This window comes from Kitasatospora sp. NPDC032150 (assembly GCF_055579945.1).
Window position 1 is genome coordinate 109713 of record NZ_JBVIMH010000016.1, and the last position, 57671, is coordinate 167383.

Below are 57671 nucleotides of genomic sequence, written 5' to 3' on the forward strand. Positions count from 1 at the left end.
CTCCAAGGTCTTCGCCACGCTCTACGTCATCTCGCCCGACGGGGGCCTGGCGTACGCGGAGATCCCCTGGCTCGGCCCCGGCAAGACGCTCCCGCTTGCCACCACCCTGACGGGCGGTCAGTACGCGGTGCGCTGCGTCTTCTCCAGCGGCCCGGTGCTCACCACCCGCCCGCTGACGGTCTCCGGGAAGGCGTCCGGCGCCGTGGCCGGCTACCCGCCCCTGCCCGACAAGGAGATGGGTGCCCCCGTCAAGGCCTACCGCGACTACGTCAAGGCCGCCCTGCCCGGACTGCTGGCCGATGCCCGTACCCTCGACGCCGACGTCGCCCGCGGCGACCTCGCGGCCGCCAGGACCGACTGGCTCACCGCACACCTGGACTACGAGCGCCTGGGCGCCGCCTACAACTCCTTCGGCGACTTCGACAAGTCCTTGAACGGCATGGCGAACGGACTGCCCCAGGGCGTCGACACCGCCGGCTGGACGGGTTTCCTCGCCGTGGAGTACGGCCTGTGGCACGGCTGGGACGCCGACCGGCTGCGACCGGTCACCCGGCAGTTGGTGGCGGACGCCGACGAACTGGTCCAGGACTTCCCCAGCGAGGACACCGACCCGGGCGACCTCTCGCTGCGGGTGCACGAGATCCTGGAGAACTCGCTGCAGTTCCAGCTGAACGGCATCGCCGACTATGGCAGCGGCACCACGCTGGCCACCCTCGACGCCAACGTCCAGGGCACCGAGAAGGTACTGGACATCCTGGCTCCGGTGATCCGGCCCCGCGATCCGGCGCTGCTCGACCGCCTGCAGCGCGAACTGCCGGACTTCGAGGGTACGGTGACGGCCCACCGGGCCAAGGACGGCTCCTGGACGGCGTCCGCGAGCCTCACCACCGCCCAGCGCCAGCGCCTCGACGGAGAGCTCGGCCGGCTCCTGGAGGAACTGGCCGTCCTGCCCAACCTACTCACCCCAAGGAACCACGCGTGACCGCCCTCGACCCGTCCGCCACCGAGCACCGCTCGCCGCTCGGCCGCCGCGCCTTCCTGCGCGGAGCCTCCGCGGGCGCCGCCGTCACGGCGGGCGCGCTCGCCGGGGCCTTCGCGGCCGCCGCCGAGCCCCAGCCCGCCGGCCCGTCCGGCCGGCGGATCCCGTTCCACGGCCCGCACCAGGCCGGCATCACCACGCCGCAGCAGGACGCGGCGTCCTTCGTCTCGTTCAACGTCATCGCGCCCGACCGGGCCGGGCTCTCGGAGCTGCTGCGGACGCTGACCGAGCGGATCCGGCTACTGACCTCGGGCGACCCGGTGCCAGCCACCGACCTGGCCTCACCGCCCACCGACAGCGCGACCCTCGGACCGGTGCTGCCGGCCGACGGGCTGACGATCACCGTGAGCGTCGGTGCCTCGCTGTTCGACGACCGGTACGGGCTCGCGGCGCGCAAACCCGCCAAGCTGGTGGCGATGCCGGTCTTCCCCGACGACAACACGCTCGGTTCCAAGGAACTGCACGGCGATCTGTCGCTGCAGATCTGCGCCGACTCACGCGACACCGTGATGCACGCGCTGCGCGACATCACCCGGCACACCCGCGGCGGCATGCAGCCGAGCTGGAAGGCCGACGGCTTCCACGCCGCCCCGCGTCCGTCCGGGACCCCACGCAACCAGCTGGGGTTCAAGGACGGCATCTCCAACCCCGAGATCGGCGACCGGACGGAGGCGGACTCGGTGCTGTGGACGCACGGCGGTGCGAACGGGGAACCGGCCTGGGTGGAGGGCGGTTCCTACCAGGTAGTGCGGATCATCCGGATGCTGGTCGAGTTCTGGGACCGGGTCTCGCTGCGCGAGCAGGAGCGGATGATCGGCCGCCGCCGCGACTCGGGCGCGCCGCTGGACGGTACCGAGGAGTCCGACGCCCCCGACTTCCAGGCCGACTCCCAGGGCCTGCTGACACCGATGAACTCGCACATCAGGCTGGCCAACCCGCGCACCCCCGAGTCGGCCGACCAGCGGTTCCTGCGCCGCGGCTACAACTACGACCGCGGCCTTGACCTCGACGGCAACCTGGACGTCGGGCTGATCTTCTGCTGCTACCAGCAGGACGTGGAGCGGCAGTTCCAGACCGTCCAGCAGCGGCTGGCCGGGGAACCGCTGGTGGACTACATCTCCCCGACCGGCGGCGGGTACTTCTTCACGCTCCCCGGCGCCAAGGGCCCGTCCGACTGGCTCGGTTCGACCCTGCTCCCCTGACCCGGGCCACCCCGGCTCCGGCCTCCGTGAGCCGCCGTGGTCATCCTACGACGAGCAGGTCCCCCGGCCGGCAGCACCCCGCCGGCCGGGGCCGAGACGTCCAGGTCTCGTGCACGGAGCACGACGACCTGCTCACCGGCGCGGAGGTTTCCGCGCAGGTGCGGCGGATCCCGGCCGGCTGAGCACTGAACCGGTAGCCGGCCCCGCAACGGCACGGCCCCGTCCTGCCATCCTCCCGGTCCTCCCCTCCCCGAGCAGCGCGCCCCCGCACGGACGCTCAACTCACGCCGTGATCCTGCCGATAGCAGAGGCCGAACGAGCACGGACCTTTCCGGCGGACGTGCACCCCAGGGCAGAGAGGGCGAACTGCGGGTGATTCCCACCGAGTTGCGGCGGCCGTGCGGCCGGGTACGCTCCGCCGGCCGGACCGTGCTGGCCACAGCGGCGGTGCTGGCGGCGGCTGCGGCCGGCACCGGCACCGCGTCGGCGTCGGACACACCGGGCTCCTACTCCTACTACGGCTTCTCGAGCGGCGGGGTTCTCGGAGGAGACGTTCCGCACCACGGTGGTGGACGGCACCCGGCTGGAGATCTGGGACTGCCACGGCGGAGCCAACCAGCGCCGGACCACCCCGGTGACTCCGCCTCCATGACCGCACGGCTCCCGGCGATTCGGTCGGGCGGGACTCCGCGGGAAGATATCTCGCCATCAAGAAGCTTGATATCGAGATAATTTTGCCGGATCATGGAGCCGACGGAGCAGGGATCGCCGCCGAAGGAGTCACGCCATGCGCCAGGCCACCTGGGACCCGCAGCAGTACCTGCGCCACGCGGGCCACCGGACCCGTCCGTTCCTCGACCTGCTCGCCCGCGTCCCCGAGCCACCGGGCTCCCCCGCGCTGATCGCCGACCTGGGCTGCGGCGCCGGGAACGTCACCGCCCTGCTCGCCGGCCGCTGGCCCGCCGCGCATATCACCGGCTTCGACAACTCGGCCGAAATGCTCGCCGCCGCCCGGGAGTTCGCGGGTCCCACCCCCGGCGGCGGCTCCCTCGAGTTCCACCCGGCCGATGCCGCCTCCTGGGTCCCCGACCGGGCCTGGGACTTGATCGTGTCCAACGCCACCCTCCAGTGGGTGCCGAGCCACCCCGAGATGCTGCCGGTCTGGATCGGCGCCCTCGCCCCCGGCGGGACCTTCGCCCTCCAGGTCCCCGACCAGTCCGCCGCCCCCAGCCACACGCTGCTCGACGGGCTCTGCCGAAGCGCCCGGTGGCGCGGGCGCCTGGCCGACCACGCCGGCGAGCGGCGCCAGTTCGCCCTCAGCCCGGCCGGCTACCTGGAACTCCTGGCCGGCCTCGACTGCACGGTGGACGTCTGGGAGACCAGCTACGCCCAGCTGCTTCCCGGCCGGGACCCGGTGCTCGACTGGGTCAAGGGCACCACCCTGCGCCCCGTGCTCACCGCGCTGGCCGACGACCCCGAGGCCACCGCCGCGTTCCTCACCGAGTACCGCGATGCACTCCGCACGGCGTACCCGGCCGGCCCGCACGGCACCGTGTACCCCTTCCGCCGCGTCTTCGCCGTCGCCACCAGGCGGGGCTGAGCGGCGCTCAGCCCACCCGGGCGCGCAGGCGGCGCAGCATGCGGGCGTCCTCGAAGCCGACCGAGCGGGCGGCGGAGTCGACCGTCGCGCCGTGGCCGATCAGGTGCTCGGCGCGCTCCAGGCGGAGCGTCTGCTGGTAGCGCAGCGGGGTGAGACCGCCGGTGGCGCGGCTGAAGAGCCGGGTGAGGGTGCGTTCGCTCACCCCGACGGCCGCGGCCAGTGCGGGCAGCGGCAGCGGCTCGGCGAACCGGGTGTCGATGATGTCCTGGGCACGGTGCACGGTGTCGTCGAGGTGGGAGCGGTGCCTGAGCATGGCGCTGGTCTGCGGTTCGCCGCCGTTGCGCCGGGCGTAGACCACCATGTCCCGGGCCACCTGGGCGGCGACCGCGGGGCCGTGCCGGGTTGCGACCAGGTGCAGGGCCAGGTCGATGCCGCTGGCGATGCCGGCCGAGGTGACCACCCGGTCGTCCACGGTGAAGAGCACGTCGCGGACCACCACGGCGCCGGGGTGGCGCCGGGCCAGCTCGTCCTGGACGTCGTGGTGGGTGGTGCAGCGGCGGCCGTCGAGCAGCCCGGCCCGGCCGAGCGCCTCGGCTCCGGCGCAGATGCTGGCGACGGTACCGCCCCTGGCGTGGTGGTCCCGCAGGGCCTGGAGCACGCCCTCCCCGATGACGGGAGCGGCGACCCGGGGGTGCACCCGCCAGCCGGGCACCACGATCAGGTCCTCGGGCCCGAGTTCGGGCCACTGCGACCTGGCGGTCAGCGGCAGCCCCTGGGCGCTGGGGACCTCGGTCCGCTCGGCGACGTAGCTGAGCGCGTACGGGTGCCCGAAGTCACCTGCGGTGGAGAAGACCTGCGCGGGGCCGGCCAGGTCCAGCAGGTGCACTCCGGGCACCAGCAGAAAGGCGATCTGGTTCACGATCCGGTCATCATGCCCGAGTCGCCGCGGCGGCTTCCAGTTCGTCGATGGTGGCGATGGTGGCGAAGCGGCCGGCCAGGGCGTACTCGGTCCGCCTGATGATCTCCTCGGCACCCAGGGTCCGCGGGTCCGCGAGCAGTTCGGTGACGGTGAGGTCGGCGGGGGCGTCGCGGTGCGGGATGGGGTGGGTGGCGGTCGCGTCGGTGACGAAGGTGACCCGGTAGCCGAAGTCGCTCGCGAGGCGGGTGGTGGTCTCCACGCACTGCTCGGTGCGCAGGCCGCACAGGGTGAGCTCGCGGATGCCGTGCTCGGTGAGGAGTTGCTGCAGATTGGTGGTGGTGAAGGCGTTGTGCGAGGTCTTGTGGATCAGCGGTTCCCCGTCCTGGCGTTCCAGCTCCGCCATCAGCCGGACGTGGCCGAGCTCGGGGTCGAAGGTGTTGCCGGTGCCGGGTTCGCAGTGCAGTACCCAGACCACCAAGTCGCCCGCCTGGCGGGCGAGTCGGACCAGGCGGTCCACCTGGTGGGCGATCTCGGGGTTGGAGACGGTCTCCCAGAGCGCACGGGCGCGGAAGGACTCCTGGACATCGACAACGATCAGTGCTCGGTTCATGTCCCCAAGTCTGGTCGGCGCCGATGGACCCTCGACAGGCCGCATCAAGTCCGGGAGCGGACCGATCCGGTCACGGCCGACTGCCGGCATCATCCCGTTGTGGAGGAGGCGGCCGGCATCCCCGGACGACACCGGCCGCCCGGCGGCGAACCGAGCGACTGGGCCGATGTCATGTCCTCCGGGCGACACGGGAGTTGTCACGGCAGGGGCTGCACCGCCCTGCTGAGGGCCGGTGGTGGGAAGCCGTGCTACGAGCGGCGCAGCCACTGCCCCCAGTGCGGCGGCGGATCCGCCGGGCGGCAGCACGGCCGGGAGCACTCCTGTTCGTCGTCCTCCGGGTCGATGACGAACGTGTCCCTGCCGTGAATCGTGCGCGGGGGCTTCTCCCGATCCATGGCCACCCTCCGTTGCAAGTCGGTCGACGGAGGATGACGCTACAGTCTGTCATGCGCCGTGTACATGGCGCTGCTTCGGATCAGATCCGGCGCTCCCCGCGGCCGGGGCGACGGGGAGCGCCGTGGGCGGTCAGACCGCGGCTTCCTGGGCGGCCTGTCGCAGCGCCTTCTTGTCCGGCTTGCCGACATCGGTCAGCGGCAGCTCGGGGGCGAAGGTGATCCGGGCCGGTTCGTACATCGCACCCCGCTCGCGCAGCACCAGTTCGCGCAGTTGCTGCTCGTCCACCGCACCACCCGGGACGGGTACGACGACGGCGTGCACCCGCTCCATCCGGTCGGCGTCGGGAACGCCGAAGACGGCGCTCTGCCGGACCTGGGGGTGGGAGTTGAGCAGGTCCTCCAGCTCGGTGGTGTAGACGTGGCCGCCCACCACGATGATCATGTCCTTGAGCCGGTCGACGATCGTGAGGAAGCCGTCCTCGTCCAGCCGGCCGAGGTCGCCGGTGTGCAGCCAACCGCCCCGCAGTGTCTCGGCGGTCAGCTCCGGCTGCTTCCAGTAGCCCTGCATCACGCTGCCGGAGCGGACGCACACTTCGCCGAGCTCCCCCGCGGGCAGGTCGTTGCCCGCCTCGTCCCGGATCGCCACCTCGACACCGGGCAGCACCTTGCCGGCGGAGCGCAGCCGGTCGAGCCGCTCGGGGTCGTGGTCCTCGGCGGTCAGCGCGCTGATGCCGCCGGCCTCGTTCTGGCCGTAGAACTGGAACAGCACCGGGCCGAGCCGCCGTACCGCGTCGGCCAGCCGGACCGGCGAGGCCTGGCAGCCGCCGTAGACCAGGTTGCTCAGGCTGGAGGTGTCGCGCTGCTCGATGTCGGGGTGGTCCAGCAGCTGGTACAGCAGCGGCGGGAGCAGCCAGAGCCGGCTGATCCGCTCCTGCTCGATCGCGGCCAGCACCTCGGCTGGCTCGAAGTCCTCCAGCAGCACCACGGTGCCGCCGGCGGACAGGGTGAGGTCGACCAGTTGGCCGGCCGCGTGCGCGAGCGTGGTGCAGACCAGCTGACGGTGCTTCTCCTGCTGCACCTCGCTGATCTGCGAGCGGATGTCGCCCACCTGCTCGAAGGTGGCGCAGATCCCCTTGGGGTGGCCGGTGGTGCCGCCGGTGTGGCGGATCGAGCAGATGTCCTCGGGCCGGACCAGACCGCCGAACGGCTCGGCCGACTTCCCAGCCGCCAGCTCCAGCAGGTCCGCGCCTTCCTTGGCGGGCCCGAGGACCAGGACGTGCTCCACCTCGACCCTGGCGGTCAGCTCGGCCGCCCGCTCGGCCAGCCGGGGGTCGACGATCAGGGCGGCCGTCTCGACATCACGGATGATCGCGGCCTGGACGTCCAGCGAGAGCTTGTTGTACAGGTGGTTGATCCGGCAGCCGATCAGGTTGGCCGCGTAGCGTGCGGCGATGGTCTCCGGCAGGTTGCCGCTCAGCAGGGTCACGGTCTGGCCGCGGCCGATCCCGCGCTCCTGCAGAACCCGGGCCGTCCGGTAGACGAGATCGCGGAGCTCGCCCGCGGTGACGCGCCGCCCTTCGTGGACGACCGCCTCCTGCTCCGGCTGCTCCCCCAGTACGTCGAGGTTCTGCTCGACATAGCTCCGGAACGTGTGCTTGGTGCTGGTCATACGTCATTCCCCTCCAGGCGTCGGCACACGAGCTCCTGCGCCGACTGTGCTCGGTTCGATGACTCCGGGCTTGACGGCCCCACAGGGGAGAACGGGAATCCCCTTGAACCCATTCCGCCAGTTAGTTGCCCGGAGCAACCATACGTATGGTAATCGCCTCCTCACGCAAGATCAAGACATCTGGTAACACGGCTGTAACTCACTGTGCGTGTTCACCGGCCGCCACGCCCGGCCCCGACCGCCCGCTCGCCGACCACCGCCCGCCGGCTCCGGCAAGCCGCCCAAGCTGACCAGTCGTCACATCTCCGGGCGTGTACGGCCGCAGCGTCAGCCCCCGATGAGGGCAGGATCGAACCGTCACACCGTGTCGACCACCCGCAGGGAGAGACATGCCGTCGCGCAGCCGCCCACGCCACCGCCTCCGCAGGGCCCTGTGCTCCGCCGTGCTGCTGGCCGCCACCCTGACCCCGGCCGTACCGGCATCCGCGGCGCCCACACCGGCCGAGCGGCCGTCGGCGCTGGTCAACCCGCTGATCGGCACCCGGGGCGGTGGCCGAACGTTCCCCGGCCCGGCAGCGCCCTTCGGCATGGCCCAGCCGAGCCCGGACACCATGGCCCCCGGTGGTTCCGGTTCCGGCTACTCCTACGAGCACGCCGCCATCACCGGCTTCAGCCAGACCCACCTCTCCGGGGCCGGCTGCGGCGTCAACGGCGAGGTCCCGATCCTGCCCACCACCGGCCCGGTGACGGCCTCCGAACCGGCCGCGTACGCCGCGCACTTCAGCCACCGCGACGAGCAGGCGTCGGCGGGCTACTACCGGGTGGGCCTGGACAGCGGCGTGACCGCGGAGCTGACCGCCACCGCGCGCACCGGCTGGCAGCGCTACGCCTTCCCGGCGGGACGCCAGGCAAATGTACTGGTCAACACCGGCAAGGCCGGTATGCCGGTGGAGAGTTCGGAGTTCCATGTGGTCGGCGACCGGACCGTCGAGGGCCTGGTGACGGACGGCCGGTTCTGCGGCAGTACGAGTGACCGCCACACCCTCTACTTCACCGCCTCCTTCAGCCGCCCCTTCACCTCCTTCGGCACCTGGCACGGCGGCACCCTCTCCCCCGGCTCCCGGGACTCCGTCGGGGACGGCCGCCACGGCAGCGGCGGCTGGCTCACCTTCGCGACCGGTGGCACCGGCGATGCCCCGGGCACCGGTGCGAACGCCGAGGAGCGCCAAGTCGTCGTCAAGGTCGGGCTCTCCTACACCGGCCTCGACGGCGCGCGCCGCAACCTGGCGGCGGAGACCAGCGGCCACGACTTCGACCGGACCCGCCGGGCGCTGACCGCCGAGTGGGACCGGCGGCTGGGCGCGGTCCGGATCGGCGGCTCGGACCGCGCCCACCGGACGGCCTTCCACACCGCGCTCTACCACGCGCTGCTGCACCCCAACCTGATCGGCGACGTCGACCGGCGGTACCCGGGCGCCGACGGGAAGGTCCGCACCGCGACCGACTGGACGCCGTACGCCAACTTCTCGCTCTGGGACACCGCCCGCACCCAGAACCAACTGCTCGAACTGCTCACCCCCGAGGTCGCTCGCGACATCGACCTGTCCCTGCTCGCGGTCCACCGCGAGGGCGGCTGGCTGCCGAGATGGTGGCTGGAGAACAGCGAGACCGGGGTGATGACCGGCGACCCGGTCACCCCCTTCCTGGTCGACGGCTGGTCCAAGGGCCTGCTCGCCGGGCACGAGGAGGAGACCTACCGGGCACTGTGGCGCTACGTCACCCAAGTACCGCCCACCGAATCCCAGTTCAGCGGGCGCAGCGGCAACCCCCGGTACGCCGCACTCGGTTACCTGCCCTACCTCGCCGACTGCCGTAGCAAGCACGGCCAGGACGACGACTGCCAGCACCCGGCCTCCGCCACCCTCGAGTACGCGGCGGCCGACGCCGCCCTCGCCCTGATGGCCGAGGCCCTCGGCCACCACGCGGACGCCGCGCTGCTCACCGCCCGGGGCCGGAACTACCGCACACTGTGGAACCCGGGCACCGGCTTCTTCGGCCCGCGCAACCCGGACGGCAGCTGGGTGGCCCCCTTCGACCCGGTCTCCGGCTTCGAGCACGGCGACGGCGGCCGGACCGCCTTCCACGAGGGCGGCGGCTGGCAGTACCTGTGGTCGGTGCCCCAGGACGTGGCCGGACTGATCGACCTGCTGGGCGGCAGGGACGCGGCCACCGCCCGGCTGGACTCCTTCTTCGCCTACGACCGGCTGCTCGCCGACCCCGCCGGGACGGCCCGCACCGCCTGGGTCCACGACGCCGGCGACTACTTCGGCCGGACCACCTACGACCCCGACAACGAACCCGACCTGCTCGCGCCGTACCTCTACCTGTGGACCGGCCGCCCCGACCGCACCGCGACCGTCACCCGGGCCGCCGAGACCCTGTTCACCGACACCCCCGACGGCGTCACCGGCAACGACGACCTCGGCGCCATGTCCGCCTGGTACGTGCTGACCGCCCTCGGGCTCTACCCCGGCGCCCCCGGCACCGGAACCTATCTGCTCACCACCCCGCAGTTCCCGCTCGCCGCCCTGACCGTCGGGCCGTACCGCGGCCGCCGGGGCGGCACAGTGGTGATCTCCGCACCGGGAGCCGACCTGGACCACCGCTACACCGTCGGCCTGCGGGTCAACGGCCTTCCCTGGCAGCGCACCTGGCTGAGCCACTCCGCCCTCGCCAACGGCGTGCTGCTCGACTACCGGGTCGCCGCCGCCCCCGGCCGCTGGGGCACCGGTCCGGCCGACGCCCCGCCGCCGTACTCCGCTGCCGGGCGGTCCTGAAGGCACGCCTGACCGGGAGGAGCTACCAGGCGGCCGGCCCTCAGGACGGTTCGGCCGTCGCCGTCGGCGCACCCTCCCCGTCCCGGCAGCCGGGACGGGTGCGCTGCCGGTACGAGCGGGCGGCGACGGGCAGTGCGATGCCGTAGACGGCGAAGGCCGCTGAAGCCGACCCAGCCGATCAGCAGGGCGTCCGTCGAAGTGTGGAAGTCGCCGGCCCGAACGGTCACCACCCCGACGCTCGCGAGGGAGAGGTAGCAGGTGCCCGAACACCCCCGTACGGCGCCAGCGTGGCGGCACCGATCAACGCCGGGGCGAGCGGCAACCACCGCGGTACCCGCCTGCCGCCGAGGAGGAGGGCCCAGCGTGCCAGGCCTACTTCCGTCGTACTCCCGTGCCCACGAAGGCGGTGCGCAGCCGGGCAGGTGACCGGGCGTCACGGGCGATTGGTACGGTCGGCCGCATGACGCAACTCGATCGCTCCGCCCGGCAGCCCGTCACCGCTTCCGACGTCCGGCTCGCCATGAGCCTCGCGCTGGCCGTGCTGCGCGGCGGGCCCGAGGCGGAGCAGGGCTGGTCCGTCAGGGCGGGCTCGCTGGACTGGGACTGCTGGGAGACCGCCGAGCACCTGGCCGACGACCTGTTCTCCTACGCGGCGCAGCTCGGTCCCACCACTCCCCCGCTGGACGGCTACGTCCCGTTCCGGTGCACGAGGGAGCGCCCGGGCAGCCCGCGGAACGCGGTCTTCGCCGACCGTACGGCCGGCCTGGCGGGGCTGCTCCAGGTGCTGGAGGCCGGCGCGGCACTGCTGGCGGCAATGGTGGCGACGGCTTCGCCGCAGGTCCGGGCGTACCACAGCTGGGGGATCGCCGATCCGGAGGGCTTCGCGGCGATGGGTGCGGCCGAGACGCTGCTCCACGCGCACGACATGGCCGAGGGCCTGGGCCTGGCCTGGACACCGCCCGCCGACCTGTGCGACCGGGTGCTGGCGCGCCTGTTCCCGGGCGCCCCGGTGGACGGGGACCGCTGGCGCACCCTGCTCTGGTCGACCGGCCGGGCCGACCTCCCGGACCGCCCCCGGCCTGCCACCTGGACCTGGACCTCCGCGCCGGAGGGCGAGCGCACAGCCTGACGGCCGTCCCTGGCAAGTCTCGCGACCAGGCAGAATGGGGGTCATGTCCCGACGCAGCTCGAAGTCCGCGGCCAGGTCCGCCGCCAAGCCCACGGCCAGGTCCGCGGCGGCCACCTCCCCGGTGGCCTCCAGCACCTCGCCCTGCCCCTGCGGCCTGCCCGCCCCGTACGGGGAGTGCTGTGGTCGGCTGCACCGGGGCGAGGCGGCGGCCGCCACGGCGGAGGCGCTGATGCGCTCGCGGTTCAGCGCGTTCGCCGTCCGGGACGAGGCGTACCTGCTGCGCAGCTGGCACCCGGACACCCGGCCCGCGCGGCTCGATCTCGACGTTCGACTGCGCTGGGTGCGGCTGGAGATCCTGGCGACCTCCGACGGCGGCCCGTTCCACAGCGAGGGGACGGTCCGGTTCCGCGCGCACTACGCGGAGGGACGGGCGGAGGGCGCGATGGAGGAGCTGAGCCGCTTCGTCCGGGTGGACGGCGCCTGGGTCTACCTCGACGGAGTGGTCGACTGACGGGTGGTAGGCCCGGCCGACCCTGCGCCGGCGGAACGGCGGACCCTACGGCCCGGTCGGCTGACGAATCGTGAGCCCGGCCGGCCGGCGGACCGTGGGTCGACCTGCCGACGGCTGAGCCGGATGGCGGCCGGGCAACCCCGTACGACCCCCCATTGCTCCGCATGAACATTTCATAACGGCACGCGTGAACCCTGCCGCGACGGGAGATGGATCCGACTTACCGTCAGGATCCCGTCCACCCAACGCACCGGAGGATCCGTGCGCAAGAGGATGATCGTCCCAGTCGTGAGCGCCGCACTGCTGCTCCTGGCGAACCCCGCGTCGGCCGCCGCCCCGACGCCCGGCGATCCAGGCATCGGCGACCCGTACTACCCGACGTACGGCAACGGCGGCTACACCGTGTCCCACTACGACCTGCGGCTGAAGTACCAGCCTTCGACGGACGAGCTGCAGGGCACCGCGACCCTGCTCACCACCGCCACCCAGGACCTCTCCCGCTTCAACCTGGACTTCGCCCTGAACGTCAGCGAGGTGCTGGTCAACGGCCACCCCGCGAAGTTCGCCGCCACCGGGGAGCAGGAATTGGAGATCACGCCGGCCACGCCGCTGGCCAAGGGCTCGAACGCCACGGTGGTAGTGCGCTACTCGGGCGTGCCGTCCAAGGTCTCCCGCTACGGCTTCACCGCCTGGCTGCGCACCCCGGACGGCGGAGTGGCCGCCGGAGAGCCGGAGTCGGCCTGGTGGTGGTTCCCCAGCAACGACCACCCCTCGGACAAGGCCACCTTCGACGTCTCCGTCCTGGTGCCGGAAGGCACCCAGGCGATCAGCAACGGCGTACTCACCTCGTCCTCCTCCCAGTTGGGGTGGACCCGCTACAGCTGGCGTGAGAACAAGCCGCAGGCCACCTACCTGGCCACCCTCGCGATCGGCAGGTTCGACGTCACCACGGAGACCAGTTCCGACGGACTTCCCGTCATCAACGCCTACAGCAGGGACCTCGGCGACAACGACGGCTCCGCCCGGGCCAGCGTGGAGCGCACCGGCGAGCTGGCCGACTGGCTTAGCGGCATCTTCGGCCCGTACCCCTTCAGCGCGATCGGCGGCTACGTCCCGAATGTGAAGACGCACTTCGCCCTGGAGACCCAGACCCGCGTCTTCTACAGCCCGGCGCAGTTCGCGGCCGGCGCCAACCCCTCGGTGGTCGTCCACGAGCTGGCCCACCAGTGGTACGGCGACAGCGTCTCGCTCCAGCGCTGGAGCGACATCTGGCTGAACGAGGGCTTCGCCCGGTACGCCCAGTGGCTCTGGTCCGAGCACGAGGGCGAGGGCACCGCCCAGGAATTGGCCGACTACCTCTACGCCACCCACCCCGCGGACGACCCGTTCTGGACCGTCAAGCCCGGTGACCCGGGCCCGGCCAACCAGTTCCACTCCGCGGTCTACGACCGGGGCGCGGCCGCCATCCAGGCGCTGCGGAACGCGGTCGGCGACGACGAGTTCTTCCAGATCCTGCGGGCCTGGCCGACGGAGCACCGCTACGGCAACGCGACCGTCGCGGACTTCCAGGCGCTGGCGGAACGCATCTCCGGCAAGAAGCTGGGCGACCTGTTCCAGACCTGGCTCTACACCGCCGCCAAGCCGGCCGCCTCGACGGCCGGTTCCGCGAAGCCCGCGGCGGCGGCCAAGGGTTCCGTCAAGGAACCGCACTCGTGGAAGCAGATCGAGGCGACCAACGACATCCACGAGCAGGACCGGAACTGAGTACCTCGGTCGCCCGCTGACGGCCCGGTCGGACAACGGTCCGGCCGGGCCGCACTGTCGGCCCTACCAAACCGCGTCCGCAGTCCGCAGTCCGCAACTGATGGGCGGGCGCCACACACCGTCAACCACGACACATCCAGCCCTGGGGGTTGGCATTCGAGCATTACAGGGACGAACTGCCTGTTTTCGCCGTACAGTTTGACCATTACTCACGCGGCCGGTCGCGTCCGGGACACCAAGAGGAGCACCCTTGGCACACAACGCAGACACCCACATCAGCGTGACGTCCACCATCGCCGCCCTGCGTGCCGAGCTTCCCGAGCTCGAGCAGCACCAGCAGCGGCTGGAGGCGGAACTGGCCACCGTCAGCGGCCGGTTGGAGGCGGCGCGGGATGCGCTGCGAGCCCTGCAGGCGTTCTCCGCCGTCCCATCGTCCAAGGGTGAGACGGCCGACCAAGCCCCGCCGTCGGCGGTACCGGCAGCGGAGCCGGACAGCGAACAGGCCATCGCGGACGCGGCTGCAGCGTCCGGACACGGGCCGGCCACCGCCCGCAAGAAGGCCGTCTCCCCGGCCAAGTCGCGGACTGCACCGCGCCGCAAGGCCCCGGCGAAGGCGGCCACGACCGCCACGTCCGAGCCGGTCCCGGCACGCAGGCGCACCCCCGGGCTGTCCACCGGTGTCCTGGCGTACCTGGCCGAGGTGAAGGAACCGGTCCGGGCCGCACAGGTCGCCGAGGCCCTGGGCCGCGAGACCACCCCCGCCAATGTCAACGCCGTACGCACCAGCCTCGAGCGGGCGGTAAAGGCATCGAAGGCCCAGCGCACCGGCCGCGGCCTCTACCAGGCGCTCCCCCACTGATCCCAGCCCCACAGGCCGCCTCGGCGTGCGCCGGCCGACCACCTCACGGCTTGCGCCGCCGAAACGCTCCCACCGGGAAAGGGCTCAGGCTTCACCAAGGCCCGCCATCGCCGACATCGCGGCCACGGAGACCGGCAGAAGCCGACGATGCGGCGTGCGCTGGTTCCGAGACTGTGTGGGCGCCTTCGCGGATGCGCACGGGGTAAGTGTGGTGCACGCTGGAGGCGCCGGCCGACGGCACAGGAGGGCAGTTGTTCGGTGTGCGGGTAGAGCGGATCCCGATCACGGCAGGCAGTGAGCCCGGGCGGATCGGCGCGGCTCGTGGAGCAGGTGGTTCAGATCCAGTCCCGCCGCTTGAAACTGACGTACAGGCCGATCGACAGGACCACCATCAGTGCCGTCGAGGCGACGAAGCCCCATTCGGCGTTGAAACCCGGGTACGGGACGTTCTGTCCGTAGAAGCCGGTGATGGCGGTGGGCACCGCGATGATCGACGCCCAGCTGGTCACCTTCTTCATGATCAGATTCATTCGGTTGCTCTGGATGGTGAGGTTGGTCTCCATGACGGAGGTGATCATGTCCCGCAGGGATTCGGTCCACTCGGTGGCGCGCAGGACGTGGTCGTAGACGTCCTGGTAGTAGGGCATCAGCGGCTCGTGGACGATGTGCAGGTCACGGCGGAGCAAGGTGTTCACGACCTCGCGCATCGGCAGGACGACCCGGCGCAGCTTCACCAGGCTCTTGCGCAGTTCGAAGGACCTGCGCTGGACCGACTCGATCTCCCGGCTGCCGTCCGCGAAGAGGATGTCCTCGACCTCCTCTATCCGGTCGTCCAGCCCCTGCACGGCCTCGAAGTGGCCGTCCACCAGGACGTCGAGGAGCCCGTGGACCAGGAAGCCCACGCCGTGCTTGGCCAGATCGGGGTTGCTGTCCCAGCGAGCGACCACCTGCTCGACGTCGAACGAGTCGTCCTTGTGAATGGTGATCAGCGCGTTGTCGGTGATGAAGACCGAGATCTCCGTCGCGCTGAGCTCCCCGCTCCCGGCGTCGGTGGTCACGGCGTAGGCGCTGAGGAACGAGTGGGTGCGGTAGCAGTCCAGTTTCGGGCGCTGGTGGTCGTGCCGGGCGTCCTCGACCGCCAGAGCGTGCAGGCCGAATTCCTCACTGATCATCTCGAAGTCGGCGGGCGTCGGTGCGCACAGATCGAGCCACACCATCGCCGAGGGGTCGGAGACGTACTCGGAGATGTCCTCTGCAGGGAAGTCCTCGAGTATCAGGTTTCCGCTTCGGTACAGTCGGGTTCTAGCCATGGCGAACAGCGTAACGACGCTCCATTCGCACCTGACGGCGGCCCCGTCCGGAGCGGCAGTGCCCTTCGTGGACCACGGCTTCAGCCAGAGGAAGATCACAATCGCGATGCCGCGCCATCGCGCCGGGCGACTGAGTCGGCGTGCCGGGCACTCGATCTGCCGCCCAGCCGGGTCGAGCGGGCCGACCCGTCGGGCAGCGCTACCGAGCCCACCCCCGCGAGTGCGTCTTCACGGGCCGGCAGGGGCGTGGTCTAGATCACGCCCCGTACAGGGTCACCTACGGTGGCGTAGGTCACTTCATACAGTGAACTATTGCTGTCATGGCTGACTACCAGGAGACCCTTGACCTCAGCTCCTACGCAGCCCTCGGGGACAGCTTCACCGAGGGCCTCAACGACCCAGGCCCGGACGGCCAGTTCGCCGGTTGGGCGGACCGTCTCGCCGGAATGCTGGCCGCGCGCCGCCCCGACAGCGACTTCCGCTACGCCAACCTCGCCGTCCGGGGACGGCTGCTCGACCAGATCGTCGCCGAGCAGGTTCCGCAGGTCCGGCGGATCGCGCCCGACCTGGTGACCCTGTGCGCGGGAGGGAACGACATCCTTCGGCCGGGCAGCGACCCGGACGACATCGCGGAGCGCTTCGAGGCTGCGGTGGTGGAACTGCGCGAGCACGTGAGCACCCTGCTGATCTGCACCGGCTTCGACACCCGCGGCGTCCCGGTGTTCGGGATGCTCCGCGGCAAGATCGCGACCTACAACGCACACCTGCGGGCGATCGCCGACCGCAACGGCTGCCGGGTCGCCGACCTCTGGTCGCTGCGCTCGGTGCACGACCGCCGCGCCTGGAGCGAGGACCGCCTGCACCTCTCCCCGGAGGGGCACCAGCGCGTCGCCCTGCTCGCCGCCCGTGCCCTCGGCCTCGCGGTGGACGACCCCGAGGCGCCTTGGCCCTACCAGCCGATCCCGTCCCCGGCCGACCTCCGCCGGGAGAACATCCAGTGGGCCCGCGAGTTCCTGCTTCCCTGGGTCGGCCGGCGGCTGCGCGGTGAGTCCTCGGGCGACCACATCGAGGCCAAGCGCCCCGACCTACTGCCGCTCTGACGGATAGCCAGCACACACCGCCGATTGCCGACCGGACGTACGACGAATCCCCTCAACTCCTTCCCCCGAACGGGCCGACCTTCCAACACCACACTCCCCGCGAGTGGTTGACCCCCGCTCAGGTTCCCCCGGCAGCGACTACCGAACGTAGTCTGGCGGTGCCACACCGAGGGCCCGATCGGCGGACGGGTCCGGGCGAGGACCGCAGGGGTACGTATGGAGCGGGGACCGGAGGCGGGCGGGAACGGTACGGCGCAGGCCGGACCGACAGGCGCGGAGTACGAGTTCGGCGCCCGGCTGAGGGAGTTGCGCGCAGCGCGGCAGGTCTCGCTTAGTGAGCTGGCCCGGCTGATCCACTACAGCAAGGGCTATCTCAGCAAGATCGAGAACGGCACCAAGCCGGCCACCCCCGATGTGGCCCGCCGCTGTGACGAGGCCCTGCAGAGCGGCGGCGTACTGCTCCGGCTGGTGGGCGCGGCCGCAGCCCGGACGGCGGTCCCGGCTCCGGGCCGACCGCAGTCGCGGGCGGCGGAGTCCGACACCGTCCGGCCCGAGTGCCCGTACCCCGGGCTGGCGGCGTTCGGCTCGCGCGAGGCCCGCTGGTTCTTCGGCCGGGAGGCGGTCACCACCGCGCTGCTGGACCGGCTCGCCGAACGGATCGGCCACGGCCCGGTCGTGCTCGTAGCACCCTCCGGCGCGGGCAAGTCCTCGCTGCTGATGGCGGGTCTGCTGCCCGCACTGAGGGACGGCGCACTGAGCGATGGGCCGCTCGTCGGACCTCAGCGCGAGGGCACCGCGCTCGGCGGGCCGCGGCCGGCCGCCGGCCGCCCCGACTGCGCCGACTGGCCGGTCGTGACGGGCACGCCGACCGCCCGTCCGATCGCCGCGCTGCTGCGGGCCCTGGAGTCGACTCTCGGCGGTGTGGCACCGCGGTTGACGGTCACTCAGATGCGCGACTCCCCGGAGGAGGCGGCCGGGGCGATCCGCACGGCACTCGGCCGCGCCTGGCAGGGTCCGGCCGCCGGCCCGGAGGCGACGGGCGGCGGGGCACCGGGCGGGCTGGTGCTGGTGATGGACCAGTTCGAGGAGACCTTCACCCTCTGCCCGGACGAGGCCGAGCGGCGCGCCTTCATCCGCCTGCTGCACGCCCTGGCGGTTCCCCCGCCCCTCCCCGTGATCGCCGGACCGCCCGCCCAGCTACCGCCTACCCCTCCACCGCCCGCCCAGCTACCGGTAGCCGTCCTGCTCGGCGTGCGCGCCGACTTCTGTGGACGGTGCCTCGAACACCCCGAACTGGCCCCGGTGTTCACCCACGGCTCACTCGCCCTGCCTCCGATGAACGCCGCCGAGCTGCGCGCCTCGATCACCCGCCCCGCCGAACAGGTCGGCCTGGTCCTGGAACCGGGCCTGGTCGAACTGTTGCTGCGTGACCTCGGCAGCCCGGACGACCTGGGAGGCGGCACCGGGCCCGGCCCGCACGCGGGCGCCCTGCCGCTGCTCTCGCACGCGCTGCGTGCCACCTGGCAGCAGCGCCAGGGCCGGGTGATGACCGTCGACGGCTATCTGCACAGCGGCGGGATCCACGGTGCGGTGGCCAGGACGGCCGAAGACGTGTTCACCCGGCTCACACCGTCCCAACAGAAGGTCGCACGCCGCCTGTTGGTGCGGCTCGTGCATCTGCGCGAGGGCGGTGAGGAGACCCGGTCGCGGGCCGAACGCGACCGGCTGCTGGGGCAGTCGGCCGATGCGGAGGATGCGGCGGCGGTAATGGACGCCTTCGTCCGGGCCCGGCTCGTGACGGCGGACCGCGAGACGGTGGAGATCACCCATGAGGCGCTGCTGCGGGCCTGGCCCCGGCTGCGGCGCTGGATCCAGGTCGACCGCACCGCACTGCTGGGCCGCCAGCAGTTGGCCGAGGCCTCCGCCGAGTGGACCCGCGCGGGGCGCGACCCCGCTCTGCTCTACCGGGGCACCAAGCTGGCGGCGGCCCGCGACTGGGCCGAGGACGGCGGTCGGCGGGATGAACTCGGCCAGGCCGAGACCGAGTTCCTCGCCGCGAGCACGGCTGCCGAGGAGGCCCAGCGGCAGGCGGCCGCGCGGCAGTCCCGCCGCCAGCGGCGGATGGTGGCCACCCTCGGTGCGCTGCTGGTGCTGACCCTGCTCGCCGGGGCGCTCGCGTTCCAGCAGCGGTCGGACGCGCTGGCGCAGCGACGCCAGGCGCAGTCACGGGCGATGGCGGCCCGTTCGGCGGCGCTGGCGGTGGGCCGTCCCGAGGCGGCGATGCTGCTGGCCCGTGCGGCGTACCGGAGTTCGCCGACCGTGGAGGCGCGTGGTGCGCTGCTGAGCACCCAGGCGCAGCCGTTCCAGGGCCGGCTGCTCGGCCACACCGGTCCGGTGAACGCGGTCGCCTTCGCGCCGGACGGCGGGCTGCTGGTGTCCGGCGGTTCGGACGCCGCGGTGAAGCTGTGGGACGCCTCGCGGCGCACCCTGGTGGCGACTCTCACGGGACATCGGGGCCGGGTGCGCTCGGTGGCGTTCAGTCCGGACGGCGCCTCGGTGGCCTCCGCCGCTTCGGACGACACGGTGCGGCTGTGGGACGTCGCCTCCCGGCAGCCGTCCGCCACCCTGGCCGGTCACGGCGGCGGCGCCCGTGCAGTGGCGTTCAGCCCGGACGGCCGGGTGCTGGCGTCGGCGGACGCGGACCACGCGGTCCGACTCTGGGACACCGGAAGCCGACGGAGCATCGCCGTCCTCACCGGTCACACCGATGATCTCGACGCGGTCGCGTTCAGCCCGGACGGGCACACCCTGGCCTCGGCCGGCGCCGACGGTACGGTGCGGCTGTGGGACACCGCGACGGACAGTCCGATCGCCACGCTCTCCGGCCACACCGACGATGTCCTCGGCCTGGCCTTCAGCCCGGACGGGCGGACCCTGGCCTCCGGGAGCGCCGACCGCACGGTGCGGCTGTGGGACGTTGGTGGCCGGCAGAACACCGCCACCCTGACCGGCCACACCGACGACGTCAACGCGGTCGCCTTCACCCCGGACGGCAGCACGGTGGTCAGCGCCGGCGGCGACGGCACCGTGCGGCTGTGGGACGTGCCGAGTCTGCGGACGGTCGGAATGCTGGCCGGGCACACCGACTACGTCCAGGGGGTCGCGGTGAGTACGCGCGGGCAGGTGGCCACCGCGGGCTTCGACCAGTCGGTGGTGCTGTGGGACCCGGCGACGGCCGCAGTGGTACCTCGTCCGTTCACCGAGGTGTGGAAGGTGGCCTTCGGTCCGGACGGCCGGCGGATGATCACCGCCGGGACGGATCGCACGGTGTGCGTCTGGGACACCGGCTCGCACCGCCTGCTGCACTCGCTCACCGGCCACCAGGGCTCGGTTTTCACGGTGGCGGCGGGCCCGGACGGCACGCTGGCCGCCTCGGGCGGCGCCGACCGCACGGTCCGGCTCTGGGACCTCGATCGCGGGCAGCCGTTGGTCGTACTCACGGGTCATCAAGGGTCGGTGCTGGCGGTCGCGTTCAGTCCGGACGGACGGCTGCTCGCCTCGGCCGGCGAGGACCGCACGGTGCGGATCTGGGACGTCCGGGAGCAGCGGTCGGTCGCGGTGCTCACCGGGCATACCGACTTCGTCAACGCGCTCGCCTTCAGCCCGGACGGCCGGGTACTGGCGAGCGGCAGCGACGATCTGACGATCAGCCTCTGGGAGGTGGCCGGCGCCCGGCTGGCGGGGACGCTGACCGGGCACACCGGTTCGGTGCGCGGGCTCGCCTACAGCCCCGACGGGCGCACCCTGGCCAGCAGCGGCAACGACGCGACCGTACGCCTGTGGGACACCACGACCGGGCGGGCCGTCACCACCCTGACGGGGCACACCGGTTCGGTACGTGGACTGGCCTTCAACCGGGACGGGCGCACCCTGGCCAGCAGCGGCAACGACGCCACCGTACGCCTGTGGGACACCGTGGCCCACCAGAGCATCGCGGTTCTCACCGGCCACACCAGCGCGGTCTGGGGAGTCGCGTTCAGCCCGGACGGGCTGACCCTGGCCAGCAGCGGCAACGACGGCACGGTCCGACTGTGGAACACCGATCCGGGCCGGCGTGCCGCGGCCGTCTGCGCCCTGGTCGGGCCGGTGGACCGGGCCCGGTGGGCCCGCCTGCTCCCGGACCAGCCGGACGACGGCGGGTGCACCGGGTCGTGACCGGGTAGCGGGAGGGAGCCATGTCTGCACAAGCGCCTAAAACGTACGTACCATCAACCGCCATGACCGCTGCCGACGCCCGCGCGGGCCGCCGCGCCTGGATGGGGCTCCTCGTCCTCCTGCTCCCGTCCCTGGTCCTCTCGGTGGACATGGGAGTGCTCTTCTTCGCCGTGCCGTTCATCAGCGCCGATCTGCGACCGAGCGGCACCCAGCAGCTATGGATCATGGACAGCTACTCACTGCTGCTGGCCGGGCACCGTCGGCACCACGACGCTCACCGCCGACCTGGTGCTCTCGGCCGCCCCCGCCGAGCAGGCCGGTGCTGCCGCCGCCGCTTCCGAGACCGCGACCGAACTGGGCAGCTCGCTGGGCATCGCCGTGCTCGGCGCGGCCGGGGCGGCGGTCTACCGCTCACGGCTGGACTGCGCGCTGCCGGCCCACCTGCCGGGTGCGGCGGCGCGGGCGGCGCACGAAACGCTCGGTAGCGCCGTCACCGTGGCAGCACAGCTGCCGGGCCGGGCGGGCGACGAGCTGCTCACCGCCGCCCGGGCGGGGTTCACGGACGGGATGCACCTGGCGGCGCTCGTGGGCCTGGTCCTGATGGCCGGGGCGGCACTGGTGGCCGGCCGGCTACTGCGCCACCTCCCGGCCACCGTCGCGAAATCAGCCGGAACGCCTGCGGATATCCCAGGCCGCCGGCTGAGGTCGCACCGGCCCCGCCCCGTCCGGCCGTTGTGACCGCCGGCCGTTGTGACCGCCGGGCGTTGTGACCGCCGGGCGTGGCGGTCGCCACGGCCGTACGGCGGTGCGGGGTTTCACGAACCGTCGGCGCGCCGCTCAGCTCACCGGCCGTTTCCCGAACGTTTCCCGTGTCCCGGCGAGTTGGGAGACGGCCGCCTGCTGGCCCTCACCCGTCCGATGCGGAACGCTCGAGCCATCGGCCCGCCGGAGCCCGCAGGGGCTCCGCCGGCTCCGCCGCGCTCCGCCGGGCCGACCCGAACCGGGGCCCGCGAGCGACACGGCCAACCGGACCGTCCGCCGGGACGGGAGCCTCGTGGGGCCCGGGTCCACCTGTGGGTCGGGATTCACCGAGGGCCTCAACCGGGCTGCCCGGTACGCCGTGTGACTCCCGCCCCTGCGTGGTAGCCGCATCCGTCACCGAGAAAGCCGAGCACCGCCATGAGATTCCGCCTCGCGGCAGCCGCCGTAGCGGCAGCCCTCGCCGTCGCCTTCGGCCCGGCGCCCGCCGGCACCGCGACCGCCGCCGGCCCGGTCTGCGACGTCCTCGCCCCCGGTGCCTCGGCCGCCGCCGAGGGCGCCGTCCGGGCAGCCTGCTCGCAGATCGGCACCTGGTACACCTGGGGCGGTGGGCACGGCGCCCAGCCCGGTCCCACCTACGGCCATCCGGACGGGGTGGACCCGGCGAGCGACCACGACGCCGAGCGGCTGGGGTTCGACTGCTCGGGGCTGGTCCGGTACGCGTACGCCCAGGCGGTCGGCCAGGACGTCCTCAATGGCTCGGCCGACCAGCAGTTCCACACCGTCCACGCGGCCCAGCGCCTCGCCCCCGACCAGCTCCCCGGCTCGCTGCTGCCCGGGGACCTGATCGCGTACGGGAGTTCGGCCGGCGTCCATCACATCGCCGTCTACCTGGGCGCCGGGAAGACGGTCGAGGCGCGGCAGTCCGGCACCCATGTCGCGGTCAACGACCTGCGGCTGGGCGGCGAGCTGTTCGGGGCGGTGCGGATCGACCCGGGCCCGGTGCGGGGCCCGCTGGTCAGCACCTGGGGCACCGGGGTGTGGACGCACGCCCGGCCCGCGATGGAGAGCGCCCGGGTGTACGCCTTCGCCGGCCCGACCACCGTGCGAGTGGAGTGCCAGAAGCACGCCCAGAGCGTGACGGCCGAGGGGATCACCAACGACGCCTGGTCGTTCCTGCCGGACTACCGGGCGTGGATCACCAACATCCATCTCCGGGGCGGCTACTGGCTCGACGGCGTTCCGGCCTGCGGCTGAGCCCACCGCCCACCACGCCAAACCCCCGGAGCGGCGCGGTTGTTCAGCCGGCCGGGGTCAGCACGCCCGCGCGGCGCAGCAGCCAGCGGTTCGTCCGCCCGACCAGGCCCGCCCGGTCCAGCACTCCGATCACCTTGGACGCCATCCCGGCCTTGACGGCCCGCCAGTGCGGGTTGGCGCGGGCGGCGTCGCGCCCGACGTTCGGGTCGATGCCGACGGCGGCGTAGACCCGGGGGTGGATCAGGCTCTTGGTCGCCCGAAGGATGATCAGCCCGATGAACAGCTGCTCCCAGCGGCGCCGGACCGGGCCGAGGTGCCCCCGCTGGAGCTCCTCGCGGGCGTAGCTGATGTGCCGGGACTCCTCGATCACATGGATCCGGGAGACCTGGCGGGTCAGTGGCTGCAGCGACTCGTCGTTCATGATCTCGCGCTGGAAGGCGTCCAGGATCTCCTCGACGTACATGGTGCCGCCGAAGGTCTGGCTGTGCGTCGAGGTGGCCTTGAAGAAGCGTCCGAGCTCGTGCGAGAGCCGGCCGGGCCCGTAGGCGGGCGCGCCCATCCACGAGATCATCCTGGCGAACATCACCGAGTGCCGGCACTCGTCGGCTATCTCCGTCAGCGCGTACTGCACATGCGCGGTGGTGGGGTCCCGGTCGAAGGCGTGGCGCAGCAGCATCTGCATCAGGATCTCCTCGAACCAGATGCCCACGCTGGCGATGCTGGCCACCTCGTGCTTGCTGAGCTCGATCCGCTGCTCCTCCGAGAGCCCCTCCCACAGCTCGGTGCCGTAGAGCGAGAGGTGCCTCGGCGGGCAGTAGTAGCGCCCGGGCAGCGGAGCGACGGACCAGTCGACGTCCTTGAGCGGGTCGAAGGAGAGCTTGGCCGAGGAGGCGAGCAGGCGCTCGGCCGTACGCCGGCGGTCCCGCACCTGCTGCTCGGCGCCCGTGCGGCTGCGCTGGGTCACGGTCATGGGCAACTCCTCCTCGGCTCGCCGAGGGGCGGCCGGCCTGGCTGGCCCCTCCTTCCCGAAGCTAGAGACTATTAGACGTTGCGTCAATAGCGGTGCCAGCAGACGCCCGCGCCCGCCGATCACGTGGGCGGACCAACGCCGGGCGAACCAGGTGACGATCACGCCGCTGGCGAACGACCTGCGATCGGCCACCTCGAAGAGCGTGGGGTCGAACCCGTCGTCGAACATCGGGACTCCGTCACCCGCCACCAAGGTTCGCCAGGCCTTGCCTGGCCTTCCCGAAGCGCTTGCGTTCAGCGGGCCGGCTGGTCCGGGACCTCCGGGCGGCGCGACCCGAGGACGGGGGCCGCGGCCTCCCAGTAGTCCGGGTCGACCGGCCCGCGGCGGCGCAGGTCGACCCTGACCTGGTCGGCCAGCCTGCGGGTGTCCCGCCGGTTCACCACGGCGCCCAGCCCCGCGCCGACCAGCAGCGGCGTCAGCGACGGCAGCCGGCGCAGGGTGCCGCGGGTCAGCCGCTTGCGCAGCTTCTGCCGCACCTCCGCGCCGATCGCCACCGCCGCGAGCCCGGCCGGGCCGATCAGCGCGGACGGGTCGATGCCCCGGCGGTTCGCCCAGGCGGCGACGTACTCGGTGCCGCGCTGCGTGGCGCTGCCGACGGCGGGCTGGCCGTAGACCTGGTGCAGTTCGGCGATCAGCTTGACCTCCACCGCCGCGACCGCCAGCGTCTCGGACGCGATCTCCGCCGCCATCGCGGGCGGCACCGGCAGCATGGCCACCGCGCCGACACTCGCCCCCACGGCGGCCGACGCCCGGCACGCCCCGGCGACCAGCCGGTCGGCCAGGTCCTCGGGCCCGACCGCGTCCGGGTGGTGGGCCCGCAGCGTCGCGAGGTCCCGTACCGGGATGCGCGGCGCCGCCTGCAGCAGCCGCTCGGACAGCAGTCGGCCGCCCTCGCCGGCGCCCCTGGCCGCCGCGAGGCCGCCGTGCCCGAGCATCCGCGCCACCGAACGGACCAGCGCGGTGGCCCGCTCAGCCCCTCTGCGCCGGTACCACCGCTCCCGGGCCGCGGGGGGTACCCCCGTCGGAGGCCGCTCCATCTCCTCCGCGAGCGCGGACAGTTCCTCGACCGCCGCCGCGGCCTCGTCGGGCTCCGCCGTCCGCCCCTCCGGCGGTGTTCCGGCCGCTCCGGAGCCGCCGCTCTGCGCCGGGTTCACGGCCGCCGCGGCCTCGTCGGGCTCCGCCGGCCCCGGCATCCCGGCGTCCGGCCGGCCGCCGCCCGCGGGCGGGCCCGACGGCTCGGCGCCGTCCCGGCCGCGCCGGCGGAACCTGCGGAAGGACGATCCCATGTCCTCCGCCTACCCGCCCCACCACCCCGGCACGCCTCAGCGGCACCATCAGCGCCCCGGCCGACGGGCGCGGCGCCACGGTGCGGGCTGCCGGAGCGGGCTCCGGGAGGACCCGGCCGTTCGGCGGCGCACCCGTGACCCCTCCCCCGGACGGCGGATGCCAGAATCGGCACAGCGCGGCGCCCGGCCCGCGCCCCGGGAGGAGAGAGACGTGGACACCGGCGCAGCCCCGATCGCAGCCATCGACATCGGCGGTACCAAGATCGCTGCGGCGCTGGTCGGCAGTGACGGCACCCTGCTGACACGTACTCAACGGCCGACGCCGGCCGCCCCCGACGGGGAGACCGTGCTCGGCGCGGTGCTGGACGCCCTGGATGAGCTGGCCACCGCACCGGGCTGGGCCGAGGTGCGGGCGCTGGGCGTGGGCAGCGCCGGTCCGGTGGACATCAGCCGAGGCACCGTCAGCCCGGTCAACATCCCCGGCTGGCGCGGCTTCCCGATCGTGGAGCGACTGTCGGCCCACCCCGCCGCCAAGGGCCTGCCGGTGGTCCTGGCCGGGGACGGCATCGCCATCGCGGCCGCCGAGCACCGTTTCGGCGCGGCGCGACCGTACGACAACGCGCTGTGCATGGTGGTGTCCACCGGTGTCGGCGGGGGCCTGGTCCTGAACGGCGGACTCCACAGCGGGCGCACCGGGAACGCGGGTCACATCGGGCACATCACCGTCGACCTCGACGGCGATCCCTGCCCGTGCGGCAGTCGCGGCTGCGTGGAGCAACTGGCCAGCGGTACGGCCATCGCCCGCTACGCACTGCGCTCGGGCTGGCGCCCGGCCGGCCAGGACACCTCGGCGGTCGCCGTGGCCGCCGCCGCCCGTGCCGGGGATCCCCCCGCGCGGGCCGCGTACGAGCGGGCGGGGCGGGCACTGGCCGCCGCGATCGCGGCCACCGCGACGCTGGTCGAGATCGAGGCGGTGGTGATCGGCGGCGGGGTGGCCCAGGCCGACGGCCTGCTGTTCGACCCGCTCCGGGCCCACCTGAAGACGTACGCGGCCCTCCCGTTCGCCGCCGGCCTCACCGTGCACCGGGCCCGGCTGGGTACGGACGCCGGCCTGGTCGGCGCGGCGGCGGTGGCGATGGCCGCCGGAGCCTGAGCGCACGGTGGCGGCCGGCCCCTGCGGGCCGGACACCGTCGCGGCCCCGGGCTCGCGAGACCCTCCGGGGACGCGGCGGACCGCGAACGAGCGCGCGCCCCGTCGAAGGGCTCGCCAGGAGCCCCGGGGGGGTGCAACCCGTGCCGCCGGGTTCGGACGGCCCGGACGCCGTTCGCCGCCCACGCTCCCCCGCGCCCCTCGGGCCGCCGGGCGCCACCCGGCCGCCCCTCGGCGAAGCGATCTCGCGTGGAGCGACGGCACAGCCCCATGGGACGATGACAGGGCTGACTCACTGACCCCGGACGGTTGCGTGGCCATGCATACCGACGAGCAGGGACCTGGTGCGGCGCCCCACCGCGGCTCCACGGGTGGGGAGCGGACGTATGACGGCCTGCTGACGGTCCCGATCGCCACCGCGCTGGTCTCGGCCGACGGCCGGATCCTGCACTGGAGTCCGGACGCGGAGGTGCTGCTCGGCTACACCGCCGAGGAGGCGATCGGCCGGTACGCCGCCGAGCTGCTGGTCCCCGACGAGCTTCGACCCGAGGTGCTGGACCTGTTCGACAGCATCCTGAACGGGCACCCGTGGTCAGGGGTCTTCCCGGTGCGGCACCGCGAGGGCCACCACGTGGTCCTGGAGTTCCGCACCCATCCGATCGCGGGCCCCGAGGGCGGGCCGCTGGTGCTCGCGGTGGCCTCGGACGTGACCGTGCTGCAGCAGCTGCAGGCCGATCTCGCGGTGCTGGACGGGTTCTTCAACCAGTCGCCGGTGGGGATGGCGGTGTACGACCGGCAGCTGCGCTTCGTCCGGCTCAACGAGGCGCTGGCCCGGGTGAACGGGGTGTCGGTGGCGGGGCACCTGGGCCGCCGGTTGAGCGAGGTGCTGCCGGGGATCAACGGCGCCGAGATCGAGGAGGTGATGCGGCAGGTACTGGAGGGCGGCGACCCGGTGGTCGATGCCCGCTCGCACGGCCGCACTCCCGCCGACCCGGAACACGACCACGCCTGGTCGGCCTCGTACTTCCGGCTGGAACGGCCGGACGGCGAGGTGCTCGGGGTCAGCTCCACCGTGGTCGATGTGACCGCGCGCTACCGCGCCGAGTCGCGGGCCGTCCGGGCGCAGGAACGGCTCAGGGCGCTGGTCGAGGCGGGCGAGTCGGTCGGCACCACGCTCGATCTGCGGCGCACTGCAAGGGAGTTGGTCGATGCGATGGTGCCCAGGGTGGCGGACGTCGCCTCGGTGTTCGCGCTGGAACGGCTGGTGTCCGGGCCGGAGAAGAACGAGTACGGGACGCCCCGGAAGCACGAGAAGGACGTGCGGCTGGTGCGCCGGCTCGCGGTGGGCACCTGCGACCCGTCGTACCCGATCCGGTACCTCCCCACCGAGGCCGTGTACCGCCTCCCGCCCGACTCGCCGTACGAGCGGGCGATGGCCGGCCGCCGGACCGTGGTGGTGCCGTCCTGGGAGCTGCCGCTGCTCACCACCGACATGCCGCCCGACCAGCTGCGCGCCTACCAGGGCAAGCACTCGCAGACGGTGCGGATCACCCCGCTGGTGGCCCGGGGCACCGTGCTGGGCATGGTGGTGTACTCGCGGCGCGGCTCGCACGCCCCGCTGGACGACGAGGACGCCAGGCTCGGCGACGAGCTCGCCTCCCGGGCGGCGGTGTCCATCGACAACGCCCGGCTCTACCAGCGGCAGCACGAGACGGTACTGGCCAGGGCGGAGGCGCTGCGCACCGCGAAGGCGGCCCAGGCACGCCTCGCGCTGGTGAACCGGGCCTCGGCGAAGATCGGCACCACACTCGATCTCGCGCAGACCGCAAGGGAGTTGGCCGAGGTGGCGACCCCCGAGCTGGCCGAGTCGGTGGTGGTGGAGGTGCTGGAAGCGCTGGTGAGCGGCGAGGAGACGGTGGCGCCCAGCCCGGCCGACCGTTCGGCGCTGCTGCGCCGGATGGCCTTCCACGCGACACCGGATTCCCGGCTGAAGCCGATCGCGCAGGTCGGCGACGTGCACCTGTTCCCGCCGTCCACGCCGTACGCCTGGGCGCTGGCACACCGCCGTCCCGTGCTGATACCGGCGCTCGAGGGTGACGCGCTGAGCTGGTTCACCGACGACCCCGAGCGGCTGGCCGCCGCCTCCGTGGAGGGGGTCGGCTCGTGCATGGTGGTGCCGCTGATCGCCCGGGGCTCACCGGTCGGTGTGACCGCCTTCTACCGCCACCGGAGCCAGGCCCGCTACACCGAGGACGACCTGGCACTGGCCGGGGAGCTGGCCGCCCGGGCGGCGGTGTCCATCGACAACGCCCTGCTCTACAACCGGGAGCGCGAGGCGGCCCGGCTGCGCAAGCAGGCGCTGGACGAGGCGCACGCCGCGCAGCAGCGCCTCGCCCTGTTGAACGAGGCCAGCACCCGGATCGGGACCACCCTGGACGTCCAGCGCACGGCGCACGAGCTGGTCAAGGTGGTGGTGCCGCGGTTCGCCGACTTCACCACGGTCGACCTGCTGGAGTCGGTGCTCGAGGGGGACGAGCCGGACGCGCTTCCGATGGACGGTCCGGTGCTGCTGCGCGCGGTCGCCGTCGGTGAGCTCGGCAAGAACGGCGAGCTGACCGAGGTGGGGACGATGGCCGACAGCTCGGATCCGGTCGGCGGCCTCTCGCAGTCCGCCGAGGTGTACGCGCAGAGCCTGCGGACCGGGCGCTCCATCCTGGTGGCCGAGGTGGACGAGGAGGCGCTGCGCCGGATCGTGGCGGTGCCCGAGCAGGTGGTGCCCAGCCTGGCGGCCGGCGTGCACTCGTACATCATGGTGCCGCTGCTGGCCCGGGGGGTGGTGCTGGGCGGCGCGGAGTTCGTCCGGATGGGCAATCCGGAACCGTTCACCGCCGCGGACGTGGCACTGGCCGAGGAGCTGGCCGCCCGGGCGGCGGTGTGCATCGACAACGCCCGGCTGTACCGGCGGGAACGGGACACCGCGCTGACCCTGCAGCGCAGTCTGCTGCCGCAGGAGGTGCACCGCTCACTGGGCCTGGAGATCGCCTACCGGTACCAGCCGAGCAGTGTGATCAGCGAGGTGGGCGGCGACTGGTTCGACGTGGTGCCGCTGTCCGGCGGACGGGTGGCGCTGATCGTCGGCGACGTGATGGGCCACGGCATCCGGGCCGCCGCGACGATGGGCCAGCTCCGCACGGTGGCACGGACACTGATCACCATCGACCTCGATCCCGCCCGGGTGATGCGGCGGCTGGACGACGCCGCTGCGGCGATCGGCGAGGGGCAGTTCGCGACCTGCGTCTGCGTGGTCTTCGATCCGCTGGACCGCAGCTGCACCGCGGCCGGCGCCGGGCACCTGCCGCCGGTGGTGGCCGAGGCGCCGGGTTCGGCCCGGCTGCTGGAACTGCCGCCGGGCGCACCGCTCGGAGTCGGCGGGGTGCCGTTCAGCTCCACGCACTTCACCCTGCCCGAGGACGGCATCCTGGTGCTCTACACCGACGGCCTGGTGGAGCGCCGGGGCCAGGACCTGGAAGAGGGCATGGAACTGCTGCGCCGCACGGTGGCCGACCGGCGGCCCACCCTGGAGCAGAGCTGCGACGCCGTGGTCACCGCGCTGACCGCGGACGCCGTCCAGGGGGACGACATCGCGGTGATCATGGCCCAGGCCCGGCCGGTGGGTGCGGACCGGCTGGCCGTACTGCCGCTGGTGGGCGATCCGTCAATGGTCGGCCACGCCCGGCGGTTCATCCGCCACACCCTGAGGTCCTGGGGTCTCGCCGCGCTGGTCGACCTCGCCGAGCTGCTGACCAGCGAGCTGATCACCAATGCCCTGGTGCACGCCGGGGCGCCGAAGGAGGTCCGGGTCTTCCGCAACGCGGTCCTCACGGTGGAGGTGTCCGACATCGACAGCCACGCGCCGAGGATCCACCGGGCGCGGAACTCCGACGAGGGCGGGCGCGGCATGCACCTGGTGAACGAACTCGCCCACCGCTGGGGCAGCCGGAGCACCGCCGAGGGCAAGGTCGTCTGGTTCGAGCTGGAGATCCCCCCGGGCGCCCCGCGCTGAGGCCCGTGCGGCACCCGGAGCCAGGGGCCGGCGAGGCACCCCGCTCCGAGGCCCGGCAGGGTTCCGGCGTCCGGCCTCCCGTACCTCTCCCGCACCGGAGCGCCCCGCTGCACAATGCTGAACTCCCCTTCGTGGAAAGGCCAGTGATGAGCACTCCGCGTGGCCCGCTCGACTCCTCCCGCATCCCGCGCTACGCCGGGCCTGCCACCTTCGCCCGACTGCCCCGCCTGGACGAGGTCGGGCGCGCCGACATCGCCGTGGTCGGCATCCCGTTCGACTCCGGGGTCTCCTACCGGCCGGGTGCCAGGTTCGGCGGCAACGCCGTGCGCGAGGCGAGCCGGCTGCTGCGCCCCTACAACCCGTCGCAGGACGCCGCCCCGTTCGAGCTCGCCCAGGTGGCGGACGCGGGCGACATCGCCGTCAACCCGTTCGACATCGACGAGGCGGTGGCGACCGTCGAGGCGGCGGCCGGCGAACTCGTCTCCACCGGCGCGAAGTTGCTCACCCTCGGCGGCGACCACACCATCGCGCTGCCGCTGCTGCGCTCGGTCGCCAAGCGGCACGGGCCGGTCGCACTGCTGCACTTCGACGCCCATCTGGACACCTGGGACAGCTACTTCGGCGCCAGGTACACCCACGGCACCCCGTTCCGGCGCGCGGTGGAGGAGGGCCTCCTGGACACCTCCGCGCTCTGCCACGTCGGGACCCGGGGCCCGCTGTACGGCAGGCACGACCTCACCGAGGACGAGAAGCTCGGCTTCGGCATCGTCACCTCCGCCGACGTGCTGCGACGCGGGGTGGACGACGTCGCCCGGCAGTTGCGCGAGCGGATCGGCGACCGGCCGCTGTACGTCTCCGTCGACATCGACGTCCTCGACCCGGCGCACGCACCCGGCACCGGAACCCCCGAGGCGGGTGGCCTGACCTCACGCGAACTCCTGGAGATCCTCCGGGGGTTGGCCGGCTGCCGGCTGGTCTCCGCCGACGTGGTGGAGGTCGCCCCCGCGTACGACCACGCCGAGATCACCGCCGTCGCCGCCTCACACACCGCCTACGAGCTCACCACCCTGATGGCCCGGCAGGCGGCCGGGTGACCTCTGAAGCGACGGTGCGCGCTCCGAGGGACCCGCCCGGGCGTCCGGCTCCTGCCGCGGGCTCAGGCGGGACGGGCGCGCAGCGCGGTGATCCGCTCGACGGCGGCAACGAACGCCGCCGGGCCGAGCCGGGACGGCTCGGAAGATCCGGCCGGGCGTGGCCACGCCGGGCCCACGGGTGATCATCCGTCGGATAGGCTCGGCTGGGTACCTCAGCCGGAGGAGAGAAGAGGACAGATGAACGAGCGGCGCGTGCTCGACTGGTCCGAGGCGACCTGGCTCAACCCGCCGCTGCGCACCGAGTCCGACGGCCGGGACCTGGTGGTGACCACCCGCGACCGGAGCGACTTCTGGCGCACCACCCACTACGGCTTCGAACGGGACGACGGGCACGCCCTGCTGACCGGGCTGGCGGTCGGCACGGCCGTCGAGGTGACCTTCCTGGCCCGATTGGACCAGCCGTACGACCAGGCCGGCGCCATGGTCCGGGTGGACGAGCAGAACTGGATCAAGACCGGCGTCGAACTGACCGACGGACTGCCGCACTTGGGCGCCGTGGTCACCCGGGGCCACTCCGACTGGTCGCTCGCCCCCGTCCCCGAGTGGGCCGACCGTCCCGTCACCGTCCGGGTCAGCCGCGGCCGGGACGCGGTGACCATCCGGGCCCGCTGCGGCGGCGAGCCCTGGCGCACGGTCCGGCTGGCCCCGCTGGCCGGGCACCTGACGGCCTCGGCCGGTCCCTACTGCTGCTCCCCCGAACGCGAGGGGCTGCGGGTGCAGTTCTCGCAGTTCACCGTCGGGCCCGCGGACCGGGCGCTGCACGCCGGCCTCGACGGCTGACCGGCCCGGACGGCTGACGGCGCGCTCGGCGGACGGACGGCCCGCGGTCCCCGTCCGCCGGACCGCGTCCCCCGTCCGCCGGGCCGGAGCGTCAGCCGCCGGACGTGGTCCGGTACGGCGATGCGGCGTGCTGGGCGGCGTACAGCAGGGCGGGCCTGAGCTTGGGCCAGAAATAGTCGTTCTGGCAGCTGTAGGGCGGCAGGAATCCGTCGCAGCCGCGGCCGTCGCTGTCACCGACCTCGATCGTGAAGCTCGCCAGGCCGAGCTTGTCGTAGGTCCAGTCGTCGGTGCCGCCGGCCGCGTCGTAGAGGATCTCACCGGCCTGGCCGTACTGGTATCCGGTGATCGAACCCATCCGGGCGGCCATGGCGCGAAGTGCGGCGTCGTTCCCGGTGTGCACGGTGTGGTCGTACTCCCACGGGAAGAGGACCATGCCGGCGTCGCTGTGCAGGGTGATCATGACGCCGCGGGTGTCGGCCGGGGCCGGGGCCGAGTCGCCGCTGGCGCGCACGGCCGGGTACAGCTCCCGGAAGAGGTTCTCCAGGGCGGAGTTCTCGGTCTCGGAGTCGGGGTTCGGCCCGAGGTAGGTCTCCTCGCAGGGCTGGTCCGAGGTGCCGCTGGCGCCCCAGTGCGTACCGGCGTTGCGGTTGAGGTCGATGCCGACCTGGCCGTTCCAGTCGCAGGAGCTGCCGTTGGTGTCGTCGGCGTTCTTGCGCTGCAGGTTGGGGTTGTCACCACCTTGCTGGACGATGTCGACGCCGTCGGGGTTGGCGATCGGCACCACCCACATCTCGGTGGAGTCCAGCAGTGCGGTGACGGTGGGGTCCGTCCCGTAGCCGCCGGTCAGGTAGTCGATCCAGCGCCAGGAGACCTCGCCGGTGGTGATCTCCCTGGCGTGGATCTGGCTCATCAGGAAGAACCGGGGCTTGGCCGAATTCGGGTCGAGCCGGCAGTCGCCGTGGGTCAGCTTGGTGATGCAGACGGCCTTCAGGTCGTAGCCGCCCGGCTGCCCGTTCTGCTTGCGCCAGGACTGGCCGTAGGTCACCACGGTGGCCAGGTCGGGGTGTGCGGCGGCGGTCTGGTCCAGGTGCGCGTAGTGGGCGTCGACCGTGCGGTAGCCGCCGTAGTACGTGTCGTTGACGCCGACCCCGGGGGCCGTCCGGGCGCTGCTGTGCCCACCGGGCGGGGTCCGGTCCACCGACCAGCTGAAGCCGAGCCGGTGCAGGCGCTCCCCGACCGCCGGGTAGCCGAGGACGAACAGGTCGTTGCCCTGGCGCTTCTCCAGGACGTCGAAGCCGCCCGCGAGCAGCTTCTGCGGGTCGCCGGCGCCGCGGATGGGGACCCGGTAGACGACGGCCCGGCCCGACGACGGGTCGGCCGAGGCGGTGTCGGCCCGGGACAGGGCGGGCAGCGCGACTGCGGCGAGCGCTGCCATCGCGCCGACGGACGCAATCACAAGTCGGTTTCTGAGCATAGGAGTTGGCCCTTCGAGTGGGGGTGAACGGCCCGAGTTCCGACAAGGTACCGCCGAACTCACGTCATGCCCACGCCGACTCGCCTGCCAGAAATACGACTTGACGACTATGCGATGGCGCGGCCCCTCACTTGGAGGGGCCGCCCATCGCGCACCATGCCCGGGCCCGGGCCAGACCGCCGCTCGCGGGCCGGCGCTCGCCCGCTCCGCCCAGTTCAGGCGCTCTCGGATCCCGCCCGGCCGACCCGAGGGCGGCGTCCCGGTCAGTACGGGCGGGCCCGGGACTGCAGCGACTTGGCGAGCTTCGCCGCCTTGGCCTTGGGGAACGTCACATGGTCCGGATCGCCCGCGGAGGTGTAGCGGTCCGCGGGATTCGCCGCCAGCCTGTCGAGCCAGGTGGTGGAGCCGAAGGCGGCCTCCGGGCCGGTGGCCGCCTCGGAGCGGATCCGGGGGATCGCGGCCGGATCGAACGAGGCGTCGAACGGCGAGCGGGACGGGTTGGAGCCCACCAGATAGACACCGCGGTGCTGGTAGCTCACGGCCCCGGCACCGCCCGCCACGGCGAGCGAACCGGGCTTGGGCATCGCCCCGTAGGGCAGGGCCAGGGACTGCACGGAAGCGCCCGGGACCGCCGCGGTGATCTCCGCCTGCTCGCTCGCGATCGCCTCCTGCACCTCGGCCGCGTCGAGGGTGGCCAGGTTGGAGTGGTGCAGCGTGTGGTTGCCCACCTCGAAGCCGTGCTGTGCCAGCCAGCCGAGCGCCTTGGCGGTGCCGGTGGTGGAGAAGGCCGACCCGTTGACGAAGAAGGTGGCCCTGGCCCGGAACGCGGGGTGGGCCTTGGCGACGTCCAGCAGGATGCCCAGCGCGCTGTCCGGCGCGGGATCCCCCTTCTCGTCCAGCCGGACCTGGCTGTTGGTCGAGTCGTCGAAGGTCAGCACCACCGGATGGCTACCGGCCGGGATGTCGATCCTGCCGCTGGTGAGCTCGGCCGCGGTGATGGGCACGTAGCTCTCCCGGGCCAGCCGCTCCAGCTCCGCGCGGAAGTCCGCCGGGGTCCGGTCGTAGACGCTCGCCGGATGGTCACTGAGTTGGTGGTACATCAGGACGGGTACCTGGCCCAGCTCGTCGGCCTGGACGGACTCGGGCCGCGGAGGCACGGCCGGGGAGGAACCGGCCAGGGTCACCGAGGCGGCGGGGGCGGACCCGCCCTGTGTGTGCCCGGCACACGAGATGGCGCCCAGCAGGAGGACCGCGGCGGACAGGAGCACGGTGGAGCGGCGCATGGGACCTCCAGATCGCGGAATCTGCCCTCAGCCTCACCGCGAACGGAACGGAGCGCGCACCCCGGCGGTCCGAACAGCCCAACCGTTGGTCCCGACGGGGTACGGCGCTGCCGGTCCGGGCACCGGCCGGGTGGCGGGCCGCCGCCCGGCCCGGATGACACCCGCTCAGCGGAACGGGACCCCGTTCCGTCGGAACGTGATCCCGTGTTGCGAGGTCAAGGACATTGGGGGAGATATAGGAGAAATCAGTCCATCAGATGACAGGTGGTACCCCCATGTGCCCCTCCTTCGCCAGCGGTGCCGCCCCCCGGAGAAGACTCCTCCGCTGGATCCGCGGAATCCGGGCCCGGGGAAAGCTCCCTCTTCCGCGGTCCCGCAGGAGCCGGCTGGCGCTGACCACCGGTATAGCCGTGGCCTGCGCGGCCCTGGGCGCGTTCGTTCTGGGCACTCTCTCCACCGGGTTCCGCCTGCAAGGCGTCCGGGACCGGCAGTGGCTCAACGCCGCCGGCGCCAAGTCCCTCGATCTGGTCGTCACCGCCGACGACGACTCCGAGCTCGACACCCTCAAGGCCTCGCTCGACGGCAGTCCCGTCGCCACGACCAGGCAGGGCGGGGAGCTCCATCTGCGGCCGCCCGCCCTGACCGACGGGGAGCACCGGCTGTCCATCCGCGGCGCCGGCCTGCTGCCGTTCACCAGGGCGACCGTCACCCGGACCTTCATCGTCGCCACCGCGGCGCCCGCCCTGCGCTTGGACAAGGTCGCGGCGGGCCGCCCCCACACCCCCGTGACGGTCCACGGCACGGCGAGGAACGCCGCCCGGGTCGAGGTCAACGGCCGGCCGGCACCAGTGGCCGCCGACGGTACGTTCTCGGCGGCCGTGGCCGACCCGCCTCCCATGATCAAGGTCACCGCCGCCGACCGCGCGGGCAACACCACCACCGACACCGTCCGCGTGGGCAGGGCCCACCCGCTGCTCCGCGCGGCCCATCTGACCGCCATCGGCTGGACCTCGGACCCGCTGCGCAACGGGATCCTGGAGCTGATCCAGCAGAAGAAGCTCAACGCGGTGGAACTGGACATCAAGGACGAGAACGGAGAGGTCGGGTACGCCTCCCAGGTACCGCTGGCCAAGGAGATCGGCTCGGTCAAGGGCTACTACGACGCCCGGGCGACCATAGACGCGCTGCACAGGGCCGGGGCCCAGGTGGTCGGACGCATAGTCGCCTTCCGCGACCCGATCCTCGCCACCGCCTCGTGGCAGGACGGCCACCACGATCGCGTGGTCCAGACCCCCGACGGCGGGGCGTACAACGGCGGCAACTACGGCCGGTTGTCCTTCACCAACTTCGCCGACCGCACCGTCCGCGACTACAACCAGGCCCTCGCCACCGAGGCCGCCTCGCTGGGCTTCGACGACATCCTCTACGACTATGTACGCCGCCCCGACGGCCCGCTGGGCACCATGACCTTCCCCGAGCTCGGCAGCACCACCCCGGAGCAGAGCATCGCCGACTTCGTGGCCGAGACCCGGACCAAGCTCGGCGACCGGGGCACCTTCCTCGGCGTGTCCGTCTTCGGGATCGCCGCCACCCGCCCGAAGGAGATCGCCCAGGAGATCGGCGCCCTGGCCCAGCAGGCCGACTACATCGCCCCCATGGTCTATCCCTCGCACTGGGGCCCCGGCGAGTACGACGTGCCCAACCCCAACGCCCAGCCGTACGACATCGTCCACCGCTCCCTGGCCGACTTCGCAAGGAAGACCGACGGCACCCAGGCCCAGGTGATCCCGTGGCTCCAGGACTTCTCCCTGGGCGTGCACTACGGACCCAAGGAGGTCACCGACCAGATCCGGGCCGCGGCCGAGAACGGAATGCAGTCGTTCCTGCTCTGGAACGCGGGCGCCCGCTACCAGGGTGACGCGCTCTCCGTGATCCAGTGAACTCCCGCCGGGCAACGGCGATCCCGCCTCACCGCTCCCCCTCTGGTGCGCTCCTGGATCCGTGGCCCCGCACATCCCCCGGGTACGGGGCCACACCGCACCCGGCCGGTCCTGCCCGGCCTGGAGGACGAGTTTCGCGGTGTGGATCCGGTGGCTTCCGGTGTACCAGCGTCGGCATCGCGGAAGGCTAGGAACTAGGTGCAGCACGGGAGTTGTATCGGCTCGGGGGGGGAGCGTGCGATGTGACATGCCCTGACGACCTGTGGGACGGCGGCCGCGCCGCGCCGCCCGTGGACGACGAGCCGGTGGAGCCCCGCCGACGCCGCTACCGCCGAGGCCGATGTCCGCCCGTCGATCCCGGCCTCGCGATCGACGACCACCAGCCCATCACCGGGTGAGCTGGACAACCCTCAGGAGAGAGGAAGTGATCACGATGTCGTGGAGGGACCACGTCCCGCACCAGCCGACGCCGGACGAGCTCGTACAGGCAGGCCCCGCAGACGCCCAACAGCAGCACGACGTCGAGGAGTTCGAGCACCACGACTCCGAGGAGGCCTTCTACGAGATGCCGACCAGAGCGGCGCGGCAGGCCGCTTGAACCACCAGCCCGCCCGGCACGGCCGGGCGGGCTCGATCGCTGCTTCCGACTGCCGGGCCGGCCGGCCTTCCGCGCGGGCCCGGAGGGCGGTGTACATGTGCTGGACGAGGCGCGCCGGTCCCAGGAGGAGAACCGGAGCCGGCGCGCCGAAACGACGTCACACAGGGGTGCCGGGAACCAGGGTGAAGCCTGAGCCGCAGGCGGCCGCAAGGTTGGACGCGTCGAACGGCGTGGCGGTGATGTCGCACACGGCCTCGTACACGGCTCCCCTGTCGGTCTGCACGTTGAGGAAGAGCTTGTTGGGGGTGTTCGCATCACTCTCGGTAGCGGACAGGTCGGTGTCGATCACACACTTCGGGGCACCGGGGATGACGTCGACGTCGACCCATGCTCCCGGGTTCCGGCTGTCGTTGAGGAAGGCTTCCCCTCTGCCGTTCGTCGCCAGGCGGAACTCGGTGTTCGAGAAGTCCCCGAAGTCCACGACGCCGGAGCTGAAGTCACGCTCCACCTTGCGGCATCGCCCGTCGCCCCCCTTGCCGCCGTTCTGGTCCACGGAGTGCCCGGACGGGAGCCCGGAAGCGGCGGAGTCGGCTCGACCCGTCGTGTGCACACTGCTCTGGGCGACCGCAGGCGAAGCAAGGACAACCCCGGCGACTACCGCTCCGGTCACCGCGGACAGGCTCCTGAAACCGCATTTCATCAGTGAATCCCTTTCCTACTGGGGGCGTACGATGCCAGCCCGGCGACCGTGTGCCCGACGAGCCACCCCGTCGGTGGTGTCCGCATCTGACCAGCGCCGCCCGTACGGAACGCCACCTCGGAGACGTGGTTCGCCGCACGGCTGCAGGCACGCAACGCGGCAGCGAGCGCGTCCACCTGACACGGCGACGGCTCGGTTTCACCCGCACCACGACCTTCACGTGACAGATTGTAGCCAGAGTATCACTCTTTGAACAAATCCCCGCGCATGGAGTGACGCTCCGTCACCTCGGCGGAGGCCGAAGGAGCCGATCCCTCCGGGGCCTCAGGACTCCGTCGGGAAGTCCGCACCCGGCAGAATCAGGTGAAATCGACCACCGGCGAACCGAGCAGCAGCAGCGCCCGGACGAGCCCGCTGATCCCGGTCAACCGATGGGGGACATCCGGCGGATCGTCGTCCGCGCGCCCCGTGTCGATGCTCATGCCGTCTCCCGATCTTCCCGGGCCGGCAGCTCGTCCCGGCTCGGTGCCGGATCGGCCGTCTCCGCCCTGCCGGCCTTCCGCCTGCGCCTCTCGGCGCCCAGCCAACCCACCAGTGCGATCAACCCGCCCGCGAGGGCGCCAGAGACCAGCTTGTGCAGTAGATCGGTCACCGAAGACTCCACTTCCCGATGGCGGCGCGCGCAGGTGATCACGCGCGCCACGAACACGTCAGGCAGGACGCTAGGAAGTACCGATGAAATCGCCATGAAACGGCGCTGCCGATCAGGGGCCTCGGGGCTTCCTGAATGAGCACTTCGCGCCCCGGCCACCGTCGACGCCGACGGCCAAGGCGGCCCCTGCTCCCTTGATGCATCGGCATCTGCCCAGGTGGGGGACCCTGGCGCGGCCACCGGCCGGATATGGCCGGTCCGTTGGCCTGTTCCCTGGTCGGTGCCCGGACCAGCATCAATGGCCTCGGCCGCACCGCCGATGTCCGAGAATCCAGGCCCGAGAACCAGGGAGCCGTCATGCCGACGACCGCAACCGCCGCCCCACCGACCGCAACCGCGCTCACCGAACGAGAGCGTGACGTGCTGTACGCGATCGGCTGCGGCCTGACGGACGCCGAGATCGCCACCGCCCTTGCCGTCCCCGAACACGCCGTGGCCGGACACCTCGGACGGATCCTCACCACGCTCGGGCTGCGCGACCGGGCAGCCGCCATCGTCCACGCCTTCGACTGCGAACTGGTGACGCCCGGTCATGGTCCGCGCGGGCGCTCGGCGGGGCCGGTACCGCGAATCACCGTCCGCCGGCCGACGGGACCCGTGCCCGAGCCGTGGCTGCGCATCTGCGTGCTCGGCCCGCTGCGCGCCTGGCGCGCCGGGCAGCCCGTGGACCTGGGTCCGGTCCGCCAGCAAGCCGTACTGGCCGCCTTGGCGTTGTGCCCGGACCGGGCGGTCAGCCGGCACGAGCTGTTGGACGGGGTGTGGGGGATGGAACCGCCGATCGGCAACGTCGTACCGGTCTACATCTATCGGCTGCGCAAGATCCTCTGCACCGGGGACCGCCCGGACTGGGTGATCAGGCGCGATCAGTGCGGCTACCGACTCGTCGGCGGCGCGGTCGAGGTGGACGTGGCCCGCATGGAGGAACTCGTCACCGCGGCCGGAACGGCCGAGCGGGCCGGCGACCTGGCCGAGGCGGTACGCGCCTGCTCCCGCGCGCTGGACCTCTTCCGCGGCGAGCCCCTGGCCGGCCTGCCCGGGCCGCTCGCCGAACTGGAGCGGCTGCGGCTCACCGAACGCAGGATCACCCTGGTGCAGCGGAAGGCGGGATGGCAGCTGCGGCTGGGCCGGAGCACCGAGGCGATCGCCGAACTGTCCGCACTGGCCGCGGCGCAGCCACTCAACGAACCGGTCGCGGCACTGTTGATGCGCGCCCTGCACCACAGCGGACAGCAAGCCGAAGCACTGGCCGTCTTCGACCGCACCCGTCGCCGACTGGGCGACGACCTGGGAGTGCTCCCAAGCGAGATGCTGCGGCAGGCGCGCCGGACGCTGCTGCGCGGGGACTGCCGGTCGTGACATGACCGCCCGGACTCCACGCAATCGAGAGGACGAACCGCTATCGGCCTCCGCGGCCTTGCCGCGCCGGCGGGCACGGGACGTCGAGCGTGGGACTGCAGGTGACAGGCATGGGGCCTCCGGCCTCTCTCCTCGCAGCTGACCTGACGTCTTCCGTTGACTTCCTACCCGGAACCCGAGGCCGAGAAGGAGGCACGCTCGAACTCTCGCTGACGCTTCGCGTGTTGAGGTTCCAGCCGACCCGGCCGGGCCTGCCCGGAGTGACGGAGCCCGTCAGACCGCCGGCCGCTCCCGCGAGGCCGCGGCGGGCGGAGGGTCCTCGCGGGAGCAGCCGGGCCGGTCACTGCGGGGTGACGTAGGCCCCCGAGATGCCGCCGTCCACCAGGAAGGTGTTGGCGGTCATGAAGGAGGAGTCGTCGCTGGCCAGGAAGGCGACGGCGGCGGCGATCTCCTCGGGCTCGGCGAAGCGGCCGAGCGGGATGTGGACCAGGCGGCGGGCGGCCCGCTCCGGGTCCTTGGCGAAGAGCTCCTGGAGCAGCGGGGTGTTGACCGGTCCGGGGCACAGGGCGTTGACCCGGATGCCCTCGCGGGCGAACTGGACGCCCAACTCCCGTGACATGGACAGCACTCCGCCCTTGGAGGCGCTGTAGGAGATCTGCGAGGTCGCCGCGCCCATCACCGCGACGAAGGAGGCGGTGTTGATGATCGAGCCCTTGCCCTGGCGCTGCATGTGGCCGATGGCGTACTTGCAGCACAGGTACACGCTGGTCAGGTTGACGTCCTGGACCCGCTTCCAGGCCTCCAGGCCGGTGGTGAGGATCGAGTCGTCGTCCGGCGGCGAGATGCCCGCGTTGTTGAAGGCGATGTCCAGGCTGCCGTACTCGCGCACGGCCCGCTCGTACATCTCCCGGACGGCGTCCTCGTCGGTGACGTCGGCCTGGATGAACAGGCCGTCCACCTCGGCGGCGGCCTTCTGCCCGGTGTCCTCGTTCATGTCGACGCAGACCACCTTGGCGCCCTCGGCGGCGAACCGCTTGGCGGTGGCCAGTCCGATGCCGCTGCCTGCGCCGGTGATGACGGCCACCCGGCCGGTCAGTCGCTGGGTCACGCTGTTCACTCCTCCGTCGAGATGAAGACGTTCTTGGTTTCCGTGAAGGCGAGTACCGCGTCGGGCCCGAGCTCGCGGCCGAGTCCCGACTGCTTGAAGCCGCCGAAGGGGGTCGAATACCGCACCGAGGAGTGGGAGTTGACGGAGAGGTTCCCTGCCTCCACGCCCCGGGCGACCCGCAGGGCCCGGCCCACGTCCCTGGTCCAGATGGAGCCGGAGAGTCCGTAGTGCGTCCGGTTGGCGATCCGCAGCGCGTCCTGTTCGTCGCGGAACGGCACCACGGCGACCACCGGGCCGAAGATCTCCTCGGTGAAGGCGGGCGAGTCCTGGTCCACGGGGGCGAGCACGGTCGGCGGGAACCAGAAGCCCGGGCCGTCGGGCGCCAGGCCCTGCACCGCGACCGGTGCGCCCTCGGGGACGTAGGAGGCGACCCGCTCCCGCTGGGCGGCGGAGATCAGCGGGCCCATCTCGGTCTTCTCGTCGTGCGGGTCGCCGACCCGCACTCCCAGTACCGCCGGTTCGAGCAGCGCCATGAACTCGTCGAGGACGGACTCCTGGACCAGGATGCGCGATCGGGCGCAGCAGTCCTGCCCGGCGTTGTCGAAGACCGCGTACGGCGCGGTGGCGGCGGCCCTGGCCAGGTCCGCGTCGGCGAACACGATGTTGGCGCTCTTGCCGCCCAGCTCCAGGGTGACCGGCTTCACCTGTTCGGCGCATCCGGCGGCCACCGCCTTGCCGACCCTGGTCGAGCCGGTGAAGACCACCTTGCGGACGTCGGGGTGGGTGACGAAGCGGTGTCCGACCACCGGGCCGCGTCCGGGCAGGACCTGGAGCACTCCCTCGGGCAGGCCCGCGATCCTGGCCAGTTCGGCGAGCCGCAGCGCGGTCAGCGGGGTGAGTTCGGCGGGTTTGAGGACGACCGTGTTGCCGGCCGCCAGGGCCGGTGCGAAGCCCCAGGCGGCGATGGGCATGGGGAAGTTCCACGGGACGATGACGCCGACCACGCCGAGCGGTTCCTGGAAGGTGACGTCGATGCCGCCGGCGACCGGGATCTGTCGGCCGAAGAGCCGTTCCGGGGTGGCCGCGTAGTACTCGATGACGTCCCGGGCGTTGCCGGCCTCCCAGCGGGCGTTGCCCACCGTGTGGCCAGCGTTGGCGACCTCCAGTCGGGCCAGGTTCTCCAGGTCCGCGTCGACGGCGGCCGCGAAGGCGCGCAGCAGCCGGGCGCGGTCGGCCGGGCTGACGTGCCGCCAGGTCTCGAAGGCGGCGCCGGCCCGGGCGATCGCGGCGTCGGTCTCGGCGAGGGTGGCCATGGCGACGGTCTCGATCACCTCTTCGGTGGCCGGGTTGACCACCTGGAAGAGGTCGGGTTCGGTCATGCGGAGGTCTCCTTGCGGCTGCTGGTCTGGACGAGGGCTTCGAAGAGCCGGAGGTCGGCCGGGTCGGCCTCGGGGTGCCACTGCACGCCGAGCACGAAACGGCGGTCGGGGCGTTCCAGGGCCTCGATGCTGCGGTCCTGGCTCCAGGCGGTGGCCCGGAGCCCGTCGCCGAGGCGTCCGACGGCCTGGTGGTGGTAGCAGGGGACCTTGGCGGTGGGGCCGAGGATCCGTCCGAGCCGGCTGCCGGCCTGGATGGTCACCGCCTGCTGGTGGTAGGTGGCGGGGGCGATCCGGTGCCCCTCGTCGCCGAGCTGCTCGGGCAGGTGCTGGATCAGGTCGCCGCCGTGGGCCACGTTGAGCACCTGCAGTCCGCGGCAGACCCCGAGGACGGGCAGGTCGCGCTCCAGGGCTCCGGTGAGCAGGGCCCACTCCCAGGCGTCGCGCAGCTCGTGCGGCGGGTCGGTGCTCGGATGCGGTTCGGCTCCGTAGCGCGCCGGGTCGACGTCCGGGCCGCCGGCCAGCAGCAGTCCGTCGATCCGGTCCAGCAGGCCGGCCGCGCCGTCGCTCTGCGCAGGCAGCAGGACGGCCGTTCCGCCGGCCCGGGTGACGGCGTCCACGTAGAGTTGCGGGATCAGTGCGGCGCGCTGCCGCCAGACGCCCCAGGCGGCCTCGCTGAGGTAGCCGGTGATCCCGATCAGGGGCCGGCTTCCGCCGGCGGTCGGGGCCGTCACAGTCGCTCGAATCCGCGGCGCCGCTCCCAGTCGGTCACCGCTGCGTCGAAGGCGGCCAGTTCGACCCGGCCGGCGTGGGTGTAGTGGCGGACGACGTCCTTGCCGAAGGCGAGAGCGGCCGCCTCGCTCCGCTCGAAGGCGGCGACGGCGTCGCGCAGTGTGGCCGGGACGCGCGGAGCGTCGGAGGCGTACGCGTTGCCGGTGAACTCCGGTTCCAGCTCCAGCTGTTGCTCGATCCCGTGCAGGCCGGCGGCGATCAGCGCGGCTACCGCGAGGTAGGGGTTGACGTCGCCGCCGGGTACCCGGTTCTCGAAGCGCAGCGAAGGTCCGTGGCCGACGACCCGCAGGGCGCAACTGCGGTTGTCGCGTCCCCAGGCGATGGCGGTGGGCGCGAAGCTGCCCGCCACGTAGCGCTTGTAGGAGTTCACCGTCGGGGCGAGCAGCAGGGCGAACTCGCCCAGGCAGGCGAGCTGGCCGGCCAGGAAGTGCTGCATCACCTTGGAGAAGCCGTTCGGACCGTCCCCGGGCATCACCGGTACGCCGTGCTCGTCGCGCAGGCTGAGGTGGATGTGGCAGGAGTTGCCCTCGCGCTCGTTGTACTTGGCCATGAAGGTGAGGCTGTAGTCTTCCTGCCCGGCGATCTCCTTGGCGCCGGTCTTGTAGACGGCGTGGTCGTCGCAGGTGGTCAGCGCGTCGGCGTACTTGAAGGCGATCTCGTGCTGGCCGAGGTTGCACTCGCCCTTGGCCGACTCGACGGTGAGTCCGGCGCCGGCCATCTCGTTGCGCAGGCGGCGAAGCAGCGGTTCGATCTTCGCGGTGCCGAGGATGGAGTAGTCGACGTTGTACTGGTTGGCCGGGGTGAGCTGCCGGTAGTCCTTGTGCCAGGCTTCCTCGTAGCTGTCCCGGAACACGATGAACTCCAACTCCGTTCCCACGTGCGCCCTCCAGCCGTAGCCGGCGAGCCGGTCCAGCTGGCGGCGCAGCACCTGCCGGGGTGAGACGGGGACGGGGCTGCCGTCGTGGTCCAGCACGTCGCACTGGACCATGGCGGTGGCGGGGTGCCAGGGCACCATGCGCAGGGTGGTGAGGTCGGGCTTGAGGACGAAGTCGCCGTAGCCGGTCTCCCAGGAGGAGTTCTCGTAGCCCTCCACGGTGTTCATGTCGACGTCCACGGCGAGCAGGTAGCCACAGCCCTCGGCGGCGTTCGGGAGGACGTCTCCGAGGAAGTACTCGGCCGCGATCCGCTTGCCCTGGAGGCGGCCCTGCATGTCGGTCATGGCGAGGACGACGGTGTCCACCTCGCCGGCCGCGACGAGAGTGCGCAGTCGGTCGAGGGTGAGTCGGGTGCCGCTCATCGGGTCTCCAATTCGCTTGTCCGCCGGCCGGGTTCGGTCGGGTCCGGCTGCACCTTGGGGCCGGTGAACCAGTGCCGGGCCGAGACCAGCCACCAGATCCCGGCCGAACCGAGCACCACGGCGACCGCGACGGGGGTGTAGTTGAAGCTGGTGGCGGTGATCGGGCGGACGGTGGGCAGCATGAACAGCACGGTGATCAGCGCCGTCCAGCCGACCGCCAGGGTACCGACGGGCCTGCTCCAGCGGCCCAGGTGCCAGGGTCCGCGTTCGAAGGCGTCACCCTGACGGAGTCTCAGGTAGACCGGGATGACGTACGCGATGTACAGGCCGATGACGGAGATCGAGGTGACGGCGGCGAAGGCGGTGGCGTTCCACAGGTCCTGGGCGCCGAGCAGGAAGGCGCCGCCGGTGGCGAGCCAGACCGCGTTGGTGGGGGTCTGGGTGCGCGGGTCGATCCGGTGCCAGATCCGCGATCCGGGCAGTGCCCCGTCCCGCGAGAAGGCGTAGATCATGCGGGAGTTGGCGGTCACCGAGGCCATCCCGCAGAAGAACTGGGCGCCGATGACGATCAGCAGGAGCAGCTTGGCGCCGCTCGCGCCGAGCGCGTCCAGGAAGATCTGCGCGGGCGGCACTCCGGTGGAGCTGTTGACGGCACCGTCGTAGTCGCGGATCGCGAAGGTGACGCCGAGCAGCAGGATCCAGCCCGCGACCAGCGACACCACAACGGAGTTGACGATCCCCCTGGGACCGGACCGGGCGGCGTCGTGGGTCTCCTCGGTCATGTGGGCGGAGGCGTCGTAGCCGGTGAGGGTGTACTGGGCGAGCAGCAGGCCGAGCAGGGAGACGTAGAGCGGGTTGTGGAAGCCGGTCTCGTCGACGAACCGGGTGAACACGAAGGAGGCGGAGGCGTGGTGTGCCGGTATGACGACCAGTGCGCCCACGATGATCAGGACGCCGAAGACGTGCCACCAGACGCTGACGTTGTTCAGCACGGCGACCAGCCGGACGCCCCGGGTGTTCAGCAGCCCGTGCAGCAGCAGGATCGCCGCGAAGATCAGTACGGTGTGGGCGGGGGTGGAGGCGTAAGCCCACTGGAGTTCGAGGAAGGCGTTGGCGAAGGCGGCGGCGCCGAAGTCGACGCTCGCGGTGACGGCGATGCCACCCATGAAGTTGCACCAGCCGGTCACCCAGGACCAGGCAGGGGCCCGGGAGGGTGCCAGCTTGGCGGCCCAGAAGTACAGGCCGCCGGCGGTCGGGAAGCTGGAGCAGATCTCGGCCATGGCGAGCGCGACGCACAGCGTCATCAGCCCGACCACCGGCCAGCCCCAGGTGATCAGCACCGGGCCGCCGGTGGTCATGCCGAAGCCGTAGAGGGTCAGGCAGCCGGAGAGGATGGACACGATCGAGAACGAGACGGCGAAGTTCGAGAAGGCCGACATCGAGCGGGCCAATTCCTGGGTGTAGCCGAGCTCTCTGAGCCGTCGCTCGTCCGCCGACAGGGCTTTGTCGGCGAGGTCCGGCGGCGGGTGTGGTGAATGGCGGTCGGAGGACATGCGCACCCCTGGGGGTTCGGTGGGGGAATCCGAAACGTGCGCCCACAACGCTGTGGCCGTCAATGGCCCGGAAACAGACCTTTGACGTACAGCGCATGCTTCACCCAGCGCCGCCACCGCGTCAAGAGGACGTGCTGAGAAGGGCGTTGACACGCCCCTGAGGGGCCTCACCCGGAACCGCACCCCGATACGAACGCCTGGGTACCATGCCCACGTGGAGCAGGCAGACAGAGGCGGGATACCCACCGACCGGCCCGGCGGCGACTGGCCCGGCGGCGACTGGCAGAGCGGCGCGATCTTCCGGCCGGTCCGGACCGGCAACGCGTTCGAGGAGACGGTCCAGCGGCTGCTGGAGGCCATCAAGCTGGGCGTGTTCGAGTACGGCGACCGCCTGCCACCCGAGCGCGAACTGGCCGCCCGGCTCAACATCAGCCGCGAGACCCTGCGCGAGGCGATCCGCTCACTTCAGGAGGCGGACTGCGTGGAGTCCCGCCGCGGCCGCTACGGCGGCACCTTCGTCACCTACCGCCAGCCTCCGCCCGACCTCGGCGAACTCCGGCGCGCGGTACGCCACATGGGCGCCGAACTCGAGGACGCGCTGACCTACCGGATGGTCTTGGAGGCCGGCGCCGCCGAGCAGGCCGCTCGAAGGATCCTGACGGAGAGTCAGATTGATCATTTCCGCGGCAGGCTGGCCGACTTGGAGCAGGCGACCCCCGAGGCGTACCGCCAGTTCGACTCCCGCTTCCACCTGGCGATCGCCGAACTCACCGGCTCCCCCTCGCTGGTCGCTGGCGTCGCCGAGATCCGGATGCGCCTCAACGACCTGCTCAACGCCATCCCGATCCTGGACCGGAATATCGACAACGCCTTCGAGCAGCACCGGGCGATGGCCGAGGCGATCCTGGCCGGCGACGTGGAACGGGCCCGCCGGGCGACCGAGGAGCACCTGGCCGCGACGGCAGCGCTACTCCGGGGCTTCCTCGGCTGACGCGGCGGGGCTCAGCCGGTGTGCGCCCCGCGGACCACCAGGTCGTCCAGCAGTTCCCTGGTGGCCTCGGCCACCGCGGCGACCGCCCGGTCGAACACCTCCCGGTTGTGCGCGGCGGGCTCCCGGAACCCGGACACCTTCCGCACGTACTGCAACGCGGCCGCGTCGATGTCGTCCTGGGTGACCTCGGGCATCACCGGAGGCCGCAGGGTCTTGATGCTCCGGCACATGCCCCCAGTCTCCCTCAGACCGCCCCGGGGTTCGAGGACACTCCGCCGGACCCGGCCGGGGCGTTGGGCAGCGAGATCGACGGCAGCTCGGGGGTCGAGTGCTCGGCCGAGGCCGCGGAGGAGGAAGCCGCGCTCGTCTGGGCGCTCTGGCCCGCGGGCGGGCTCGTACCCGGGGGCGAACCCGTGGCCGCGGGAGGACTCGTGGTCGGCGGTGGACTCGTAGCCGGGGACGCGGGCGGGCTCGGGGGCGGCGTCGTACTCGGCGGGGGCGTCGTACTCGGCGGGGGTGTCGCACTCGGCGGGGGTGTCGAGGAGTGGCCGGTGCTCGGGGGCGCGGTCGGGGCGGGGCTCGTGCCCGGCGAGGGCCTGGCGCCGCCCGTCGCGCTCTGACCGGTCGCACCGGTCGCCGGTCCCGTACCTCCGCCCGCGCTCGGGCTCGCGCCGGGGCTCGGGTGTGCCGTGGTGCCCCGGCCCGGGCTCGCGGGGGCGCTCGGGTGCGAGGGATGCGCGGTGGCCGAGCCGGGGACGTGACTGCCGCCCGCCGGACCGGAGGGGGTGGTGGACGCGACGGGGCCCACGGGCTTCGCGAACGACGCGCCGCTGGACGGGTCCACCACCACCAAGCGCGGTAGCGGACTCGCCGCGGGGAGCACGGCCACGACCGTCTGGGGGTGGAACGACGGCCAGGGTGTGCCGAGGTAGCCGGGCTTCGCGGTCAGGGCGGGCGGCAGCAGCGGATTGCCGCAGGCGCACCGCACCCGGGGCACCCCGTGCGCGTCGACCAGCACCGCGGTGCCCGCCTGCAGAACGGACTGGAACGCGGTCGCCGTGCCGTTGCTGAAGCCGTGGTTGGTGACCCGGGTGTCGGCCCGCAGCACGACCGGCGTCAGCGTCCTCAGATACGGACCGATCGCCTCCGGCGCGATGCCCTCGACCCCGGCCCAGGAACGGGACTTGGCCGGGTCCGCGGCGAGCAGGCCCTCCAGCTTGGGCACGTCACAGCTCTCGGTACCGGCGCTGCCGCCGTAGAGCCCGGCCTGGCCGCCCTCGACCGAGAGACCGGCGCCGGCGCCGGCGCCGGCACTCACGGAGGCGGTGACCGTCGGGGAACTGGCGGCGCCCGACGGCGCGGCGGCCTGGATCGCCACCGAGTCCGTGAACGGGTCCGGGCCCGCGTCCGACACCGGTTGCAGCACCACCTGCGAAGGGGTGGGCCGCCCGCCGGTGGAGTGGTTGGTCAACGCGAAGGTCACCACCCCGGCGGCCACCGCCACCGCAGCCGTCACCAGCGCGATGGTCCGTCCCCGGCGCCAGGCCGGCACGGGCCCGCGCGGCCGGCCGGGACCACCGGGGAAGCCGGCCGGCTGACGCGGACCCCCGGGTGGCCCCGGCGGCGGTCCCGTGAACTCCGCTCCGCCCGTCGGAGCCGCCGCCGCGCTCTCGGTGTCCGCCTGTCCGCCCCCGGCTCCCGAGAGCGGACCAGCCGGCGGCCCCGCGGGGGGTTCGGCCCCGCTCTCCGACCCCGGCCCCGGCTCGGTCCCGCGCGACGGACCGAACGGGCCCACCCATGTCGGCTCGTGGGGCTCGCCCGGACCGCTCTCCGACGATCCGCCAGCTCCAGGCCCCGGCCCGCCGTAGCGGGGCTCGTCGGCCGAGGACCGGGTCGGCGGGCCGGCGGACGATCCGTCCGGCCGTTCTCCGCTTCGCCGGTCGAGGCGGTCACTTCCTTGGTAGGGACGGTCGTCCCGCCGGCCGGGTCCGTCGTCAGGACCGTCGCCGGAACCGTCCGGGGTTGGCGGCACAGAAGTCACGCGAAGTCCTCCAGGGCTGGTCTCCCCCGCCTCGCCTCCCTCGTCCGCCCCCGGGTCTCATTCTCTGCTGGCCCCCTCGGCACCCCGCAACCGCTGGCCGACCGCGCCCGGATCACTCACCAGGAGCCGGACGAGCGCTCGCCGACGCCCGCCCGCTGGCCCAAGCTGGAAGCAGACCCACCCCGGGAGACATCCCCCGTCGGGAGGCAGCGTGCACCCAAGCGACCCGGCCCCGAACGACGTACCGCCGCGTGACAGCACACCCGCGCACCACGTGCCACCGCGTCACGCACCGCCACGGCTGCCCGGCCGACCCGGAAGCCCGGCACTCCGCATGCTCGGGCTCTGGGCCGACGCGCTGGCCGCCGCGGTGGCGCCGCTCGTGGTAATGGTCGTGGTCGCGGCACTGGGGTTGTGGGCCGCAGGGGCGAACGCGCTGCCCGAGGGCGCCTTCCCCGCGGTGCTCGCCGCCACCGTGCTGCTGGCCGTCGGAGTCCCGCTCGACCTCACCGGCAACGCCGCCTTCGTCGCCGAGGCCCAGGGCGGGATCACCGGCCTGCCGCTGTCGGTGACCCTCGCCGGGGCGCTGGTGGCGGGTGCCGTCTTCCTCCGGCCACTGCGGCACCGGGCCCTGGTCGGGCCCGCCGAACTGGCCGGGCGCGCCGCCCGTACGGCGGTGCTCTGGCTGGCGCTGCTGCTCCTGGTCCGGCAGTACGCCCAGCACACCTTCACCGTCCCGACCGGCGACTCGCTGCTCGACCAGCTGGGCAGCATCTTCGGCGGCGCGCCCACCGTGGGCTTCCGGGCCTCGCCGGGCGCGACCCTCGGCGTCGGGCTGGCCTGGCTCTGCGGGGTCCTGCTGCTGGCCTTCCTGATCTCCCGGCGTGCACCGCTACCCACACACCTGCTACGCATGCACACCACCATCCGGCCCGCCGGGCACGCCGTGCTGAGCCTGCTGACGGCGTACGTGCTGGTGGGCCTGGTCACCGGTCTGGTCTCCGCCGCCACCGGCGGCCACCCCCGGGACACCTTCGCGGTCCTGCTGCTCGCACTCCCCAACCTCGCCTGGATCGCGCTGGGCGTCGGCATCGGCGGATCCTGGCACGGCCACTCGGCGGGCACCATCGGCCTGCCCGTCCCGGAACCGCTCGCCTCGGTGCTCCAGGCGTCCCGGAGCCGGGACGTCACCCTCGACCTCTCCTCGCTCGCCCAGCAGGACGGCCGCAGCTGGCTGCTTCTCGCGCTCGCGGTGGTCCTGGTCCTGCTCACCGGTCTCGGCGCGGCGCTGCACTCCCCCGAGCGTCCCCCGCTCTGGCGGTGCACGCTGAACCTGGCCGTCGCCCTGGCCCTCGCGATGCTGGCGATCGGACTGCTCACCACCGTCTCCGCCGAGCTCGGCCTCTCCCTGCTCGGTCTGCACAGCGGCGCCGGCAGTCTCCATCTCAGCCCCGACCTGGCGCGTACCGTGGTGCTCGGCGCCCTGTGGGGCGCGGCCGCCGGCCTGCTCGGCGGTCTGCTGGCGCGAAGGGCACCCCGCCGGCTCCAGCGCTCCTGAACCCGCTGCCCGTCGCCCCCGGCGCACCGGAACCCGGTCCCCCGCCTCTGATTGCGCTGCCCTGTCGGGGCCCCGAACGCTGTCAGGGTGTCGTCAAGGCGGGCGTACCCCGCGTAGGCCGTGCGTCAAGGCCCGGTGCCGACCGGCTGCGCCGGGCATCCACTGGAACGGGCGGGTCGGAGCCGCCGGCTGCATCGCGGTCCGGGCCGCCGTGAGCCCGCAGCCGCGTCGGTGCCTACCGGCTCTCGATGGCCTCCGGCTACAACCTGGTCGGCCGCCCGGCGGTGGCCGCGGTCAGCGACGGGCGGGCCCGGCTGCTGATCCGCCGGGAGACCGTCGAGGACTTCCAGGCCCGCGAGGTGGGCCGCTGAACGCGACCGGACGCCCGAAGGAGCCGGGTGCGCCACGGCTCGCGATCACGGCGGAGGGCCGAAGACCGGCCTGGCCCAGGCGGGTGGCAGCGGGACGGGCTCGGGCTCGGGCAGGGTGGTGATGACCGGGACCGTGGCCCGGTCCCCCCTCTCGGCGGCCGCCCGAAGCGCCGCCACGAATCCCAGACAGCTGTCGTAGCGCTCCTCGGGTGTCTTGGCGAGGGCCCTCGCGAGTACCGGGTCCAGCTCACGGGGCAGGTCGGGCCGCTGCGAGGTGAGCAGGGGCGCGGGATCGTGCAGGTGCGCCCAGAGCAGCGCCAGGTCGTCGTCGCGCCGGAACGGCGGCGCGCCGGTCAGCGCCTCGAAGACCACGCAGCCCAGGCTGTAGAGGTCGCAGCGCCCGTCCACCGGACGGCCGCTGATCTGCTCGGGGGCGACGTAGTCGAGGGTGCCGACGAACTGGCCGACAGCGGTCAGCCCGCTGAGCGAGAGCGACTTCTTGGTGAGGCCGAAGTCGGTCAGGTAGGCGTGTTCGGGCCGTTCGGCGTCGGGCCCTTCGGCTATCAGGATGTTGCCGGGTTTGACGTCGCGATGGACCAGGTCGTGGGCGTGCGCGGCGTCCAGCGCGGAGGCGATCTGGGCCGTGATCCGGGCCGTCTGCGGGACGGAGAGCCGGCCCTGGCGGTCCAGCAGGGCGCGCAGGTCGCGGCCGGCCACGTAGCGCATGGCGATGTAGAGCACGCCGTTCGCCTCGCCCGCCTCGTAGACGGGGACGATGTGCGGGTGGTCGATGGCGGCGGCGGCCCGTGACTCCCGGGCGAATCGCTGCCGGAAGACGTCGTTGCGGGCCAGTTCGGGGGCGAGCAGCTTGATCGCGACCGTGCGGCCGAGCCGCAGGTCCTCCGCCTGGTAGACCACCGCCATGCCGCCCCGGCCGATCCGCCGGCCAAGCCGGTACCCGGCGAGCCGGTGCCCGGTCAGGTCCTCGTACGCGGCGGTGCTCACCGGCTCCCCCTATCCCCGGGATGGCGGCTCGACCACGGCGTAGGTCTGCAGCCGGATGCCGTCGCAGTAGTACCAGCGGCCGTCGTCGAGGTCGAGCAGCCAGGCTGACGGGCCGTCGATCACCACGCCGATCCGCAGCTCGCCGGACCGACGGCGGAAGGTGTCCAGGTCGAGTTCGCCGGCGGCGAGCCGCTCCACCAGCTCGCGGTAGGCGGCGAGCGAGCGGGCCAGTGCGTCGAGCAGCGGCCGGGGGTCCCCGGTGGTGCCGAGCGGGCGGCCGGTTCCCGGTGGGCGGTGCGGGAGGGTGACCAGCAGCCGGCCGTCCACCCAGGCGCTCCAGCCGTTGGCGCAGACGATCCGGGCCCAGTCGCCGCTGGTGTCGGCGAGGCGGACGGGGAGCAGCGGGTCAAGCCGGACGCTGGGCCTCGAGGTGTCGGGCCCGGCCCAGGTCGGCAGCCCGTCCTCGGGGACGACGTGGGTGGGCCTGAACCGGTGTGCGTCGTGGTCCGGACCGGTGCGGTGGTACGTGGTGCTCATCGGCGCCTCCTGTGGGCCGTCCGGCTAGCGCCGCATGATCGCGGGTTCCTGCCGCCGCAGCAGGCGCCCGACCAGGAGGCCGAAGACCAGCGAGAGCACCAGCAGCATTCCCAGGTCGAGCAGCCAGGTGCCCGGGCTGTGGGCGAAGAGCGGGTCGGCGGTGAGGGTGCCGGGGACGAACCGGTGCATGTCGACGGTGGCGGACATGGCGGCGAACGCCCAGCGGGAGGGCACCAGCCAGGAGAGCTGGTTGAGCACGGGGACGGTGTGCAGCTCGAGCAGTGCGCCGCAGAAGACCACCTGGACGATGGCGACCAGCACCAGCAGCGGCATGGTCACCTCCTCCCGGCGGACCAGGGCGGAGATCACCAGGCCGAGCATCATGGCGGTGAAGGAGAGCAGCGCGGCAGCGATGGTGATCTCGGCGAGCGGTGGCAGCAGGACGCCGCTGCCGCCCTGTGGGCGCACCCGTACCCCGGCCAGGGCGACCAGGGTGAGCACCACGGACTGGACCACGCTGACGGTGCCGAGCACCGCGATCTTCGAACAGATGTAGGCCGATCTGGACAGGCCGACGGCGCGTTCGCGCTGGTAGATGGCGCGTTCCTTGACGAGTTCGCGCACCGCGTTGGCCGCTCCGGTGAGCACCGCGCCGACGCAGAGGATCAGCAGGGCGCTGGTGGCGGTGGCCGGGGTGAGCCGGCTGCCCGCCAGGGCGCGGGTCATGGCGCCCATCACGAACGGCAGCGCGATCATGACGGCCAGGAAGGTCCGGTCGGTGGACAGGGCCGCGCCGTAGCGGCGGACCAGGGTGCCGAGCTGGGAGCGCCAGCCCTGCGGCGGCGGGGGCGCCGCCATCGACCCGGGGTGCGGCTCCGCCTTGCGCGGCCGGTTCATCGCGGCGGCGATGTAGCGGCGGTAGGCGCTGGATTCACGGTACTGGCCGGCCCAGTCACGGTCGGCCTCGGCCTCGAACGCCTCGAACGCCTCGGGCCAGTGCTGGTGGCCGAGGAAGTCCAGGGCCTCGGCGGGCGGGCCGTAGTAGGCGATCCGCCCGCCGGGGGCGAGCAGCAGCAGCCGGTCGCAGAGGTCCAGGCTGAGCACACTGTGGGTGACCACGATCACGGTGCGGCCGTCGTCGGCGAGCTCGCGCAGCATCTGCATCACGGAGCGGTCCATACCGGGGTCGAGGCCCGAGGTGGGCTCGTCCAGAAAGAGCAGCGAGGGCTTGGTGAGCAGTTCCAGGGCGACGCTGACCCGCTTGCGCTGGCCGCCGGAGAGGCTGGCGATCACCTGGTCGGCCCGTTCGCCCAGGCCCAGTTCGGCGATCACCTTCTCGATCCGGGCCTCGCGCTCGGCGGGGTCGGTGTCGCCGGGGAAGCGCAGCTCGGCGGCGTAGCCCAGGGCGCGCCGCACGGTGAGCTGGGTGTGCAGGATGTCGTCCTGCGGGACCAGGCCGATCCGGCTGCGCAGTTCGGCGTAGTCGTGGTAGAGGTCCCGGCCGTCGTAGCGGACGGTGCCGCAGTCGGCCGGGCGCAGCCCGGTGAGCGCGTTCAGCAGGGTGGACTTGCCGGAACCGCTGGGTCCGGCGACGGCCAACAGGCAGTCCTGGCCGACCGGGAAGCTGATGTGGTCGAGCAGCTGCCGGTCGCCGGCGACGGTGACCACCAGGTCCTCCACGTTGAGGTCGATGTCGCCGGTGTCGACGAACTCCTGGAGCTCGTCGCCGACCAGACAGAGCATCGCGTGGCCGATGCCGATCAGGTCGCCGGACCCGACCTCGGCCCGGTGGACCGGCACGCCGTTGAGGTAGGTGCCGTTGTGGCTGTCGAGGTCGACGATCTCGTACCGGCCGTCGGGGGTGGCGTGCAGTTCGGCGTGGTGGCGGGAGACCGAGAGGTCCGGGACGACCAGGTCGTTGTCGCTCTCCCGCCCGATCCGGACGATCCGGACGGGCAGCTGCCGTACGACGGTGGGGGGTCGGGTGGAGCCGGTGATGGTGGAGAGTCCGGAGACAGCCGGGGCGGGCACGGCCCGCAGGACGGCCGTCGGTCCGTCCTCGGGGTTGCCGAAGCGCAGCGTGGTACCGGGCCCGACGTCGAGATGCCGGACCCGGCGGCCGTCGGTGAAGGTGCCGTTGGTGCTGTCGGTGTCGTCGAGCGTCCAGTGGCCGTCATCGGTGTGGATCACCGCATGGTGCCAGGAGACCCTGGGGTCGTCGAGGACGATCTCTCCGGCGGGGTCGCGCCCGACGTGGTACTCGCGGCTCGGGCTGATCACCTGCCAGTCGTCTGCGGTCTCCAGGACCAGCTGCGGCGCCGTGGACGCGACGGGTCGCTGTCCCATGCTCCCGATGCTAGACCTCCGTGGGGGTGGCCGCCGCTGGACCGTCGGGGTGCCGCGGGGCGGGCCGTTCGGATCAGGGAGCACCTCGTTCGGGCAAGGCAGGGGGTGGTGTCGCTGCGGGGTGGCGAACCGCGTACCGGGGGAAGATAGGGCCATGAGCGAGCAGCAGCAGGGTCAGTCGCCGGCGGGCAGCACCGTCTCCTGGGCCACCTGGACCACCCAGGGGATCCTCTCCGGGCGGGGCGGGGTGCTCACCAAGGAGATCGGTGCGATCAGCGGAGACCTCACGGTGCACACCATGTGGATCGACGGGGAGGCCCGGCTGACGGTGCAGTACTCGGGCGCACTGGACTGGTTCACCGTCGAGGGCAGCCCGGTGCCGGCTGCGGACGAGCGGACGGCGCGGGACATCCACCAGGCGATGGTGAACGCGGTGAAGACCGGGGGCGGGGCGCAGGCTCCGCAGTAGCGGTGTGCCGGGCCCAGTGTCTGTCCGTCGGGTTCGGTGGCCGGTTCGACGTGGCTTTGGCGCGGCTTTGGCGCGGCTTTGGCGCGGCTTTGGCATGGTTTTGGCGTGGTTTTGGCGTGGTTTTGGCGTGGTTTTGGCGTGGGTCGGAAAAATCTCCGTCGAAGGTGAGACTTTTCGGCCGGTCGGGGCGTAGAGGTTACTGGTGCCCGGTTCCCCGGGCGCCGGATCGGTGTGAAACGGACCGAACGGTCCCGCGATCATCTGACTACCCGTCGGATGGTAGTTTTCGCCTCACGAAAAGCGGGGGGCTTTCGGCCGTTCCGTACCGGTCTGTGGGGGCCTTGGATTCGCCGTGCCCTGCTTCGGTGCGGTGCGTCCGGGCTGCGCCTCGCCGTACCCGACGTATGGAGCGATCTTGCCTCTGCCCGCACGCCTGCACCGCCGCACGCTGCCGCTGGCCGCTGTGGCCCTCGCCGCCTCCGTGCTGGCCGGTTCCGCCCAGGCGGACACGCCTTCCCCGGCCGACCCGACGCTGGCGGCCGACCTCGACGCGATCCTCGCCAACCCCGTGCTGGCGGGCGCCGAGACCGCCGTCCAGGTGGTCGACCTCAGCTCCGGCCAGGTGGTCTACCAGCACCAGGCCGACGCCTACCTCACCCCGGCGTCCACCATGAAGACCATCACCTCGGCCGCCGCGCTCGACCTGCTCGGCCCCGACTACAAGTTCACCACCGAGGTGCGCACCACCGGAACCCGCAAGGGCTCCGTGCTGGGCGGCGACCTGGTGCTGCGCGGCGGCGGCGACCCCAGCCTGCTGCCGCAGGACCTGGACGACCTGGCCGCCAAGGTGGCCGCCGCCGGTATCACCGAGGTCAAGGGCCGGCTGCTGGCCGACGGCAGCCGGTACGACAACGTCCCGTTCGGCCCGGGCTGGGCCTGGGACGACGAGCCGTACTCCTACAGCCCGCAGATCTCCGGTCTGACCGTCGCCACCGACAACGAGTACGTGATGGACACCGTCAAGGTGACCGTCACCCCCGGCAAGGAGGGTGAGGCGGCCAAGGTCGACCTCTTCCCGGCCGAGGCTCCGCTCAAGTTCAATGGCAAGATCACCACCGGCGCGGCCGGCAGCGCGCAGAGCGCGGACGTCGAGCGCGAGCGCGGCGTCAACGTGCTGGACCTGACCGGCAGCGTCCCGGCCGGCGGCTCTCCCGCGAGTTTCATCGCCACCGTCGAGAACCCGGCCAACTACACCGGCCAGGTCTTCGCGGGTGCGCTGGCCCGGCACGGCGTCAAGGTCGGCAAGGGTGTGGCGGCCGCGACCGGCCAGGAGAGCTCCACCGCGCTGGCCTCGCACGACTCGCACCCGCTGGCCGAGCTGATGCCGCCGCTGCTGAAGCTCAGCAACAACGGCATCGCCGAGCACCTGACCAAGGAGATGGGCAAGGCCAAGGGCGGCGCCGGCACCTGGGCGGCCGGCGTGAACCAGATCGGCGCCTTCCTCAAGGCCAACGGCCTGTCCAACC

Annotated in this window: 46 protein-coding genes and 1 pseudogene (2 of these 47 cut by a window edge); 25 read left to right on the forward strand and 22 right to left on the reverse strand. The window is 72.7% G+C overall.

Annotation, left to right across the window (positions count from 1 at the left end):
• From ACZ5ON_RS20350 to ACZ5ON_RS20360, 3 genes are all read left to right on the forward strand, one after another.
• A protein-coding gene (locus ACZ5ON_RS20350) for an EfeM/EfeO family lipoprotein (protein ID WP_465594211.1) crosses the window boundary here: on the forward strand, positions 1-982 show its 3' portion. It extends 236 nt beyond the left edge of the window; 982 of the gene's 1218 nt are visible here — the last part of the coding sequence; its start codon lies beyond the left edge, outside the window; the stop codon is at positions 980-982.
• A complete protein-coding gene (efeB, locus tag ACZ5ON_RS20355) occupies positions 979-2241 on the forward strand; it encodes an iron uptake transporter deferrochelatase/peroxidase subunit (RefSeq protein ID WP_465594214.1) in 1263 nt (420 codons plus the stop codon). Before ACZ5ON_RS20350 ends, efeB begins: the two co-directional genes overlap by 4 nt.
• Positions 2242-3028: 787 nt before the next feature.
• Entirely contained in the window at positions 3029-3841 is an 813-nt protein-coding gene (locus tag ACZ5ON_RS20360) for a trans-aconitate 2-methyltransferase (RefSeq protein WP_465594217.1), read from the forward strand.
• A gap of 7 nt (positions 3842-3848) precedes the next feature.
• Here ACZ5ON_RS20360 and ACZ5ON_RS20365 read toward each other — a convergent pair whose 3' ends face one another.
• The 4 genes from ACZ5ON_RS20365 to ACZ5ON_RS20380 form a co-directional block, all read right to left on the reverse strand.
• Entirely contained in the window at positions 3849-4760 is a 912-nt protein-coding gene (locus ACZ5ON_RS20365) for a GlxA family transcriptional regulator (RefSeq protein WP_465594220.1), read from the reverse strand.
• A gap of 10 nt (positions 4761-4770) precedes the next feature.
• A complete protein-coding gene (locus tag ACZ5ON_RS20370; RefSeq protein ID WP_465594223.1) occupies positions 4771-5370 on the reverse strand; it encodes a cysteine hydrolase family protein in 600 nt (199 codons plus the stop codon).
• A gap of 248 nt (positions 5371-5618) precedes the next feature.
• Complete coding sequence (locus ACZ5ON_RS20375; protein ID WP_465594226.1) at positions 5619-5765, reverse strand: hypothetical protein; 147 nt, start codon at positions 5763-5765, stop codon at positions 5619-5621.
• A gap of 130 nt (positions 5766-5895) precedes the next feature.
• Positions 5896-7434, reverse strand: coding sequence for an AMP-binding protein (locus ACZ5ON_RS20380; RefSeq protein ID WP_465594230.1), 1539 nt, complete (start codon positions 7432-7434; stop codon positions 5896-5898).
• A gap of 389 nt (positions 7435-7823) precedes the next feature.
• Between ACZ5ON_RS20380 and ACZ5ON_RS20385 the strand changes: the two genes are divergently transcribed.
• The 5 genes from ACZ5ON_RS20385 (at position 7824) to ACZ5ON_RS20405 (ending at position 14534) form a co-directional block, all read left to right on the forward strand.
• On the forward strand, positions 7824-10271 hold the full coding sequence (locus ACZ5ON_RS20385; RefSeq protein WP_465594233.1) for a GH92 family glycosyl hydrolase: 2448 nt from the start codon (positions 7824-7826) through the stop codon (positions 10269-10271).
• A 460-nt stretch (positions 10272-10731) separates the two neighbouring features.
• On the forward strand, positions 10732-11400 hold the full coding sequence (locus ACZ5ON_RS20390; RefSeq protein ID WP_465594236.1) for a hypothetical protein: 669 nt from the start codon (positions 10732-10734) through the stop codon (positions 11398-11400).
• Between the two features lie 43 nt (positions 11401-11443).
• The gene (locus tag ACZ5ON_RS20395; protein WP_465594239.1) at positions 11444-11911 is read left to right on the forward strand and encodes a YchJ family protein; all 468 of its coding nucleotides are present in this window, start codon (positions 11444-11446) and stop codon (positions 11909-11911) included.
• A 273-nt stretch (positions 11912-12184) separates the two neighbouring features.
• Positions 12185-13675, forward strand: coding sequence for a M1 family metallopeptidase (locus ACZ5ON_RS20400; RefSeq protein ID WP_465594242.1), 1491 nt, complete (start codon positions 12185-12187; stop codon positions 13673-13675).
• Between the two features lie 250 nt (positions 13676-13925).
• A complete protein-coding gene (locus tag ACZ5ON_RS20405) occupies positions 13926-14534 on the forward strand; it encodes a hypothetical protein (protein WP_465594245.1) in 609 nt (202 codons plus the stop codon).
• 335 nt (positions 14535-14869) lie between these two features.
• Here the strand turns inward: ACZ5ON_RS20405 and corA are convergent, their stop codons facing one another.
• Complete coding sequence (gene corA, locus ACZ5ON_RS20410; RefSeq protein WP_465594248.1) at positions 14870-15844, reverse strand: magnesium/cobalt transporter CorA; 975 nt, start codon at positions 15842-15844, stop codon at positions 14870-14872.
• Positions 15845-16164: 320 nt separating this feature from the next.
• Between corA and ACZ5ON_RS20415 the strand changes: the two genes are divergently transcribed.
• The 4 genes from ACZ5ON_RS20415 (at position 16165) to ACZ5ON_RS20430 (ending at position 23175) form a co-directional block, all read left to right on the forward strand.
• The gene (locus ACZ5ON_RS20415) at positions 16165-16944 is read left to right on the forward strand and encodes an SGNH/GDSL hydrolase family protein (RefSeq protein WP_465594251.1); all 780 of its coding nucleotides are present in this window, start codon (positions 16165-16167) and stop codon (positions 16942-16944) included.
• Between the two features lie 216 nt (positions 16945-17160).
• Positions 17161-21159, forward strand: coding sequence for an nSTAND1 domain-containing NTPase (locus ACZ5ON_RS20420; RefSeq protein ID WP_465594254.1), 3999 nt, complete (start codon positions 17161-17163; stop codon positions 21157-21159).
• Between the two features lie 288 nt (positions 21160-21447).
• Complete coding sequence (locus ACZ5ON_RS20425) at positions 21448-21897, forward strand: hypothetical protein (protein WP_465594257.1); 450 nt, start codon at positions 21448-21450, stop codon at positions 21895-21897.
• A 441-nt stretch (positions 21898-22338) separates the two neighbouring features.
• A complete protein-coding gene (locus ACZ5ON_RS20430) occupies positions 22339-23175 on the forward strand; it encodes a C40 family peptidase (protein WP_465594260.1) in 837 nt (278 codons plus the stop codon).
• 43 nt (positions 23176-23218) lie between these two features.
• Here ACZ5ON_RS20430 and ACZ5ON_RS20435 read toward each other — a convergent pair whose 3' ends face one another.
• Positions 23219-24373 (reverse strand): AurF N-oxygenase family protein, encoded by a 1155-nt coding sequence (locus ACZ5ON_RS20435; protein WP_465594263.1) that lies wholly within the window; start codon positions 24371-24373, stop codon positions 23219-23221.
• A gap of 65 nt (positions 24374-24438) precedes the next feature.
• Entirely contained in the window at positions 24439-25491 is a 1053-nt protein-coding gene (locus ACZ5ON_RS20440; protein ID WP_465594266.1) for a hypothetical protein, read from the reverse strand.
• Between the two features lie 211 nt (positions 25492-25702).
• Here ACZ5ON_RS20440 and ACZ5ON_RS20445 point away from each other — a divergent pair, with 211 nt between their 5' ends.
• From ACZ5ON_RS20445 to ACZ5ON_RS20460, 4 genes are all read left to right on the forward strand, one after another.
• Entirely contained in the window at positions 25703-26644 is a 942-nt protein-coding gene (locus ACZ5ON_RS20445) for an ROK family protein (protein WP_465594269.1), read from the forward strand.
• A gap of 316 nt (positions 26645-26960) precedes the next feature.
• A complete protein-coding gene (locus ACZ5ON_RS20450) occupies positions 26961-30704 on the forward strand; it encodes a SpoIIE family protein phosphatase (protein ID WP_465594272.1) in 3744 nt (1247 codons plus the stop codon).
• 146 nt (positions 30705-30850) lie between these two features.
• On the forward strand, positions 30851-31798 hold the full coding sequence (speB, locus tag ACZ5ON_RS20455; protein ID WP_465594275.1) for an agmatinase: 948 nt from the start codon (positions 30851-30853) through the stop codon (positions 31796-31798).
• 237 nt (positions 31799-32035) lie between these two features.
• Positions 32036-32638, forward strand: coding sequence for a DUF1349 domain-containing protein (locus ACZ5ON_RS20460; RefSeq protein ID WP_465594278.1), 603 nt, complete (start codon positions 32036-32038; stop codon positions 32636-32638).
• Positions 32639-32729: 91 nt separating this feature from the next.
• Here ACZ5ON_RS20460 and ACZ5ON_RS20465 read toward each other — a convergent pair whose 3' ends face one another.
• Positions 32730-34094: a M14 family zinc carboxypeptidase gene (locus tag ACZ5ON_RS20465; RefSeq protein WP_465594281.1), complete on the reverse strand. Its 1365-nt coding sequence runs from the start codon at positions 34092-34094 to the stop codon at positions 32730-32732.
• A gap of 281 nt (positions 34095-34375) precedes the next feature.
• Positions 34376-35395, reverse strand: coding sequence for a polysaccharide deacetylase family protein (locus ACZ5ON_RS20470; protein ID WP_465594284.1), 1020 nt, complete (start codon positions 35393-35395; stop codon positions 34376-34378).
• Positions 35396-35805: 410 nt separating this feature from the next.
• Here ACZ5ON_RS20470 and ACZ5ON_RS20475 point away from each other — a divergent pair, with 410 nt between their 5' ends.
• The 3 genes from ACZ5ON_RS20475 (at position 35806) to ACZ5ON_RS20485 (ending at position 37933) form a co-directional block, all read left to right on the forward strand.
• Complete coding sequence (locus ACZ5ON_RS20475; RefSeq protein ID WP_465594287.1) at positions 35806-37335, forward strand: putative glycoside hydrolase; 1530 nt, start codon at positions 35806-35808, stop codon at positions 37333-37335.
• Positions 37336-37577: 242 nt separating this feature from the next.
• Positions 37578-37733 (forward strand): hypothetical protein, encoded by a 156-nt coding sequence (locus ACZ5ON_RS20480; RefSeq protein ID WP_465594290.1) that lies wholly within the window; start codon positions 37578-37580, stop codon positions 37731-37733.
• Between the two features lie 35 nt (positions 37734-37768).
• Positions 37769-37933: a hypothetical protein gene (locus tag ACZ5ON_RS20485; RefSeq protein WP_465594293.1), complete on the forward strand. Its 165-nt coding sequence runs from the start codon at positions 37769-37771 to the stop codon at positions 37931-37933.
• Between the two features lie 157 nt (positions 37934-38090).
• Here the strand turns inward: ACZ5ON_RS20485 and ACZ5ON_RS20490 are convergent, their stop codons facing one another.
• From ACZ5ON_RS20490 to ACZ5ON_RS20500, 3 genes are all read right to left on the reverse strand, one after another.
• A complete protein-coding gene (locus ACZ5ON_RS20490; RefSeq protein WP_465594296.1) occupies positions 38091-38486 on the reverse strand; it encodes a hypothetical protein in 396 nt (131 codons plus the stop codon).
• A gap of 506 nt (positions 38487-38992) precedes the next feature.
• Positions 38993-39115 carry a hypothetical protein gene (locus ACZ5ON_RS20495; protein WP_465594299.1) on the reverse strand — a complete coding sequence of 41 codons (123 nt, stop codon included), beginning with the start codon at positions 39113-39115 and terminating at the stop codon, positions 38993-38995.
• Positions 39112-39285, reverse strand: a complete 174-nt coding sequence (locus tag ACZ5ON_RS20500) for a hypothetical protein (protein WP_465594302.1) — start codon at positions 39283-39285, stop codon at positions 39112-39114. The genes ACZ5ON_RS20495 and ACZ5ON_RS20500 overlap by 4 nt, the downstream gene beginning before the upstream one ends.
• A gap of 357 nt (positions 39286-39642) precedes the next feature.
• Here ACZ5ON_RS20500 and ACZ5ON_RS20505 point away from each other — a divergent pair, with 357 nt between their 5' ends.
• Positions 39643-40701, forward strand: a complete 1059-nt coding sequence (locus ACZ5ON_RS20505; protein ID WP_465594305.1) for an AfsR/SARP family transcriptional regulator — start codon at positions 39643-39645, stop codon at positions 40699-40701.
• Between the two features lie 340 nt (positions 40702-41041).
• Here ACZ5ON_RS20505 and ACZ5ON_RS20510 read toward each other — a convergent pair whose 3' ends face one another.
• Genes ACZ5ON_RS20510 through ACZ5ON_RS20530 form a run of 5 tightly spaced genes read right to left on the reverse strand, consistent with a single transcriptional unit; the run spans position 41042 to position 46827 of the window.
• Entirely contained in the window at positions 41042-41818 is a 777-nt protein-coding gene (locus ACZ5ON_RS20510) for a 3-oxoacyl-ACP reductase (RefSeq protein ID WP_465594308.1), read from the reverse strand.
• A complete protein-coding gene (locus ACZ5ON_RS20515; RefSeq protein ID WP_465594311.1) occupies positions 41815-43188 on the reverse strand; it encodes an aldehyde dehydrogenase family protein in 1374 nt (457 codons plus the stop codon). The genes ACZ5ON_RS20510 and ACZ5ON_RS20515 overlap by 4 nt, the downstream gene beginning before the upstream one ends.
• Positions 43185-43919, reverse strand: a complete 735-nt coding sequence (locus ACZ5ON_RS20520; protein ID WP_465594313.1) for a gamma-glutamyl-gamma-aminobutyrate hydrolase family protein — start codon at positions 43917-43919, stop codon at positions 43185-43187. Before ACZ5ON_RS20520 ends, ACZ5ON_RS20515 begins: the two co-directional genes overlap by 4 nt.
• The gene (locus ACZ5ON_RS20525; protein WP_465594316.1) at positions 43916-45274 is read right to left on the reverse strand and encodes a glutamine synthetase family protein; all 1359 of its coding nucleotides are present in this window, start codon (positions 45272-45274) and stop codon (positions 43916-43918) included. Before ACZ5ON_RS20525 ends, ACZ5ON_RS20520 begins: the two co-directional genes overlap by 4 nt.
• Positions 45271-46827 (reverse strand): amino acid permease, encoded by a 1557-nt coding sequence (locus tag ACZ5ON_RS20530; RefSeq protein WP_465594319.1) that lies wholly within the window; start codon positions 46825-46827, stop codon positions 45271-45273. Before ACZ5ON_RS20530 ends, ACZ5ON_RS20525 begins: the two co-directional genes overlap by 4 nt.
• 214 nt (positions 46828-47041) lie before the next feature.
• On the opposite strand from ACZ5ON_RS20530, the gene ACZ5ON_RS20535 reads away from it, so the two are divergent.
• Entirely contained in the window at positions 47042-47818 is a 777-nt protein-coding gene (locus tag ACZ5ON_RS20535; RefSeq protein WP_465594322.1) for a FadR/GntR family transcriptional regulator, read from the forward strand.
• An 11-nt stretch (positions 47819-47829) separates the two neighbouring features.
• Here the strand turns inward: ACZ5ON_RS20535 and ACZ5ON_RS20540 are convergent, their stop codons facing one another.
• A complete protein-coding gene (locus ACZ5ON_RS20540) occupies positions 47830-48048 on the reverse strand; it encodes a DUF2277 domain-containing protein (protein ID WP_465594325.1) in 219 nt (72 codons plus the stop codon).
• Positions 48049-48062: 14 nt separating this feature from the next.
• Positions 48063-49334, reverse strand: coding sequence for a DUF6777 domain-containing protein (locus ACZ5ON_RS20545; RefSeq protein WP_465594328.1), 1272 nt, complete (start codon positions 49332-49334; stop codon positions 48063-48065).
• A gap of 859 nt (positions 49335-50193) precedes the next feature.
• On the opposite strand from ACZ5ON_RS20545, the gene ACZ5ON_RS20550 reads away from it, so the two are divergent.
• Both ACZ5ON_RS20550 and ACZ5ON_RS20555 read left to right on the forward strand, forming a co-directional pair.
• Entirely contained in the window at positions 50194-51417 is a 1224-nt protein-coding gene (locus ACZ5ON_RS20550) for a streptophobe family protein (protein ID WP_465594331.1), read from the forward strand.
• A 230-nt stretch (positions 51418-51647) separates the two neighbouring features.
• A pseudogene (locus ACZ5ON_RS20555) lies at positions 51648-51788 on the forward strand (diaminopimelate decarboxylase); the annotation flags it as partial.
• Positions 51789-51833: 45 nt separating this feature from the next.
• Here ACZ5ON_RS20555 and ACZ5ON_RS20560 read toward each other — a convergent pair.
• Genes ACZ5ON_RS20560 through ACZ5ON_RS20570 form a run of 3 tightly spaced genes read right to left on the reverse strand, consistent with a single transcriptional unit; the run spans position 51834 to position 55676 of the window.
• The gene (locus ACZ5ON_RS20560; RefSeq protein WP_465594334.1) at positions 51834-52793 is read right to left on the reverse strand and encodes a serine/threonine-protein kinase; all 960 of its coding nucleotides are present in this window, start codon (positions 52791-52793) and stop codon (positions 51834-51836) included.
• 9 nt (positions 52794-52802) lie between these two features.
• Positions 52803-53330 carry an SH3 domain-containing protein gene (locus ACZ5ON_RS20565; protein WP_465594337.1) on the reverse strand — a complete coding sequence of 176 codons (528 nt, stop codon included), beginning with the start codon at positions 53328-53330 and terminating at the stop codon, positions 52803-52805.
• Between the two features lie 24 nt (positions 53331-53354).
• Positions 53355-55676, reverse strand: coding sequence for an FHA domain-containing protein (locus tag ACZ5ON_RS20570; RefSeq protein WP_465594340.1), 2322 nt, complete (start codon positions 55674-55676; stop codon positions 53355-53357).
• 154 nt (positions 55677-55830) lie between these two features.
• Here ACZ5ON_RS20570 and ACZ5ON_RS20575 point away from each other — a divergent pair, with 154 nt between their 5' ends.
• Both ACZ5ON_RS20575 and dacB read left to right on the forward strand, forming a co-directional pair.
• Entirely contained in the window at positions 55831-56145 is a 315-nt protein-coding gene (locus ACZ5ON_RS20575; RefSeq protein ID WP_465594343.1) for a hypothetical protein, read from the forward strand.
• A 415-nt stretch (positions 56146-56560) separates the two neighbouring features.
• Positions 56561-57671 carry the 5' portion of a D-alanyl-D-alanine carboxypeptidase/D-alanyl-D-alanine endopeptidase gene (gene dacB, locus ACZ5ON_RS20580; RefSeq protein WP_465594346.1) on the forward strand. The gene runs 491 nt beyond the window's last position, so the window shows 1111 of its 1602 coding nt (coding positions 1-1111); the start codon lies at positions 56561-56563; its stop codon lies off the right edge, out of view.

What these genes read in the sequence shown, in the direction of transcription:
- ACZ5ON_RS20360 (WP_465594217.1), top strand. Translation starts at nt 3,029, where the DNA reads ATGCGCCAGGCCACCTGGGACCCGCAGCAGTACCTGCGCCACGCGGGC.
- ACZ5ON_RS20370 (WP_465594223.1), bottom strand. Translation starts at nt 5,370, where the DNA reads ATGAACCGAGCACTGATCGTTGTCGATGTCCAGGAGTCCTTCCGCGCC.
- ACZ5ON_RS20375 (WP_465594226.1), bottom strand. Translation starts at nt 5,765, where the DNA reads ATGGATCGGGAGAAGCCCCCGCGCACGATTCACGGCAGGGACACGTTC.
- ACZ5ON_RS20380 (WP_465594230.1), bottom strand. Translation starts at nt 7,434, where the DNA reads ATGACCAGCACCAAGCACACGTTCCGGAGCTATGTCGAGCAGAACCTC.
- ACZ5ON_RS20385 (WP_465594233.1), top strand. Translation starts at nt 7,824, where the DNA reads ATGCCGTCGCGCAGCCGCCCACGCCACCGCCTCCGCAGGGCCCTGTGC.
- ACZ5ON_RS20390 (WP_465594236.1), top strand. Translation starts at nt 10,732, where the DNA reads ATGACGCAACTCGATCGCTCCGCCCGGCAGCCCGTCACCGCTTCCGAC.
- ACZ5ON_RS20395 (WP_465594239.1), top strand. Translation starts at nt 11,444, where the DNA reads ATGTCCCGACGCAGCTCGAAGTCCGCGGCCAGGTCCGCCGCCAAGCCC.
- ACZ5ON_RS20400 (WP_465594242.1), top strand. Translation starts at nt 12,185, where the DNA reads ATGATCGTCCCAGTCGTGAGCGCCGCACTGCTGCTCCTGGCGAACCCC.
- corA (WP_465594248.1), bottom strand. Translation starts at nt 15,844, where the DNA reads ATGGCTAGAACCCGACTGTACCGAAGCGGAAACCTGATACTCGAGGAC.
- ACZ5ON_RS20415 (WP_465594251.1), top strand. Translation starts at nt 16,165, where the DNA reads ATGGCTGACTACCAGGAGACCCTTGACCTCAGCTCCTACGCAGCCCTC.
- ACZ5ON_RS20420 (WP_465594254.1), top strand. Translation starts at nt 17,161, where the DNA reads ATGGAGCGGGGACCGGAGGCGGGCGGGAACGGTACGGCGCAGGCCGGA.
- ACZ5ON_RS20430 (WP_465594260.1), top strand. Translation starts at nt 22,339, where the DNA reads ATGAGATTCCGCCTCGCGGCAGCCGCCGTAGCGGCAGCCCTCGCCGTC.
- ACZ5ON_RS20435 (WP_465594263.1), bottom strand. Translation starts at nt 24,373, where the DNA reads ATGTTCGACGACGGGTTCGACCCCACGCTCTTCGAGGTGGCCGATCGC.
- ACZ5ON_RS20440 (WP_465594266.1), bottom strand. Translation starts at nt 25,491, where the DNA reads ATGGGATCGTCCTTCCGCAGGTTCCGCCGGCGCGGCCGGGACGGCGCC.
- ACZ5ON_RS20450 (WP_465594272.1), top strand. Translation starts at nt 26,961, where the DNA reads ATGCATACCGACGAGCAGGGACCTGGTGCGGCGCCCCACCGCGGCTCC.
- speB (WP_465594275.1), top strand. Translation starts at nt 30,851, where the DNA reads ATGAGCACTCCGCGTGGCCCGCTCGACTCCTCCCGCATCCCGCGCTAC.
- ACZ5ON_RS20460 (WP_465594278.1), top strand. Translation starts at nt 32,036, where the DNA reads ATGAACGAGCGGCGCGTGCTCGACTGGTCCGAGGCGACCTGGCTCAAC.
- ACZ5ON_RS20470 (WP_465594284.1), bottom strand. Translation starts at nt 35,395, where the DNA reads ATGCGCCGCTCCACCGTGCTCCTGTCCGCCGCGGTCCTCCTGCTGGGC.
- ACZ5ON_RS20485 (WP_465594293.1), top strand. Translation starts at nt 37,769, where the DNA reads ATGTCGTGGAGGGACCACGTCCCGCACCAGCCGACGCCGGACGAGCTC.
- ACZ5ON_RS20495 (WP_465594299.1), bottom strand. Translation starts at nt 39,115, where the DNA reads ATGAGCATCGACACGGGGCGCGCGGACGACGATCCGCCGGATGTCCCC.
- ACZ5ON_RS20505 (WP_465594305.1), top strand. Translation starts at nt 39,643, where the DNA reads ATGCCGACGACCGCAACCGCCGCCCCACCGACCGCAACCGCGCTCACC.
- ACZ5ON_RS20515 (WP_465594311.1), bottom strand. Translation starts at nt 43,188, where the DNA reads ATGACCGAACCCGACCTCTTCCAGGTGGTCAACCCGGCCACCGAAGAG.
- ACZ5ON_RS20525 (WP_465594316.1), bottom strand. Translation starts at nt 45,274, where the DNA reads ATGAGCGGCACCCGACTCACCCTCGACCGACTGCGCACTCTCGTCGCG.
- ACZ5ON_RS20530 (WP_465594319.1), bottom strand. Translation starts at nt 46,827, where the DNA reads ATGTCCTCCGACCGCCATTCACCACACCCGCCGCCGGACCTCGCCGAC.
- ACZ5ON_RS20540 (WP_465594325.1), bottom strand. Translation starts at nt 48,048, where the DNA reads ATGTGCCGGAGCATCAAGACCCTGCGGCCTCCGGTGATGCCCGAGGTC.
- ACZ5ON_RS20550 (WP_465594331.1), top strand. Translation starts at nt 50,194, where the DNA reads ATGCTCGGGCTCTGGGCCGACGCGCTGGCCGCCGCGGTGGCGCCGCTC.
- ACZ5ON_RS20565 (WP_465594337.1), bottom strand. Translation starts at nt 53,330, where the DNA reads ATGAGCACCACGTACCACCGCACCGGTCCGGACCACGACGCACACCGG.
- ACZ5ON_RS20570 (WP_465594340.1), bottom strand. Translation starts at nt 55,676, where the DNA reads ATGGGACAGCGACCCGTCGCGTCCACGGCGCCGCAGCTGGTCCTGGAG.
- ACZ5ON_RS20575 (WP_465594343.1), top strand. Translation starts at nt 55,831, where the DNA reads ATGAGCGAGCAGCAGCAGGGTCAGTCGCCGGCGGGCAGCACCGTCTCC.